The sequence below is a fragment of the Microbacterium sp. genome, from assembly GCF_046295495.1.
Lineage (GTDB): Bacteria > Actinomycetota > Actinomycetes > Actinomycetales > Microbacteriaceae > Microbacterium.
Map to the genome: position 1 here is coordinate 1 of NZ_JBKBNC010000008.1, position 55,678 is coordinate 55,678.

53 protein-coding genes and 2 pseudogenes are annotated in these 55,678 nt (G+C 71.5%); 30 read left to right on the top strand and 25 right to left on the bottom strand.

The features are described from left to right. Positions 1-225: pseudogene (locus ACK4LS_RS04880) on the top strand (hypothetical protein); the annotation flags it as partial. A 48-nt stretch (positions 226-273) separates the two neighbouring features. Here the strand turns inward: ACK4LS_RS04880 and ACK4LS_RS04885 are convergent. Next, on the bottom strand, positions 274-2,466 hold the full coding sequence (locus ACK4LS_RS04885) for a DEAD/DEAH box helicase (RefSeq protein WP_409714005.1): 2,193 nt from the start codon (positions 2,464-2,466) through the stop codon (positions 274-276). A gap of 428 nt (positions 2,467-2,894) precedes the next feature. Here ACK4LS_RS04885 and ACK4LS_RS04890 point away from each other — a divergent pair, with 428 nt between their 5' ends. From ACK4LS_RS04890 to ACK4LS_RS04900, 3 genes and pseudogenes are all read left to right on the top strand, one after another. Further along, complete coding sequence (locus ACK4LS_RS04890; protein ID WP_409714008.1) at positions 2,895-3,530, top strand: antibiotic biosynthesis monooxygenase; 636 nt, start codon at positions 2,895-2,897, stop codon at positions 3,528-3,530. Next, positions 3,520-4,425, top strand: a complete 906-nt coding sequence (locus ACK4LS_RS04895) for an aldose 1-epimerase family protein (RefSeq protein WP_409714011.1) — start codon at positions 3,520-3,522, stop codon at positions 4,423-4,425. The genes ACK4LS_RS04890 and ACK4LS_RS04895 overlap by 11 nt, the downstream gene beginning before the upstream one ends. A 242-nt stretch (positions 4,426-4,667) precedes the next feature. Beyond that, a pseudogene (locus ACK4LS_RS04900) lies at positions 4,668-5,315 on the top strand (DUF998 domain-containing protein); the annotation flags it as partial. A gap of 577 nt (positions 5,316-5,892) precedes the next feature. Here the strand turns inward: ACK4LS_RS04900 and ACK4LS_RS04905 are convergent. The 5 genes from ACK4LS_RS04905 to ACK4LS_RS04925 all read right to left on the bottom strand — a co-directional run bounded on the left by ACK4LS_RS04905 (position 5,893) and on the right by ACK4LS_RS04925 (position 11,131). Beyond that, positions 5,893-9,054, bottom strand: a complete 3,162-nt coding sequence (locus ACK4LS_RS04905) for an efflux RND transporter permease subunit (protein WP_409714013.1) — start codon at positions 9,052-9,054, stop codon at positions 5,893-5,895. A gap of 82 nt (positions 9,055-9,136) precedes the next feature. After that, positions 9,137-9,502, bottom strand: coding sequence for a fluoride efflux transporter CrcB (gene crcB, locus ACK4LS_RS04910; RefSeq protein ID WP_409714016.1), 366 nt, complete (start codon positions 9,500-9,502; stop codon positions 9,137-9,139). Next, complete coding sequence (locus tag ACK4LS_RS04915) at positions 9,499-9,867, bottom strand: fluoride efflux transporter FluC (protein ID WP_409714019.1); 369 nt, start codon at positions 9,865-9,867, stop codon at positions 9,499-9,501. The genes crcB and ACK4LS_RS04915 overlap by 4 nt, the downstream gene beginning before the upstream one ends. Before the next feature lie 25 nt (positions 9,868-9,892). Next, positions 9,893-10,858 carry a DNA topoisomerase IB gene (locus ACK4LS_RS04920; protein ID WP_409714022.1) on the bottom strand — a complete coding sequence of 322 codons (966 nt, stop codon included), beginning with the start codon at positions 10,856-10,858 and terminating at the stop codon, positions 9,893-9,895. Between the two features lie 3 nt (positions 10,859-10,861). After that, a complete protein-coding gene (locus tag ACK4LS_RS04925) occupies positions 10,862-11,131 on the bottom strand; it encodes a Rho termination factor N-terminal domain-containing protein (protein WP_409714025.1) in 270 nt (89 codons plus the stop codon). 238 nt (positions 11,132-11,369) lie between these two features. On the opposite strand from ACK4LS_RS04925, the gene ACK4LS_RS04930 reads away from it, so the two are divergent. The 3 genes from ACK4LS_RS04930 (at position 11,370) to ACK4LS_RS04940 (ending at position 13,236) form a co-directional block, all read left to right on the top strand. Continuing rightward, positions 11,370-11,534, top strand: coding sequence for a hypothetical protein (locus tag ACK4LS_RS04930; protein ID WP_176776556.1), 165 nt, complete (start codon positions 11,370-11,372; stop codon positions 11,532-11,534). A 251-nt stretch (positions 11,535-11,785) separates the two neighbouring features. Next, on the top strand, positions 11,786-12,631 hold the full coding sequence (locus ACK4LS_RS04935; protein ID WP_409714029.1) for a DUF4097 family beta strand repeat-containing protein: 846 nt from the start codon (positions 11,786-11,788) through the stop codon (positions 12,629-12,631). Further along, the gene (locus ACK4LS_RS04940; protein WP_409714032.1) at positions 12,631-13,236 is read left to right on the top strand and encodes a PadR family transcriptional regulator; all 606 of its coding nucleotides are present in this window, start codon (positions 12,631-12,633) and stop codon (positions 13,234-13,236) included. Before ACK4LS_RS04935 ends, ACK4LS_RS04940 begins: the two co-directional genes overlap by 1 nt. A gap of 4 nt (positions 13,237-13,240) precedes the next feature. On the opposite strand, the gene ACK4LS_RS04945 is transcribed toward ACK4LS_RS04940, so the two are convergent. Continuing rightward, complete coding sequence (locus tag ACK4LS_RS04945; protein WP_409714035.1) at positions 13,241-13,756, bottom strand: universal stress protein; 516 nt, start codon at positions 13,754-13,756, stop codon at positions 13,241-13,243. Positions 13,757-13,918: 162 nt separating this feature from the next. On the opposite strand from ACK4LS_RS04945, the gene ACK4LS_RS04950 reads away from it, so the two are divergent. After that, positions 13,919-14,101 carry a DUF3073 domain-containing protein gene (locus tag ACK4LS_RS04950; RefSeq protein ID WP_409714038.1) on the top strand — a complete coding sequence of 61 codons (183 nt, stop codon included), beginning with the start codon at positions 13,919-13,921 and terminating at the stop codon, positions 14,099-14,101. A gap of 165 nt (positions 14,102-14,266) precedes the next feature. Here the strand turns inward: ACK4LS_RS04950 and ACK4LS_RS04955 are convergent, their stop codons facing one another. Genes ACK4LS_RS04955 through purM form a run of 3 tightly spaced genes read right to left on the bottom strand, consistent with a single transcriptional unit; the run spans position 14,267 to position 18,111 of the window. Then, the gene (locus tag ACK4LS_RS04955; RefSeq protein ID WP_409714041.1) at positions 14,267-15,490 is read right to left on the bottom strand and encodes a CynX/NimT family MFS transporter; all 1,224 of its coding nucleotides are present in this window, start codon (positions 15,488-15,490) and stop codon (positions 14,267-14,269) included. Then, on the bottom strand, positions 15,487-16,962 hold the full coding sequence (gene purF / locus ACK4LS_RS04960) for an amidophosphoribosyltransferase (protein WP_409714044.1): 1,476 nt from the start codon (positions 16,960-16,962) through the stop codon (positions 15,487-15,489). The genes ACK4LS_RS04955 and purF overlap by 4 nt, the downstream gene beginning before the upstream one ends. A 6-nt stretch (positions 16,963-16,968) precedes the next feature. Continuing rightward, on the bottom strand, positions 16,969-18,111 hold the full coding sequence (purM, locus tag ACK4LS_RS04965; RefSeq protein WP_409714047.1) for a phosphoribosylformylglycinamidine cyclo-ligase: 1,143 nt from the start codon (positions 18,109-18,111) through the stop codon (positions 16,969-16,971). 206 nt (positions 18,112-18,317) lie between these two features. Between purM and ACK4LS_RS04970 the strand changes: the two genes are divergently transcribed. After that, a complete protein-coding gene (locus ACK4LS_RS04970) occupies positions 18,318-18,929 on the top strand; it encodes a zinc-binding alcohol dehydrogenase (RefSeq protein WP_409714050.1) in 612 nt (203 codons plus the stop codon). Between the two features lie 48 nt (positions 18,930-18,977). Here the strand turns inward: ACK4LS_RS04970 and ACK4LS_RS04975 are convergent, their stop codons facing one another. Continuing rightward, positions 18,978-19,313, bottom strand: a complete 336-nt coding sequence (locus tag ACK4LS_RS04975) for a potassium transporter Trk (protein WP_409714053.1) — start codon at positions 19,311-19,313, stop codon at positions 18,978-18,980. 168 nt (positions 19,314-19,481) lie between these two features. Beyond that, positions 19,482-20,453, bottom strand: a complete 972-nt coding sequence (locus tag ACK4LS_RS04980; RefSeq protein ID WP_409714056.1) for a LacI family DNA-binding transcriptional regulator — start codon at positions 20,451-20,453, stop codon at positions 19,482-19,484. Between the two features lie 148 nt (positions 20,454-20,601). Between ACK4LS_RS04980 and ACK4LS_RS04985 the strand changes: the two genes are divergently transcribed. The 6 genes from ACK4LS_RS04985 (at position 20,602) to ACK4LS_RS05010 (ending at position 27,533) form a co-directional block, all read left to right on the top strand. Further along, the gene (locus tag ACK4LS_RS04985) at positions 20,602-22,098 is read left to right on the top strand and encodes a mannitol dehydrogenase family protein (RefSeq protein ID WP_409714059.1); all 1,497 of its coding nucleotides are present in this window, start codon (positions 20,602-20,604) and stop codon (positions 22,096-22,098) included. 69 nt (positions 22,099-22,167) lie between these two features. Then, the gene (locus ACK4LS_RS04990) at positions 22,168-23,172 is read left to right on the top strand and encodes a zinc-binding dehydrogenase (RefSeq protein ID WP_409714062.1); all 1,005 of its coding nucleotides are present in this window, start codon (positions 22,168-22,170) and stop codon (positions 23,170-23,172) included. A 65-nt stretch (positions 23,173-23,237) separates the two neighbouring features. Then, a complete protein-coding gene (locus ACK4LS_RS04995; protein ID WP_409714065.1) occupies positions 23,238-24,638 on the top strand; it encodes an MFS transporter in 1,401 nt (466 codons plus the stop codon). 99 nt (positions 24,639-24,737) lie between these two features. Next, positions 24,738-25,964, top strand: coding sequence for a D-mannonate dehydratase ManD (gene manD, locus ACK4LS_RS05000; RefSeq protein ID WP_409714068.1), 1,227 nt, complete (start codon positions 24,738-24,740; stop codon positions 25,962-25,964). After that, positions 25,954-26,604 (top strand): bifunctional 4-hydroxy-2-oxoglutarate aldolase/2-dehydro-3-deoxy-phosphogluconate aldolase, encoded by a 651-nt coding sequence (locus tag ACK4LS_RS05005; RefSeq protein WP_409714071.1) that lies wholly within the window; start codon positions 25,954-25,956, stop codon positions 26,602-26,604. The genes manD and ACK4LS_RS05005 overlap by 11 nt, the downstream gene beginning before the upstream one ends. Further along, positions 26,601-27,533 carry a sugar kinase gene (locus tag ACK4LS_RS05010; protein ID WP_409714074.1) on the top strand — a complete coding sequence of 311 codons (933 nt, stop codon included), beginning with the start codon at positions 26,601-26,603 and terminating at the stop codon, positions 27,531-27,533. The genes ACK4LS_RS05005 and ACK4LS_RS05010 overlap by 4 nt, the downstream gene beginning before the upstream one ends. A gap of 152 nt (positions 27,534-27,685) precedes the next feature. On the opposite strand, the gene ACK4LS_RS05015 is transcribed toward ACK4LS_RS05010, so the two are convergent. Beyond that, positions 27,686-28,042 carry a sterol carrier family protein gene (locus ACK4LS_RS05015; protein ID WP_409714077.1) on the bottom strand — a complete coding sequence of 119 codons (357 nt, stop codon included), beginning with the start codon at positions 28,040-28,042 and terminating at the stop codon, positions 27,686-27,688. Between the two features lie 337 nt (positions 28,043-28,379). On the opposite strand from ACK4LS_RS05015, the gene purD reads away from it, so the two are divergent. From purD to ACK4LS_RS05030, 3 genes are all read left to right on the top strand, one after another. Beyond that, on the top strand, positions 28,380-29,651 hold the full coding sequence (purD, locus tag ACK4LS_RS05020) for a phosphoribosylamine--glycine ligase (RefSeq protein WP_409714080.1): 1,272 nt from the start codon (positions 28,380-28,382) through the stop codon (positions 29,649-29,651). Between the two features lie 181 nt (positions 29,652-29,832). Further along, positions 29,833-30,423, top strand: a complete 591-nt coding sequence (locus ACK4LS_RS05025) for a class I SAM-dependent methyltransferase (RefSeq protein ID WP_409714083.1) — start codon at positions 29,833-29,835, stop codon at positions 30,421-30,423. A gap of 259 nt (positions 30,424-30,682) precedes the next feature. Then, positions 30,683-31,828 (top strand): SpoIIE family protein phosphatase, encoded by a 1,146-nt coding sequence (locus ACK4LS_RS05030; protein ID WP_409714086.1) that lies wholly within the window; start codon positions 30,683-30,685, stop codon positions 31,826-31,828. A gap of 60 nt (positions 31,829-31,888) precedes the next feature. Here ACK4LS_RS05030 and ACK4LS_RS05035 read toward each other — a convergent pair whose 3' ends face one another. The 3 genes from ACK4LS_RS05035 to ACK4LS_RS05045 all read right to left on the bottom strand — a co-directional run bounded on the left by ACK4LS_RS05035 (position 31,889) and on the right by ACK4LS_RS05045 (position 36,068). Then, on the bottom strand, positions 31,889-33,436 hold the full coding sequence (locus tag ACK4LS_RS05035) for a DHA2 family efflux MFS transporter permease subunit (protein ID WP_409714089.1): 1,548 nt from the start codon (positions 33,434-33,436) through the stop codon (positions 31,889-31,891). After that, positions 33,433-34,056, bottom strand: a complete 624-nt coding sequence (locus ACK4LS_RS05040) for a PadR family transcriptional regulator (RefSeq protein WP_409714092.1) — start codon at positions 34,054-34,056, stop codon at positions 33,433-33,435. Before ACK4LS_RS05040 ends, ACK4LS_RS05035 begins: the two co-directional genes overlap by 4 nt. 257 nt (positions 34,057-34,313) lie before the next feature. Then, positions 34,314-36,068: a BCCT family transporter gene (locus tag ACK4LS_RS05045; protein ID WP_409714095.1), complete on the bottom strand. Its 1,755-nt coding sequence runs from the start codon at positions 36,066-36,068 to the stop codon at positions 34,314-34,316. 119 nt (positions 36,069-36,187) lie between these two features. Between ACK4LS_RS05045 and ACK4LS_RS05050 the strand changes: the two genes are divergently transcribed. From ACK4LS_RS05050 to nhaA, 3 genes are all read left to right on the top strand, one after another. Next, entirely contained in the window at positions 36,188-37,120 is a 933-nt protein-coding gene (locus ACK4LS_RS05050; RefSeq protein ID WP_409714098.1) for a phosphoribosylaminoimidazolesuccinocarboxamide synthase, read from the top strand. 46 nt (positions 37,121-37,166) lie between these two features. Further along, a complete protein-coding gene (locus ACK4LS_RS05055; RefSeq protein ID WP_409714101.1) occupies positions 37,167-38,504 on the top strand; it encodes a uracil-xanthine permease family protein in 1,338 nt (445 codons plus the stop codon). A gap of 248 nt (positions 38,505-38,752) precedes the next feature. Continuing rightward, positions 38,753-40,096 (top strand): Na+/H+ antiporter NhaA, encoded by a 1,344-nt coding sequence (nhaA, locus tag ACK4LS_RS05060; protein ID WP_409714104.1) that lies wholly within the window; start codon positions 38,753-38,755, stop codon positions 40,094-40,096. A gap of 96 nt (positions 40,097-40,192) precedes the next feature. On the opposite strand, the gene ACK4LS_RS05065 is transcribed toward nhaA, so the two are convergent. Together ACK4LS_RS05065 and ACK4LS_RS05070 are read right to left on the bottom strand one after the other, a co-directional pair. Further along, positions 40,193-40,534 carry a hypothetical protein gene (locus tag ACK4LS_RS05065; protein WP_409714107.1) on the bottom strand — a complete coding sequence of 114 codons (342 nt, stop codon included), beginning with the start codon at positions 40,532-40,534 and terminating at the stop codon, positions 40,193-40,195. A gap of 24 nt (positions 40,535-40,558) precedes the next feature. Next, on the bottom strand, positions 40,559-40,750 hold the full coding sequence (locus ACK4LS_RS05070; RefSeq protein ID WP_409714110.1) for a hypothetical protein: 192 nt from the start codon (positions 40,748-40,750) through the stop codon (positions 40,559-40,561). Between the two features lie 168 nt (positions 40,751-40,918). Here ACK4LS_RS05070 and ACK4LS_RS05075 point away from each other — a divergent pair, with 168 nt between their 5' ends. Continuing rightward, complete coding sequence (locus tag ACK4LS_RS05075) at positions 40,919-41,401, top strand: MarR family winged helix-turn-helix transcriptional regulator (protein WP_409714113.1); 483 nt, start codon at positions 40,919-40,921, stop codon at positions 41,399-41,401. On the opposite strand, the gene ACK4LS_RS05080 is transcribed toward ACK4LS_RS05075, so the two are convergent. After that, positions 41,402-41,758, bottom strand: coding sequence for a hypothetical protein (locus ACK4LS_RS05080; RefSeq protein WP_409714116.1), 357 nt, complete (start codon positions 41,756-41,758; stop codon positions 41,402-41,404). It abuts the gene before it with no gap. Positions 41,759-41,928: 170 nt separating this feature from the next. On the opposite strand from ACK4LS_RS05080, the gene ACK4LS_RS05085 reads away from it, so the two are divergent. Together ACK4LS_RS05085 and ACK4LS_RS05090 are read left to right on the top strand one after the other, a co-directional pair. Then, the gene (locus ACK4LS_RS05085; RefSeq protein WP_409714118.1) at positions 41,929-42,456 is read left to right on the top strand and encodes a VOC family protein; all 528 of its coding nucleotides are present in this window, start codon (positions 41,929-41,931) and stop codon (positions 42,454-42,456) included. Then, positions 42,449-43,246: a MerR family transcriptional regulator gene (locus tag ACK4LS_RS05090; RefSeq protein ID WP_409714121.1), complete on the top strand. Its 798-nt coding sequence runs from the start codon at positions 42,449-42,451 to the stop codon at positions 43,244-43,246. Before ACK4LS_RS05085 ends, ACK4LS_RS05090 begins: the two co-directional genes overlap by 8 nt. Positions 43,247-43,249: 3 nt before the next feature. Here the strand turns inward: ACK4LS_RS05090 and ACK4LS_RS05095 are convergent, their stop codons facing one another. The 5 genes from ACK4LS_RS05095 to ACK4LS_RS05115 are packed head-to-tail and all read right to left on the bottom strand — an operon-like array spanning position 43,250 to position 49,091. Then, positions 43,250-44,263 (bottom strand): LacI family DNA-binding transcriptional regulator, encoded by a 1,014-nt coding sequence (locus ACK4LS_RS05095; RefSeq protein WP_409714124.1) that lies wholly within the window; start codon positions 44,261-44,263, stop codon positions 43,250-43,252. 34 nt (positions 44,264-44,297) lie between these two features. Further along, positions 44,298-45,752 (bottom strand): glycoside hydrolase family 1 protein, encoded by a 1,455-nt coding sequence (locus ACK4LS_RS05100; protein ID WP_409714127.1) that lies wholly within the window; start codon positions 45,750-45,752, stop codon positions 44,298-44,300. Between the two features lie 29 nt (positions 45,753-45,781). Next, positions 45,782-46,681, bottom strand: a complete 900-nt coding sequence (locus tag ACK4LS_RS05105; RefSeq protein WP_409714129.1) for a carbohydrate ABC transporter permease — start codon at positions 46,679-46,681, stop codon at positions 45,782-45,784. Continuing rightward, on the bottom strand, positions 46,678-47,754 hold the full coding sequence (locus tag ACK4LS_RS05110; RefSeq protein WP_409714132.1) for a carbohydrate ABC transporter permease: 1,077 nt from the start codon (positions 47,752-47,754) through the stop codon (positions 46,678-46,680). The genes ACK4LS_RS05105 and ACK4LS_RS05110 overlap by 4 nt, the downstream gene beginning before the upstream one ends. Before the next feature lie 59 nt (positions 47,755-47,813). Continuing rightward, positions 47,814-49,091 (bottom strand): extracellular solute-binding protein, encoded by a 1,278-nt coding sequence (locus ACK4LS_RS05115; protein WP_409714135.1) that lies wholly within the window; start codon positions 49,089-49,091, stop codon positions 47,814-47,816. 313 nt (positions 49,092-49,404) lie between these two features. Between ACK4LS_RS05115 and purS the strand changes: the two genes are divergently transcribed. The 6 genes from purS (at position 49,405) to ACK4LS_RS05145 (ending at position 54,081) form a co-directional block, all read left to right on the top strand. Then, on the top strand, positions 49,405-49,653 hold the full coding sequence (gene purS / locus ACK4LS_RS05120) for a phosphoribosylformylglycinamidine synthase subunit PurS (RefSeq protein WP_409714138.1): 249 nt from the start codon (positions 49,405-49,407) through the stop codon (positions 49,651-49,653). Beyond that, positions 49,650-50,357: a phosphoribosylformylglycinamidine synthase subunit PurQ gene (gene purQ / locus ACK4LS_RS05125; RefSeq protein ID WP_409714140.1), complete on the top strand. Its 708-nt coding sequence runs from the start codon at positions 49,650-49,652 to the stop codon at positions 50,355-50,357. Before purS ends, purQ begins: the two co-directional genes overlap by 4 nt. A 13-nt stretch (positions 50,358-50,370) precedes the next feature. Then, positions 50,371-51,084, top strand: coding sequence for a GntR family transcriptional regulator (locus ACK4LS_RS05130; protein ID WP_409714143.1), 714 nt, complete (start codon positions 50,371-50,373; stop codon positions 51,082-51,084). Positions 51,085-51,185: 101 nt separating this feature from the next. Next, on the top strand, positions 51,186-51,680 hold the full coding sequence (locus ACK4LS_RS05135; protein ID WP_409714146.1) for an ureidoglycolate lyase: 495 nt from the start codon (positions 51,186-51,188) through the stop codon (positions 51,678-51,680). A gap of 2 nt (positions 51,681-51,682) precedes the next feature. Continuing rightward, complete coding sequence (locus tag ACK4LS_RS05140) at positions 51,683-53,155, top strand: FAD-dependent oxidoreductase (RefSeq protein WP_409714149.1); 1,473 nt, start codon at positions 51,683-51,685, stop codon at positions 53,153-53,155. Continuing rightward, positions 53,152-54,081: a 2-hydroxyacid dehydrogenase gene (locus ACK4LS_RS05145; RefSeq protein ID WP_409714152.1), complete on the top strand. Its 930-nt coding sequence runs from the start codon at positions 53,152-53,154 to the stop codon at positions 54,079-54,081. Before ACK4LS_RS05140 ends, ACK4LS_RS05145 begins: the two co-directional genes overlap by 4 nt. On the opposite strand, the gene ACK4LS_RS05150 is transcribed toward ACK4LS_RS05145, so the two are convergent. Continuing rightward, positions 54,068-55,561, bottom strand: coding sequence for an oligosaccharide flippase family protein (locus ACK4LS_RS05150; RefSeq protein WP_409714155.1), 1,494 nt, complete (start codon positions 55,559-55,561; stop codon positions 54,068-54,070). The two genes, ACK4LS_RS05145 and ACK4LS_RS05150, sit on opposite strands and share 14 nt — an antisense overlap. Between the last annotated feature and the right edge of the window lie 117 nt (positions 55,562-55,678).

Genomic DNA, 55,678 nt, shown 5'->3' on the forward strand with positions numbered 1-55,678 from the left:
CCGCCGCCGGGGTGGGACCACCCCCACCCGCCGCGCGGGCCCCCCCCGCGGGGCGGGGCCGCGCGCACCGCGACGACCGGCAGCGTGACGGGCGGCACCGCGGCGGGCGGCACCGCGGCGGGCCGGGCGCCGACGATGAGCGGCCTCGCTCCCGTGCGCGGCACCGGGCGTGCGGCATCCGCCCGGCCCCGCGTCGCCCCCGCGAGCGAGCCGACCCTGTTCTGAACGCACGAGACCCCCGTCGCCGCGGCGCCGGGGGTCTCGTGAGGCGGGTCAGGCGGTGACGTCGGACAGCTGGCGTCCCGACAGCTCCTCGAGCAGATCGTCGCCCAACTGGGTCTCCTCGAACGGCGCCTCGATCTCGGCGCGGTCGAGCAGCTCGGTCATGCGGCGACGACGCTGACGCGTGATGAGCGTCACGACCGTGCCGCTGCGCCCGGCGCGACCCGTGCGGCCCGAGCGATGCAGGTACGTCTTGTACTCGTCGGGGGCGTCGGCCTGGATGACCAGATCGATGTCGTCGACGTGGATGCCGCGGGCGGCGACGTCGGTGGCCACGAGCACGTTGACGCGACCCGAGGTGAGCTTCTCGAGGTTGCGCGTGCGCTTCTGCTGATTGAGATCGCCGTGCAGGGCGACAGCGGCGATGCCCGCGTCGTCGAACTGCTCGGCGAGCATCTCGGCGTACGCGCGGGTGCGGGCGAACACGAGCGTCTTACCCGCGCGGTCGACGAGCGAGTCGAGGATCTGCGCCTTGTCGCGGTGCTCGATCACGAGCACGCGGTGCTCGATGGTGCTCGAGTCCTGGTCCTCGCCGGCGACCTCGTAGACGGCCGGCTCGACGAGGAACTCGTCGACCAGGGCCGCGACCTCGCGGTCGAGCGTCGCCGAGAACAACAGCTTCTGGCTGCCCTTCGCGGTCGCGCGCAGGATGCGCTGCACGGGCTCGAGGAAGCCGAGCTCGCACATGTGGTCGGCCTCGTCGAGGACGGCGATGCTGACCTCGGAGAGGTTCAGCTTGCCCTGGTTGAGCAGGTCCTCCATGCGACCGGGGGTGCCGATGATGATGTCGACGCCCTTCTTGAGCGCGCCCACCTGGCGCGCCTGGGGCACACCGCCGTAGATCTGCGTGGTGAACAGGCCGACGCTGCGCGCGATCGGCTGGATCGTCCGGTCGATCTGCAGGGCGAGCTCGCGCGTGGGGGCGAGGATGAGCGCCTTGGGGGCTCGACCGAATTCACGGCGCTGCCCCGCCTGGGCGCGCAGGACGCTCTCGACGAGGGGCGCGCCGAAGGCGATGGTCTTGCCCGAGCCGGTGCGACCACGGGCGAGGACGTCGCGGCCCTCGAGGATGGGCGCGACCGTGGCGGCCTGGATCGGGAACGGGCTCGCCGCACCGAGGCTCGCGAGGGCGCGGACGATGTTGTCGCCCAGACCCAGCTCGGCGAAGCCGGCGCCGGTCACGGTCGCGGCGTCGACGGCCTCGGCCTGCAGGCGCTCGTGCACGATGTCGACGCGCTGCTCGTGCTCGGCCGAGCGCTTCGGGGTGACGTTCCAGTCGCTGCGGTTCGGGGCGTCGGTGCGGCGGGGACGATCGTCGCGCGCGGGACGCTGATCGCGATCGAACGAACGAGCCGGACGCTCGTTGCGGTCGAACGAACGCGCGGGACGATCCTCGCGCGCCGGACGCTGATCGCGATCGAACGAACGAGCCGGACGCTCGTTGCGGTCGAACGAACGCGCGGGACGATCCTCGCGCGCCGGACGCTGGTCACGGTCGAACGAACGAGCCGGACGATCCGTGCGGTCGAACGAACGCGCGGGACGATCATCGCGCGCGGGACGCTGATCGCGATCGAACGAACGAGCCGGACGCTCGCTGCGGTCGAACGAACGCGCGGGTCGGTCGTCGAACGAGCGACGCGGACGCTCGTCGCGATCGAAGGAGCGGGCGGGGCGCTCCGTGCGGTCGAACGAACGGGCCGGACGATCCTCGCGCGCCGGACGCTGGTCACGGTCGAACGAACGAGCCGGACGATCCGTGCGATCGAACGAACGAGCCGGACGCTCCGTGCGATCGAACGAACGCGCGGGGCGGTCGCTGCGATCGAAGGAGCGGGCGGGGCGCTCGCTGCGGTCGAAGGAGCGGGCCGGACGCTCGTCGCGGCCGCGGGGCGCGGCATCCCGCTCGGGGCGGGCGTAGCGCTCGTCGCCGCGGGCCTGGCTGCGGATGCCGTGGGCCTCGTCGCGGCCGACGCGGTCCTGCGCGCTCCAGCGACGCTTGGCGGGGGCGGCGTCGGCCTCGGGAGCACGGTAGCCGCGGTGGCTGGGGCTCTTGCTGCCGGGCTTGTCCGCGGCGGCGCCCTCGGGGCGACGCTTGCGATCCTGGAAAGAGGTCTTCGCGCCGTAACGGGGCTCGAAGTTCTTGGCGGCGCGACCGCCGGCGGGCTTCTTGTTCTTGGGCATGGAGGACTTCCTGGGTTCTGTTCGCGCGAAACAGCGACACCGCTCGTGGCGGTGCGATACCCGGACTGTCGTCGGCCGGGGGCCATTCACTGATGATGGTCGAGGCCGCGATCGCGTCCTGTCCATCGGCCCCTTGGACTCACAAACCCATCCGCGCATCACACGCGGCGTCCAGAGCCGACCGCACCACGTTACAGCCCGCGCCTGGGAACGGCATCCATGCTCCCGCGCCGCAGCGCCCGGGGGCGCCCCGCTCCCGCGCCCCGCCCGACACCGGGCACCCCGCCACCAGAACAGGAGGTCATCCCAGAACAGGACGACCCCGACCCCGGCATCCTGTTCACACCGAATCCCCTGTTCTCACCGACCCACCCACCGTCCGCCCCCACCCGCACACCTGCCTGCTCGCGGTGCCCGAAGATGGACGCATGGCAGACACCGACGCCCACCCCATCACGGTGGCGATCGAGCGGCGCATCGACCCGACGCGCACCGCCGAAGCGACCTCCTGGATGCAGGCCGGCACCGATCTCGCGACCGCGTTCCCGGGGTTCCTCGGCTCGGGATGGGTGCGCGCGGGGGAGGAGAGCGACCTCTGGTACATGCTCTACCGCTTCCGCGACATCACCACGCTCGAGCAGTGGGAGGCCTCGTCACAACGCCGGTGGTGGCTCGACTCCGGCCGCCCCTTCGCGCGCGAGGAGCGCAGCGAGCGCCGGACGGGCATCGAGGGCTGGTTCGACGCGCCGCACGGCTCCGTCATGGAGGCGGCGACGACGGATGCCGGCACGCAGCCGATCCAGCAGCCCGTGCCCGCTGCTCCCCCGCGCTGGAAGCAGGCGGTGACGATCTGGGTCGGCTTCTTCCCGACCAACCTGCTCGCCTCCTGGCTCCTGGGCTTCGTGCCGGGCTTCGCCGAGATCCCCCTCCCCCTTCGCGTGCTCGCCACCACGCTCCTCCTCACCCCCGTCATGACCTACGCGGTGCTCCCGTGGGTCACCCGACTGCTCCACCCCTGGCTGCAGCGTCCGTCCCGTCCCCGAAAGGCCCGTCATGACCGCTGATCCCACCGGCCGGCGCTTCCGCCTGCGCGGCCCCCGCTCCTCCGCCGAGATCGCCCAGGTGGGTGCGGCACTGCGGGCGCTGACCGTCGACGGCGTCGATCTCGTTCCGGGCTACCCCGACGACCTTCCCACCCCCGCGGCATCCGGCGTGGTTCTCGTGCCGTGGCCCAACCGCATCCGCGACGGGCGCTACACCTTCGACGGCGACGATCTGCAGCTGGCCATCAGCGAGCCGAAGTTCGGCAACGCCAGCCACGGGCTGCTGCGCTTCGGCGCGTACCAGCCGATCGCGCACACCGACGAGCTCCTCGTGCTCGGCGCCGACGTGGTTCCGCAGACGGGCTACCCCTTCCACCTGCGCACGCGCGTGACCTTCGCCCTGCAGGACGACGGTCTGCACGTCACGCACGAGATCGAGAACGTCGGGGCCCGGACCGCCCCGGTGGCGCTGGGCGTGCACCCGTACCTGCAGATCGGCGGGGTGGCCACCGCGGATCTCGTCCTCCACTCGACCGGCACCACGACGCTCGTGCTCGACGAACGGAACATCCCCGTCGATGAGGTGCCGGTGGACGCATCGACCGACCTGCGGGCGGGAACGCGCCTCGGCGACGCCTCGCTCGACAACGGCTACCGCGGGCTGGACCGGGATGCCGACGGCCGAGCCCGACACACCCTCACCGCTCCCGACGGCCGCCGTCTCGAACTCTGGCAGGACGCCGGTTTCCGGTGGGCGCAGGTGTTCACGACCGACCGGTACCCGGGTCAGCCGCTGGCCGTCGCGATCGAGCCGATGACGGCGCCGGCGAATGCGTTCGCGACGGGAATCGACCTCGAACGGCTCGAACCGGGCGCGACCCTGGCCCGGGAATGGGGCGTGCGCTTCTCGGCATGAGCGGGGGCTTGTCCCCCAAATGGGGGACAAGAATTGGTCATATGACCAGGCAAAAGTTCAGACAAGCCCTTACCTCTGAGGGCGGCGCAAACGATACCATTCGGGGTGACGGGAAACCGTCAAGGCCGGGGGTGGCAAAGGGTCAAGGTTCCCTCCGGTTCATACCCGAATGAGCCGACGGGGGCCGAGGGTCCCGCGATGTGGGGGGATCCTCGTTCCGTCACGAGGAAAGATCCCCCATCATGAGCACCGCGCTCCGCTCCGCCGTCCCCGCCTCCCTCTCGACGACGCGTCTCACCGGCATCGCCCGACACCTGGGCACGCACCTGGGCGCCGGAGTGCGCACGGCATCCTCGCTGCACGTCGGGGCCGCCGCCCTCACGACGCTCGTGGGAGGCCTGCTGCTGGCGATCGCGACCACCAGCGACCCGCTGTGGTGGCAGTTGCACTTCAGCCAGCTCGGCACCTTCGGAGACCTGTCGAGCGCGTTCTTCAACACGACGCTGAAGGTCAGCGGGGCGATCGTGGTCTTCTTCGCGTTCTGCGTGCGACGCGACGTGCGCCGCCTCGGCCGCGGTCCGGTGCGCCGCGGTGCCGCGACGGTCGCCTTCGTCTGCCTCAACGTCGTCGGCGTCAACCTCGCCCTCGTCGGGTGCATCCCCCTCAACACCGACAAAGACCTGCACGACCGCGTCGCCGGTTCGATGGTCTTGGGCTTCCTCGCCCTGCTGATCACCGCGCCGATCATGTTCAACCGCCTGGGCAAGCGCATGGCCATCGGCACCGCGATCGCCACCGTGTGGCTGGTCATCTCGATCGCTCTGTTCGTCACGGCCACGATCAACCTCGCCCTCTTCGAGACCATCGCGTGCGCCGCGATGTTCGCGTGGTCGGGCATGTTCACCCAGGTGCTCGCAGGGGGGTCGCGCGCGACCTCGGCCGCTCCGCGCGCCCAGGCACGCCACCTGGCGACGCGTCGCGTGCGCCGACCGCTCGTCGCGGCCCGCCCCGGTAGCGCCCCGTCGCCCACAGGCCTGCGCAGCGCCGGCTCCGCTTCGTCGCCCGCCGGTCGGCGCCGATCCACCGACCGCGCCACGGCCGGGGGACGCACGATCGCGGGACGCATGATCTCCGGCCGCGCGATCGCCGGCCGCGCGATCCCCGGCCGCACGATCGTCGGCCGCACGACGACGCCCTCGACCTCCGCTCCCCGTCCGAACGCTTCGCTCGACACCCGACCCTCGGCGATCGCCGCACCCGCGGCACCCTCCGGCGGCGCATTGCCGCGCCAGTGCGCGGCCCGCCTGACGCCGGGCACGTCGACCACCCGGACCGCGCCGCTCATCCCGCTGGAGGCCGGCCCCGTCGCGCCTCAGACCGTTCACGCCCCCGCCGCACGCGCACGACGTGCCGCCGCGCGCGTGCGAGCGATCCCCGCGCCGCGCACGCGCCCGGCATCCGCGCCCGTCAGTGCTTCTCGCGCAGTGCCCGCCGGCTCAGCGGGCGCTCGTCGTGCTCCTTCGGCTCGGCCGGCTCGCCACTGCGAGCCGCCCGTCGCTCGCGGCGTCGCTCGCTCGCTCCTTCGATGAGGTTGTAGAGCGTCGGCAGCACGAGCAGCGTCAGGAAGGTCGACGACACCAGTCCGCCGATCACCACGACCGCGAGCGGTTGAGAGATGAATCCGCCGTGACCGGTGATGCCCAGCGCCATCGGTACGAGGGCGAAGATCGCGGCGAGTGCGGTCATGAGGATCGGCCGCAGGCGTCGCGCCCCACCGACGATCGTCGCCTCGTACACGCTCAGGCCTCGGGCGCGGTACTGGTTCACGAGGTCGATGAGCACGATCGCGTTCGTCACCACGATGCCCACCAGCATCAGGGCGCCGATCATGCCGGCCACCCCGAGCGGCACGCCGGTGATGAGCAGCAGCAGGATCGCCCCGGTCGCCGCGAACGGCACCGACACCAGGAGCTCGAGCGGCTGTCGCAGCGACTTGAAGGTCGCGACCATCACGACGTAGACGATGAGGATCGCCGCCAGCAGCGCGAGCCCGAGCTGGGTGAAGGCATCCTGCTGGTCGGTGACGACACCGCCGACCTCCGCCGTGGCGCCCTCGGGCAGCTGCACGTCGGCCAGGGCCGCGGTGACGGCCCCCGACGAGCTGCCGAGGTCGTCGGAGGTGGGCGTGACGGTGATGGATGCCGTGCGCAGACCGCGCGCGGTCGTGATCGAAGGGGGCGTCTGGCTCTGCTCGACGGTGGCGATCTCGTCGAGTCGCACGGCACCGCCCGCGCTCGGGATCTCCAGGGCGCGCAGGTCGTCGATCGTCGCGGGCGGGTTGGCGGTGGCGAGATACACGGTGACCCCGCGTCCGTCGATCTCGACCGTGCCGGCCTGGCGCGGTCGCTGCGCGCCCGACACGAGGGCGCCCACGGCGCGCTCGGACAGCCCGCGCTCGGCTGCGGCGTCGCGGTCCACGCGCACCGAGACGAAGGGCAGCGACGCCGACAGGCTGCTGGTCACCTGTCCGACATCCTCGCGGCCCTCGAGACCGGCGACGACGGCGTCGTTCGCCTGCTGCAACGACTGCCCGTCGGGCGCCGTCACGTCGACCGTGATGTCGGTGGAGCCGAAGCCTCCCCCCGAGCCGGCCACCTCGATCTCACCGGCATCCGTGAGCTTCTCCAGCTCGGCGCGCACGCGCTCGCGCAGCTCCACCTGATCGGTACCGGACTCCGAGGTGATCGAGTACGTGATGCCCGACCCCCCGCCCGCGAAGGCGTCGCGCAGGGCCGAACCGCTCGAGCCGATCGAGGTCTGCACGGTCTGCACCCCCGCGGTGTCGAGCAGCACGGCCTCGACTTTCTGCGCCGCTGCGTCCTCGGCATCCACGCTCGGGGCCGAGCCGATCTTCTGCGTGACGGTGAAGGTGTTCTGGCCGGAGTCGCCGAGGAAGTCCGTCTTGAGGAATCCCGCCGAGAAGAACGTGCCGGCCATGATCAGCGCCGCGAGCCCCAGCGTGACCCACGAGTGCTTCATCGTCCAGCTCAGCACGGGCACGTAGGCCTTCTGCAGGCGCGTCGGCGGGGCATCGGCGGCTTCGGGGTCGATCGCGTTGCCAGCGGCATCGCGCACGACCTTGCCGGGCTTGAGGAACCACGACGCCAGGACCGGCACGATCGTGAGCGAGACCAGCAGCGACGCGGCCATCGCGATGGTCACGGTGAGGGAGAACGGGCGGAAGAGCTCTCCCGTGACGTCTCCCACGAAGGCGATGGGGAGGAACACCGCCACCGAGGTGATCGTGGATGCCGTGATGGCGGCCGCGACCTCGCGCACCGCCCGGATGATCGTGGGGATCTTCTCGGCGTCGCCGACGTAGTGACGCTTGATGTTCTCGATCACGACGATGGAGTCGTCGACCACGCGACCGATCGCGATCGTGAGGGCGCCCAGGGTGAGGATGTTCAGCGAGTAGCCGAAGGCCTGGAGCCCCACGAAGGTGATGAGCACGCTCGTCGGGATCGAGATGGCGGTCACCAGCGTCGAACGCACCGACATCAGGAACACCAGGATCACCACGACGGCGAAGACGAGACCGAGCAGGCCCTCCTGCGCGAGCGCCTCGATGGACTGCTGCACGAACGGCGCCTGGTCGAAGACCACGGTGAAGGTGGCACCCTGACCGAGGGAGGCCTCGAGGTCGGGCAGAGCCGCGAGCACCCCGCGCGAGACGTCGACGGTGTTGGCGGCGGGGAGCTTGGTGACCGCGATCGTGAGAGCGGGCTGTCCGTCGACGCGCGAGAGGGTCGTGACGGGGTCGGGCTGCAGCTCGACGGCGGCGACGTCGCCGATGGTCGTGCGACCGGCCGCGAACTGGGCGGCGTCGGAGGGCACGAGCGGAAGCGCGGTGATCTCGTCGACACTGGTGAGCTTGCTGCCCGTCTGCACGGTGAGGGTCTGGTCGGCCTCGGTCAGCGAGCCACCGGGGAACAGGACGCCGTTCGCGTCGAGGGCGTCGGTGATGGCCTGCTGACTGAAGCCGCGCTCGCCGAGGCGCGTGGCGTCGGGGGTGATGGTCACCCGCTGGCCCGTGCCGCCGACGATCTGCGCACCGTTGACGCCGTCGACGTCTTCCAGCGCGGGGACGACGCTCGTCTGCAGCACCGACTGCGTCGCCTCGGCGTCGGTGTAGCCGGTGACGGCGAGCTGGATGACGGGGAAGTCGTCGATGCTCGCCGAGGCGACAGTGGTGTCGGCCGATTCCGGGAGCTGGTCGTCGATCCGCGCGATCGCGGCGAGGATCTTCTGCTGCGCGCCGGCCAGGTCGGTGCCGTACGTGAACGACGCCGACACGATCGAGGAGTTCGTGGTGCTCGTCGCCGTGGTCGACTCCAGCCCCTCGACCCCGCGGATCGCGCTCTCGATGGGGGTGGACACGTCGGCCTCGACCACCTCCGGCGAGGCGCCCGGGTAGGTCGTGATGACCGCGAGCTGGGGGAACTCGATCGAGGGGATGAGCTCCTGCTTGAGGCTGGTCAACGCGAGCCCGCCGAAGATCGCCGCGACGATCGTGACGAGGGCGATGAGGGCGCGGTTCTTCAGGCTCAGAACGGCCAGGTACGACACGAAGGATCCTCCGGGATCGCCATTCGATACAGGGGTGTATCGAATGGCCAGTATCCCATGCGGGCCGCGCGTCCGGAGCGGGTCAGAACAGGGAGCCGACCGAGAGTCCCAGGGCGGCCGCGAGCACCGAGCCCACGAACGACACCACCCCGTACGACACCGACGCGCGAGTGCGACCCTCCTCCGCGAGCAGCGCGGTCGTCACCGCCACGGCACTGAAGGTCGTGTACCCCCCGAGCAGGCCCGTGCCGATGATCCAGCGCCACGCCTCGTCGGCGGGCAGAGGGCTCAGGATGCCGAGCGCCAGCGCTCCGGTGAGGTTGACGACGAGGATGCCCCAGGGGAACCGCTCCCCGGTCCGCCGGCGGACGGCGACGTCGAGGGCGTAGCGCAGTGCCGCGCCGAGGCCGCCCGCGGCGGCGACGGCGACGAACAGCAGCGGGGTCATCGCGTCCTCCCCCCGCGCCCGAGGAGCACTCCGCCCCACGCGGCCGCGGTCCCCGCCAGCACCGTCGCGACGCCCCACCACAGCGAGGCGAGGTCGGCCGACTCGACGGCGAGCGCACTGTAGGTCGTGAAGCCGCCGAGCACCCCGGTGCCCAGGAACAGCTGCACCCGCTGCGCGCGCGAGGATTCCGGCATCCGCGCGCGCCACCCGAACAAGATGCCGATCGCGAAGGCTCCCCCCACGTTGATCAGCGGGACGAGCGCGGGGCCGAGGTCGTGGCCGAACGCGAGGGTGAGGCCCGCACGCGCCGCCGTGCCGATCGCCCCGCCGACGGCCACCGACGTCAGGTCACGCCATATGCTCACCGCGCCACCCTACGCCGCGAGCGCGTCACTCCCCCAGGATCAGGCGCCTGATCGCGGCATCCTTCGACCCGCCCAGGTCCATCGTGCGGCCCTTGCGGTACAGGGCGAACACCCGCGGGTCGATGTAGCTCGACCGCGCCACGGCGGGAGTGTTGCCGAGCGCCTCGGCGGTGCACCGGACGGCGGCGACCTCGGCCTTCTTCCGCTCGTTCTTGCCCCCGACCGTCCCGGCTTTCGCGAGGGATTCAGCGGCGAGGATGGTGCCCCGCAGCGTGCGGAAGTCCTTCGCGCTGAAGGGTCCGCCCGTGAGCGAGCGCACGTAGACGTTGACGTCTCCGGGGGTGAGGGGAACGCGGCGTCGGCCGCGTCGGTAACTCAGCAGGGGCGCGCGCGAGCGACCGAGGGCGAGCTCCTCGACGATGGATGCCAGCTCCGCATCGCGCAGCGACAGTTCGGCGCGCTTGCCGCTCTTGGCGGGGAACGACAGCCGGATCAGATCGCCCTCGACCACGGCATCCCGCCGTTGCAGCGTGGTGAGACCGCGACTGCCGTTCGTGACGAAGTAGCGGGCGTTGCCCACGCGGGGCGCGACGAGGTCGAGGAAGCGGAACGACACCGCGAGCACGCGCTCGCGGTCGGCCTCGGCGCGCCGCAACGACTGGGTCACCCGGGCCCGCGCACGCGGGAGCGCCTCGGCGAGCTGCAGGGCACGGGCGAACTTGCCCTTGTCCTGACGCTTCGACCAGTCGGCGTGATAGGTGTACTGCCGTCGCCCCGCCTCGTCCGTGCCCACCGCCTGGATGTGCGCGTTGGGTTCGGTCGCGATCCACACCTCCCGCCACGCGGGCGGGATCACGAGCCCCCGCGCGCGCTGCGCCTCCCGCTCGGGAACGGCGGCTCCCGTGTGGTCCACGAAACGGAAGCCCGACCCGCTGCGGACCCGGCGGTATCCGGGGTCCTCATAGGGCCGGACGCGGATGAGCCGCGCCATCGATCAGTGGGTGCGGAGCAGCTCGATCAGCTCCGCCTTCTTCTTGCCGGAGTACCCCGTGATGCCGAGTTCCCTCGCGCGCTTCTTCAGCTCGTCGACGGTGCGATCCTCGTAATTATCGGCGTGACCGCCCTTCTCGCCGACAGCCTCGCGCCCCCGCGCGGCCGCCGCGTTGGAGATGCGCGCGGCCTTCTCCTTCGAGTCGCCCTGCGTGCGCAGCTCCTCGTACATCTCGGGATCCTTGAGGCTCTTGGACCCACGTCCCTGGGGCATGATCGGCTCCTTCCGTCGGGGCCTCCGACGCTAGGACCGCTCACCCGCGAGCGTCCGCGGGTTGACAACGGGCGCGGCTACCAGCCCGTTTCCGGCACCGTCAACCCCGCGCGGCGGCCGCGCCCCGGGTGGCACGGTGGATGACGTTCACTCGTCCCCGCCGTCCGTGCGACGAAGGCGGGCGGGTGACATTCTCGCCAGGTCCCGCGTCTGCACGCGGGGAAGTAAGGAGCCCCCCATGAACATCTTCCTGATCATCATCATCATCGCCGCGATCGTCATCGCGATCTTCAGCGGTCTCGGCCAGGCCGCGAACTTCCTGCTGTGGATCGCCATCATCGTCGGCCTCATCGCCCTCATCGTGCTGCTGTTCCGCCTCATCAGCGGACGCAAGCCCGTCTGACCCCCTCGAGGAGCGGCGCGTTTCGGGTGCGCGCCGGCCTCGACCCCCCGGCGGGTCTCCCCGCCCCGGATGCCGCGTCCTCGTCGAGGGCGCGGCATCCGTGTTTCCGCGCCACCCGTCCCTCGACGGGCTCGGAGACTGAGAGCCTCCCGGCCTCCCCCGCCGAGGGGCGAGCCCGATGGGTTGACGAACTCGCGATATATCGCAATACTGCATGCAACGCGATATATCGCGAGTGAGGAGCCCCAGCCATGGAGAAATGGATCGTCCACCCCGGCGAGACGCGTGTCATCGACATCGCCTCGCTGCGCGAACTGAAGATCGGCCTCGTCGGAGGACAGGTCGACGTCATCGCCCACGATGAGCCCGACGCCCGCATCGAGGTGCACGGCGTCACGGTGAAAGACCTCCGGATCGAGATGGTCGACGGCCGCCTCGAGATCGACCACCCGCAGCTGCGGTGGGACAACTTCCTCGAGGTGTTCCGCAACTTCGGCGCCGGCGGCCCCAAAGCGGAGGTGAGCGTCGCGGTGCCGCGCACCGTCGCCCTGACCCTCGGCATCGTGAGCGCGAGCGCGCTCGTGTCGGGGCTGCGCACCGACGCCAAGCTCAACACCGTCTCGGGCGACATCATGGTCGACGGGCTCGTCGGCGACGTGAACCTGAACGCGGTCTCGGGCGACGTGCAGGTACGCGAACTCGAAGGAGCCCTGAGCGCCAACAGCGTCTCGGGCGACGTCGCGGCCACCGGCCGCATCACCAAGGCCTCGATCGACACGGTCTCGGGCGCCATGCTCGTGGACTCCACCGGGCCGACGCAGTCGATCACGCTCAACTCGGTCAGCGGCACGGCCACGATCCGGCTCGACCGGTCCCTGCCCGCCACCTACGTCTCCCGCTCGGTGAGCGGGCGCGTGCAGATCGACGGCCAGGTGCGCTCGGGCTCCGGCCCCACCACCTTCACCGGTTCGACCGGCACCCTCGCGGGATCCTTCGTCGACGTGCGCGCCAACACCGTCTCGGGGGAGATCACCGTGCTGCGTCGTGGCATCTCGGGGCTGCGCCCCGAGGAACTCGCCGGAGAGGAGGAATGGTGATGAGCCCCGTCTTCTCGCACGGCGACCTGCGCCTGTACATCCTGAGCCTCCTCGACGAGGCTCCCCGCCACGGCTACGACCTCATGCAGGCGTTGTCGGAGCGTACCGGGGGCACCTACTCCCCCTCGGCCGGGACGATCTACCCGCGCCTGGCCAAGCTCGAAGAAGAAGGGCTGGTCACCAAGACCGTCGACGGCCGCAAGACCGTCTACGAGATCACGGATGCCGGTCGCGCCGAGGTCGCGGATCGCTCTGGTGACCTCGAAGGCATCCAGGCGGGCCTCGCCGACAGCGTCCGGCTCATCGCCGACGAGGTTCGCGGCAGCGTACGCGATGCGATGCGGAGCCTGCGGGCCGACCTCGCCGCCGCCTCCCGCGGGGAGCGGGAGCAGGCGCAGGCGGCTCCGGTCGACGATCCGCGCTCGCGCAGCCGCGAGCAGCTCTCGCGCGCCGACGCGGCGATCACCGAGTTCCGCGGTCGCGTGAGATCCGAACTGCGCTCGCACGTGGCCCGCGGCGGTGAGCTCGCGGCATCCGGTGTCGACGAGATCGAGCGCGCACTGCGCGAGGCGTCCGACGCCGTCGCCCGGGCCATGCGCGGTTAGGGCGTCACTCCCACGGCAGCTCGTCATCCGCGCCGGCCGGCTCCCCCACGGGGACCACGAGCACCGGTCGGCGCTGGCGGTGGGTGAGGCGGGCGGCGACCGACCCGGTCAGGAACTCGCGCAGCGACTCGCCCAGTCCCCGCTTGCGGGTGCCCACCACGAGCAGCGAGGCGTCGAGCTCGTCGGCGAGGTGGATCATTGCCAGCGCCGGGTCGCCGATCTCCTGGCGCACGGTCCACGAGACGGCGTCGCCGGCGAGCGTCTCCGACGCCATCCGGCGCACCTCGTCGAGGGCGGCTTTCGACGCCGCCCCCGCGACGTCGACGGTCGAGGAGTGCACGTACCCGTCGGGGTCTTCGAACGCCACGAAGCGCGTGGTGTCGACGTGGGCGACCACCAGCGGCGCGTGCGCCAGGGCGGCGTAGCGGGCGGCCTCGCGGATGACGCGCGGGGACTGCCCCGGGACCACGCCCGCGATGACCGCGCCCGCCGTCGCACTCGGGTCGGATCGATCAGTCATGCTGCTCCTCTCGCGGCCGGCGTCGGGCGGCCCTCTGTGGCTCGACGGCTCGGCCCGAATCCACCGTGATATCCTGGCTGCTACTCTTACCGGCTCGGTCCGGAACCGCAATACGCAGGGCCCACAGCGCGGCCCTCGACGTCGATCGTGAGGGGGTCTCGCATGGGGCGTGGCCGTCAGAAGGCGAAGAACACCAAGATCGCCCGTGAGCTGAAGTACGACACCTACTCGGTGAACTACTCGGCTCTCGAGCGCGAACTGGGCGCACCCGAACCGGGTGAAGACGCGTACGTCGACAAGTGGGCCGACCAGTACAGCGACGAGTACGAAGACGAGAAGGCCTGACGCCTTTCGCCTCCCCGCGAGCGTGGGCGCCCCCGGGCCCCGTCGCAGCGGACGCGGTCTTCGTGGACCCGAGACGCCGAACGGCGGTGACCTGAGCGTCACCGCCGTTCGCTCGTGCCGGGGACGTCCGCAGCCGTCGGGGGCCACCGGTCACGGCCCGCCGTGTCAGTCCGCCCACCTGCGACCCGTGCGCCTCTCCCAGGCGTCCTCGATCGTTTCGCGGCGCGCGACGACGATGCCCGCGGGGATCACGGCGGCGACGGCGAGTCCGAGCAGCACGAGCGCCGCCGTCCAGCCGCCCGTGATCTCGTGCGTGACACCGATCGCCAGCGGCATGAGCGCCGCGAGGGCGTACCCGGCGCTCTGAACAAGTCCGCTGAGCGCCACGGCCGTCTCGTGCGTGCGCGTGCGCAGGCCGAACAACACGAGCACCATCGGGAAGAACAGCGGCGGGATGCCGATCAGCACGACCCACAACACGGTCGCCGCCTCCGGGGCGATCAGCAGCCCCGCCGCCCCGGCGAGTCCCGCCACGAGGGCGATCGCGTAGAACGGCGTCGTCCGGCCGAGGCGCTGCACCAGCAGGGGCACGATCAACGACACGGGCAGGCCCATGAAGGAGAAGAGCGCGAGCAGGCCCCCGGCCTCCGCCTCACCGACGCCGGCCACGTCGATCAGCAGCGGCGGCAACCACGCGAACAGGCCGTAGGCGACGGAGGCGTTCACGGCGAACGTCGCCACGAGCGCCCACGCCTGCGGCACGCGCACGACGCGAGCCAGCACCGACGTGCGCGGTTCGTCGACGGCGTCGACCCGCGAGGCACGGGAGCGCAGGCTCATCGCGACCCACGGGACCACCGCGGCGACGGCCACGACCGCCCACGTGGCGAACGACCCGCGCCAGCCGACCGCCTCGGCCAGGGGTACGGCGACCAGCGGCGGCGTGAAGGTCGCCACCGCCATCGTCGTGGAGTACACCGTGGTCATGAGGCCGATGCGGCCGGGGAAGTACTTCTTCACCACGGCCGGGATCAGCACGTTGGCGACGCCGACGGCCGCGAACACCCCCGCGGTCGCCGCCAGCAGCGTCCCGGCGTCGACGGCCGCCGCACGCAGGGCCAGCATGGCGGCCGCGACGACGGCCGCGGCCAGCACCGACCGCTCGAGGCCGAGTCGGCGTTCGATCGCCGGCGCCCCCATCCCCGCCAGCGCGAAGGCGACGGGTGGGGCCATCCCGATCAGGCCGATCACCGCCGCCGGCAGGGGGAAGTCGCGACCGATCACGACGATCAGCGGCGACAGTGACGCCACGGCGATGCGCAGCGTCAACGCCAGCAGGATCACGGCCGTCGCGGCCAGCGCGATCGTCCCCGCCGCGCGGCGGGTCAAGACTCCTGGCTGCCCTCGACCCAGGCGAGGTACTCCTCCGACACCGTCCCCGTGACGTACCGGCCGTCGAAGCAGCTCATGTCGAGGTCGACCAGGTCGGTGCCCTCCATGATCGCCGCTTTCAGGTCGTCGACCTCCTGGTAGACGAGGTAGTCGCACCCCAGCTCTTCGGCGATCTCGGGGATGGTGCGCCCGTGCGCCACCAGCTCGTGACGCGAGGGCATGTTGATGCCGTAGACGTGCGGGTAGCGCACCGGCGGCGCGGCCGAGGCGAACGTCACGCTCTTGGCACCGGCATCCCGGGCCATCTGGATGATCTCGCGGCTCGTGGTGCCGCGGACGATCGAGTCGTCGACGAGCAGCACGTTCTTGCCCTGGAACTCCGTCGACATGGCGTTGAGCTTCTGGCGCACGCTCTTCTTGCGCACGGCCTGTCCGGGCATGATGAAGGTGCGACCCACGTAGCGGTTCTTGTAGAAGCCCTCGCGGTACTCGATGCCGAGCTTGCGAGCCACCTGCATCGCCGCCGGGCGAGCGGAATCGGGGATCGGCATGACCACGTCGATCGCGCCGGCGGGGGTGTACTTCGCCACCGTGTCGGCCAGGCGCTCGCCCATGCGCAGGCGCGTCTCGTACACCGAGACGCCGTTCATGACCGAGTCGGGACGGGCCAGGTAGACGTACTCGAACGAGCACGGGGCCAGCGTGGGGTTCGCGGCGCACTGCTGCGAGTGCAGCGTGCCGTCGAGGGTGACGAACACCGCCTCGCCGGGGAGCACGTCGCGTACGACCTCGAAGCCGCCGTTCTCGAGCACGAGCGACTCGGAGGCGACGATGTACTCGTCGCGCGGCTCGCCACCGGGGACCTGGGCCGCGGAACGCTTGCCCAGGATGAGGGGACGGATGCCGAACGGATCGCGGAACGCCAGCAGACCGTAACCGGCGATCAGGGCGATCGAGGCGTACGAGCCCTCGACGCGCTCGTGCACCCGGCTCACCGCGCGGAACACCTGGGCCGGGTCGAGGTCGGGCCCCGTGATCTCGGACTGCAGCTCCGAGCCCAGGATGTTCACGAGCAGCTCGGTGTCGCTGCTGGTGTTGAGGTGGCGGCGGTCTTTGTGGAACAGCTCGCTGGTCAGCTCGCGCGTGTTGGTGAGGTTGCCGTTGTGCACCAGCACGATGCCGTAGGGCGCGTTGACGTAGAAGGGCTGCGCCTCTTCTTCGCTGGATGCCGTGCCCTTGGTGGCGTAGCGCACGTGCCCGAGGCCGATGTCGCCGAGGAGGGCGCGCATGTCGCGCGTGCGGAAGGCCTCGCGCACCTGACCGCGGGCCTTGTGGATGTGGAACACCCCGCTCGCCTCGGCCGTGGCCATGCCGGTGGAATCCTGTCCCCGGTGCTGGAGGAGCAGGAGCGCGTCGTAGATCTCCTGGTTGACCGAGCCCTGCCCGGCCATGCCGACGATGCCGCACATGGGGTGTTAGATCGCTCCGTCCGCCGGCGCACCGGCATCCGCGTAGGTTCCGACCAGACGCACGGCGCCTCCGTCGACGCCCTTCGCGCCCTGTTCGTACTCGCCCTCGGGGCGGGTGCCGTCGCGGACGACGCCCACCTGCCAGGTGGCGATGCCGTCGGCCTGCAGCGCCGAGGTCGCGGCATCCGCGATCTCGGGGGCGACGACGGCGAGGAAGCCGATGCCGAGGTTCCACGTGCCCTCGGTCGCGGTGAGCTCGAGTCCGCCGATGTCGGCGAGCACGCGGAACACCGGCGAGGGGCTCCACGTGGAGCGGTCGAGATCGACCCAGGCGTCGCGCGGCAGGACGCGCGCGAGGTTCGCCGCGATGCCGCCGCCGGTGACGTGGCTCAGCGAATGGATGCCGGAACCCACCGCCCCGTCGTCGAGGAGGCGCAGCAGCGGCGAGGTGTAGAGGCGGGTCGGCTCGAGAAGGGCCTCGCCCCACGTGCCGCCGAGCTCGGCCGACGCCGCGCCGTAGGCGATGCCCGCACCGGTGATGATGTGGCGCACGAGCGAGTAGCCGTTGGAGTGCAGGCCGCTGGACGCGAGGGCCAGTACCACGTCGCCGGGACGCACGCGGTCGGCGCCCAGCACGCGGTCGGCCTCGACGACACCGGTCGCCGCTCCCGCGACGTCGTAGTCGTCGACGCCCAGGAGCCCGGGGTGCTCGGCGGTCTCGCCCCCGACGAGCGCGGTACCCGTCATGGCGCAGCCGCGCGCGATGCCGGCGACGATGTCGGCGATGCGCTCGGGCACGACCTTGCCGCACGCGATGTAGTCGGTCATGAAGAGCGGGCGCGCGCCGACCACGACGATGTCGTCGACGACCATGCCGACGAGGTCTTCGCCGATCGTGTCGTGCTTGTCGATCGCCTGCGCGATCGCGACCTTGGTACCGACGCCGTCGGTGCTCGTCGCGAGCAGCGGATGGGCGTAGTCACGCAGGGCGGAGGCGTCGAAGAGGCCGGCGAAGCCGCCGACACCACCGAGGACCTCGGGCCCGTGCGTGCGCCGCACGGCCGACTTCATCAGTTCGACGGCGAGATCTCCGGCGGCGGTATCGACGCCGGCAGCGGAATAGGGGTTTTCGTGGGGAGCGGAGGCCACCGCAACAGACTACCCGGGTGGACGCGCGCGAGTGTCGCGGGGCCGAGCGCCGCGACGAGCCGGCGGCGACGAGTAGCGACGGCGAGCGGAGGAGATCCCGCGACGGGCGCACCGGCCGAGGCCACGGCATCCCCCGCTCCCCGAATCTCCTCTCGGCCGACGCAAGGCCCCATCCGCGCCGGCCTCCGTCTCTTTACAATGACGCCATGACGGGCGGTCAGCCGGAGTGGGTGATCCGCGAGGACGCGGCGCAACCGGTGCTCGTCGCGCTCTACCTGCGCCAGGTGATCGGCATCCGGTCGCCGGAGGAGCTGCCGTCGCTGCGCCGCGTCCCGCCCCCGCTCCTCTCCGAACGGGCGGATGCCGCGCACGCGCAGCTCGAGCGCGAGTGGCGCCGGTACTGGGCCATGACCGTGGAGCCGCAGGCCCATCCCTCGCCCGTGCCGCTCGAGCTGGTCGACGGCTTCGACACGCTGGTGGCCCTCCCGGTCGAGGGCGCCGATGCCCTCCGCGAGGCGATCGCCGGTCACGCCGCCGACGCGGTCGACTTCGCCCGCCTCGCGCACGACCGGTACGCGCGGGACTCCGCGGCGCGGCCCGGGGTGGCGTACCGGGCGTACGCGAGCGCGATCGCCGCGCACGAGCGCGCGGTGGGCCGACGCGCCCACTCCTTCGAGCTGAACGTGCAGGTGCTGCCGCTCGCTCAGCGCGGGGTGTGGTGGATCGGATCGCTCACCGTCGCGGTGACCGACGGCCTGCGCGGTGACGTCGCGGCGTTCGACTCCGCCATCCACCCGATCATCGCGGAACTGGCGTGAACGGAGGCCACGCGAGGACGCGGTGAGCGCGACGCGCGGAGGGGGCGGTCAGAGGCCGTGCTGCTCGTGGTCGACGACGACCTGGCGCGTGCGGCCGCCGACCGTGCGTTCGAAGATCAGCGCCACGATCCCGGCGAGCGCGACGCCCGCCACGATGCAGATGAGGGCCGTGAAACCGAAGACCTGCAGGTCGGAGTAGACGACCTGCGTGTACGGGCTGACATCGGTGCCGTCGATCGTGACGGTGAGGATCAGGGCGACGAGGATGCCGACGAACGCCCCCGCGGCCAGGAAGACGCCGTACTTGGGCGCGCGCCGCACGGTGACCGTCTGGATCTCGTCGCGGACGGGGACCTGTCGTCCGGTGTCGGGCTGCTCGTCCATACGCCCATTCTCCCACCGTGGACGCCGTCGCGGGTCGCCTTCCTCGGCGTCGAAACACCGCCCTCGTCGACGGCACGTCCGCCCGCGCGGGGCGCCGGACGCCGGACCCCGACGCCGGTACGCCCTACCCACGGCATCCGCTCGCCGACGGCGGTGTCGACGCCGCGATCAGGGAGCGGCGGGGCGGGGCGGGGCGGTCGAGCTGCGCACGATGAGCTGCGAGGGCAGCACGGTCTCGTCGAGGGGCGCCGCGCCCACCATGGCCTGCAGGAGCAGGTCGACCGCGAGGGCGCCCGAGCGCGCGATCGGCATGCGCACCGTGGTCAGACTCGGCGTGACGGCGCCCGCCAGGTCGATGTCGTCGATGCCGACGATGCTCACGTCCTCGGGACACACCCGCCCGAGCTCGGCCATGCCCGCCTCGAGACCGAGAGCCACGAGGTCGTTGTAGGCGATGACGGCGGTGGCGCCGCTCGCGACGGCGGCCGCAGCACCGGCGCGACCGCCCTGGATGGAGGCGGCGTGGTTGCTCAACCGTGACAGGCGGATTCCGAAGCGCTCGCACGCACGCGCGACCGCGTCGGCGCGCTGCTCGTCGGCCCACGAGCCGTGCGGGCCCGAGGCGTAGGCGATGTGGCCGTGCCCGAGGGCGGAGAGGTGTTCGACCGCCTGCGTCGGACCGCGCTCGGCATCCATCACGATGCACACGGCGCCGCGGAGCAGGCGGTTGATCACGACGTGCGGGGTGTCGCCCACCAGCGCCAGCACCTCCGCCTCCGGCAGACGGGGAGAGCACAGCAGGAGGCCGTCCATCCGACGGCCGAGTTCTATCGACTCGCGCTCGCGACGCAGGTCTTCGTCGGCGTCGAAGAGCACGATGCGGTGGCGCCCGTGCCACGCCTGCCCCTGGATGGCCTTGAGTAGCGTCGCGTACACGGGGTTGGCGGCATCCGGGACCACCACCCCGATCGTGCGGGTGCCGACCGCCGCCTGCGGCGTGGCGTAACCGAGCTCCGCCGCCGCCCGACGCACGCGCTCGAGGGTGGCCGGGGCCAGACGATCGGGCTCGCCGAACGCGCGGGAGGCCGTGGCGATCGACACACCCGCGTGACGCGCCACCTCCGTGAGATTCGCCGCCATCCCCACCCCCTCGCCGCTGTCGTTCCATCATCGTGCATGCCGACCTGAAAACTGTTGACAAGTTTGTACAAGCAATGCACACTGCTTGCATGCCGATCATCGACGATCTCCCCCGGTCGAGCCCCGCCGCGTCGACGGGGGCGCCCGAGTGAGCGCCCGCCTCCGCCGCGGCGCGACGCTGCCCGTGCCCGTGCCCGCCGCACCGTCGGGCGCCGGCATCCTGCACCTGGGTCTCGGCAGCTTCCATCGCGCGCACCAGGCCGTGTACACCGCCGCCGCCCTGCGGGCCGCGGGCGGCGACTGGGGGATCGTGGGCGTCGCCTCCCGCTCGCGTCGCGTCGTCGACGCCCTGCACGCGCAGGATCACCTGTACTCCGTCGCCACCGTCTCCCCCGAGGGGACGACGCTCACCGTCCCGGGCGTGCACACCGACTCCTATGTCGCCGCCGACGACCCCACCCGCGTCGTCTCCGACCTCGCCGACCCGCGCATCCGCATCGCGACGTTGACCGTCACCGAGAACGGCTACAGCTTCTCGCCGTCGACCCAGCGCCTCGACGTGGCCGATCCGCTGGTCGCCGCCGATCTGCGCGGGGGCGACCCGCGCTCGAGCATCGGTCAGCTCGCCCGCGGCCTGCAGCGCCGCGCCGCCGGGGGCGGGGAGCCGATCGCGATCCTCAGCTGCGACAACCTGCTCTCCAACGGCTCGCACACCGAGAGGCTCGTGCGCGCGTTCCTCCACGAACTGCCCGCCGCCGAGGCCGCCGACACCCTGGCCTACCTCGATCGGGCCGTGACGTTCCCCTCGAGCATGGTCGATCGCATCGTCCCCTCCACCACCGCGGAGCTGACGGATCGCGTCGGCGCGCTGCTCGGGGTGCGCGACGAGGTCCCGGTCCCCGCCGAGCCCTTCACGATGTGGGCGGTCGAGGACCGCTTCGCCGGGGGCCGACCCGCGTGGGAAGCCGGGGGCGCGGTGTTCACCGACGAAGTGTCGGCGTACGAACTGCTCAAGGTGCGCCTGCTCAACGGCACGCACTCCCTCATCGCCTACCTCGGCGCACTCCGCGGCGCCCCCACGATCCCGGATGCCATCGGCCTCGCCGAGGTCGAGGCGGCTGCGGCTGCCGTGCTCCGCCACGAGTACGAGCCCTCGGTCGTCGCCCCCGCCGGGGTCGACATCGGGCAGTACGAGCGTGACCTCTTCTCGCGCTGGGGCAACAGCGCGCTCGGGCACCGCACGAGCCAGGTCGGCTCCGACGGCTCGGTCAAGCTCGGTCAGCGCATCCCGGGCCCGGTGGCCGACGCCTTCGACCGGGGCGAGTTCCCCCACCTCATCGCGCTCACCGTCGCCGCCTACCTCGCGTGCATCGCCCCGCCGACCGGATTCGACCCGGGCCCGCACGCCGCCGCCATGACCGACCCGGCGCGCGAGCGCCTGACCGCCGTCGCCGTGCGCGGCGGCCGCGATCTCGCCGCCCGCGCGATCGTGGACCTGCACCTGTTCGGCGAAGACCTCGCTCACCGCACCGCCTTCGTGGACAGAGTCGGCGACCTGCTCGACACGATCGTGCAGCGCGGGGTCGACAGCGCGATCGCCGACAGCCTGTCGGCATCCACGGTCCTGGCCCCCACCCTCCCCTGAGCACCCGCGCCCTGCGGGGCGCATGACGACACCGCGCCCCGGAGGGCGCACGAAGAAGAAGGAGACGCGATGAAGCTTCTCGCGATACACGGCGCGGAAGACGTGCGCTGGGAAGACCGCCCCGCTCCCGAGCCCCGCACCGGCGAGGTGCGCCTGCGGGTGCGCTACGTCGGCATCTGCGGGTCGGACCTGCACTACTACTTCCACGGCAAGAACGGCGAGTACGCCGTGCGCGAGCCGCTGACGCCCGGGCACGAGCTGTCGGCCGAGGTCGACCTCGACCCGTCGGGACGCCTCGCGCCGGGCACCCCCGTGACCGTGCACCCGGCGCGCTTCGGCCCCGCGGTCGCGGGCCTCGAGGACCGCCCGCACCTGCGCGCCGGGGGCGACTACCTCGGCAGCGCGGCGGGCTTCCCGCACCGCCAGGGAGCGGCCGCCGAGCTGCTCGTCGTCGAGGACCACATGATCCGCGTGCTCCCCGAGGGGCTGCCGCTCGAGCGCGCCGCGCTGGCCGAGCCGCTCGCGGTCGCGCTGCACGCCGTGTCGCTGGCCGGCGACCTCACCGGCCGCCGGCCGCTCGTGATCGGCGCGGGACCCATCGGCCTGCTCGTCGCGGCGGCCGCCGTGCACGCGGGAGCCGCCGTGGTCGGCGCGAGCGACGTGCGGCCCGAGCCCCTCGAGCGCGCCCGCGCGCTGGGGGCGGGCGAGACCTTCCTCGTGGGCACCGACGCCATCGACCCCGAGTCGTTCGACGTCGTCTTCGAGTGCTCCGGGGTGGGCGTCGCGCTCACGCAGGCCGTGCGGGCGGCGCGGCGCGCCGGCACCGTCGTGCAGGTGGGGATGCTCCCCGACGCCGATCTCGGCGTCAACCTCGCGCCGCTGCTGGCCAAGGAGCTGACGCTGCGCGGGGCGTTCCGCTTCTCGACCGAGATCGACGATGCCATCGCCCTGCTCGCCTCCACCGACGCCTTCGACGCCGTCGTCTCGCACGTCATCCCCGCCTCCGATGCGGTCGCCGCCTTCGCGACGGCCCGGGACTCCTCGGCGTCCGCCAAGGTGCTCCTCGCTCTCTGAGCGCCCCGAACATCCCCGACACCACCCAGCGATTCCGCTACGCATCCCTACGAAGGAGTAATCCGATGAGCAGCACCCCCGCCACCGGCGTCGATTCGTCGACGCCCCCACCCGTCGCCAAGAGGTCGATGGGCGACCTCGTCCGCGCCGCCGTCTCGGGCTGGCTCGGCACGGCGCTGGAGTTCATGGACTTCCAGCTGTACTCGCTGGCCGCGGCCCTGGTGTTCAGCCAGGTGTTCTTCGCCGGCGGCGACGCGGCCATGGCCGTCGTGCTCGCCATGGCCACCTACGGCGTCGGCTACGTGGCCCGTCCCGTCGGCGCGTTCTTCTTCGCCCGCATCGGCGACAAGGTCGGCCGCAAGCAGGTGCTCTTCTACACGATCCTGCTCATGGGCGCCGCGACCACCCTCATCGGGTTCCTGCCCACGTACGACCAGGTCGGCATCCTGGCCCCGATCCTCCTCGTCGTGCTGCGCCTGGCGCAGGGCTTCGGCGCCGGTGCCGAGATCTCGGGCGCGGGCGTCATGCTCGCCGAGTACGCCCCCGACAACCGCCGCGGCGTCGTCGCCTCGCTCGTCGCCCTCGGCACGAACTGCGGGACGCTGTTCGCCTCGGGCATCTGGGCGATCCTGCTCGCCGTGATGATGGAGAGCGACGTCATCGCCTGGGGCTGGCGCATCCCCTTCATCGGCAGCGCCGTCATCATGCTCTTCGCCCTGTGGGTGCGCTTCAACCTCAAGGAGAGCCCCGTCTTCGAGGAGCGCACCGACGTCGTCGACGGCAAGGCCCTCTCCCGCGCCGAACTGCACAAGGTCGCCACCGAGACCAACGACATCCGCACGCTGGAGTCGCTGCAGAAGAAGCCGCTCAAGGCCGTGCTCGTGTCGTTCTTCCTGCGCTTCGGCCAGGCCGGCAACTCGGGCATCGTGCAGACGTACCTCATCTCGTTCATCACGATCACGCTCGCGATCTCGAAGGAGGTCGGCCCCGAGGTGGTCATCGTCTCCTCGCTCCTCGGCTTCATCACCATCCCGGTCGTGGGCTGGCTCGGCGACCGGTTCGGCCGTCGCCGCATGTACATCGTGATGTCGGCACTGTCGCTGCTGCTCATCGTGCCCACCCTGCTGCTGATCAACTCGCGCGAGGTCGGCTGGATCTTCGTGGGCTACGCGCTGATCCACAACATCGCGGTGCTGGGCCTGGCATCCATGGAGAACATCTCGATCCCGGAGATCTTCGGCGCCCGCAACCGCTACACCCTCACCGCGATGGTGCGCGAGATCGCGGCCATCATCGCCACCGGCGTCGGCCCCGTCGTCGCCGCCGCGTGGGTGGCCGCGGCCACCGGCAGCATCGTTCCGATCATGGTGCTGATGGGCGTGTTCACGGCCTCGGCGCTGGTCGCGGCGATCATCGCCCCCGAGTGGACCGGCCGCGATCTGACGGATCCGCGCTCCGCGATGTGATCCGCGGGGGCCGGTGTCCCGGCTCCCGCACCCGGGGGGGTTGGTGAGGGCGAACCCGCCCGGCTTCCCTCCCCCGCCCTCGATCCGGAAGATCCCCGCATGAGCATCGCCTCCGTCGACGTCATCGTCACGAGCCCCGGCCGCAATTTCGTCACCCTCAAGATCGTCACCGGAGACGGCGTCGTCGGATGGGGGGACGCCACCCTCAACGGTCGCGAGCTGTCCGTCGCGTCGTACCTCTCCGACCACCTCGCCTCGATGCTCATCGGGCGCGACGAGGACCGCATCGAAGACACCTGGCAGTACCTCTACCGCGGCGCCTACTGGCGACGCGGGCCCGTCACCATGGCCGCGATCGCCGCCGTCGACATGGCGCTGTGGGACATCAAGGCCAAGAAGGCCGGGATGCCGCTCTACCAGCTGCTGGGAGGTGCGAGCCGCGACGGTGTGCGCGTCTACGCCCACGCCTCGGGCACCGATTCCGCCGCCCTCTCCAACGCCATCACCGGCTACCGCGAGCTCGGCTTCACCGCCGTGCGCGTGCAGACGGGCGTCCCCGGCCTCGGGCAGATCTACGGCGTCTCGGCCGCGGGCCCCGGCGTCCGGTACGACTACGAACCGGCGAAGCGATCGGGCGACCGCCCCGCCGAGGAGACCTGGGACACCCGCCAGTACCGCAACCACATGCCCGGGGTGTTCGCGAGGATCCGCGAGGAATTCGGCACCGACCTGCGCATCCTGCACGACGGCCACCACCGCATGACGCCGATCGAGGCCGCGCGGTTCGCGAAGGACGTCGAACCCTACGATCTCTTCTGGCTCGAGGACGCCACGCCCGGCGAGGACCAGACCGCGCTGCGCCTCATCCGCCAGCACTCCACGACGCCGCTCGCGATCGGCGAGGTGTTCAACACCGTGTACGACTACCAGACGCTCATCACCGAGCGGCTGATCGACTACGTGCGCTCGGCCGTCACCCACACCGGCGGCATCACCGCGATGAAGAAGCTGCTCGACTTCGCCGCGATCTACGGCATCCGCTCCGGCATCCACGGGCCCACCGACATCTCGCCCGTCGGAATGGCCGCCGCCCTGCACCTGGATCTGGCGATCCACAACTTCGGCATCCAGGAGTACATGCCGCACAACGAGCAGACGCTCGAGGTGTTCCGCACGTCGTTCACCTTCGACAAGGGCTTCCTTCACCCGGGCGATCAGCCCGGTCTGGGCGTCGAACTCGACGAAGAGGCCGCCGGTGCGTTCGAGTACACGAAGGCCTACCTGCCGGTGAACCGCCTGCTCGATGGGACCGTCCATGACTGGTGAACTTCCGTCCCGCACCGTTTCGTCGAGGCTCGTCGTCGTCGCCCGGGCTTCCGCCGCGTCGGACTACGCGCCCGTCCTGGCCGCCCTGGCCGACGCGGGCGTGCAGAGCGTCGAACTCACGCTCACCACCCCGGGCACCTTCGACGTCTTCGCACAGCTGCGTGCGTCGTTCGACGGCGACCTGGGCATCGGCACGGTCACGACCCTCGACCAGCTCGAGCGGGCCATCGCCGTCGGCGCCGACTACGTCGTCACCCCCATCACCTCGACCGCCCTGGTCGAGCGCGCGGTCGCCGCGGGCATGCCGATCGTCCCCGGGGGCCTGACCCCCACCGAGCTCTTCGCCTCGTGGTCGGCGGGCGCCTCGGCGGTCAAAGTGTTCCCCGCCGGTCAGGTGGGTCCCGGCTATCTGAAGGACCTCCGCGGCCCGTTCCCCGACATCGCCGTGGTCCCGTCGGGAGGGGTGGATGCCGACAGCGCGGCCGCGTGGCTCGCCGCGGGCGCCGTGGCGGTCAGCGTCGGCGGCCCCCTGCTCGGCGATGCGTTCCACGGAGGCGACCTCGGCGCGCTCCGCGAGCGAGCCGCACGGTTCGTCGCCGTGTGCGCGGGAGCGAGCACCCTCGCGGGGCGGCATCCGTGAGCCGCGTCGTCACCCTCGGCGAGACGATGGCACTCGCCCGAACGACCGAGATCGGGTCGCTCCGCCATGCCGCGGGGCTCGCCCTCGGCATCGGCGGGGCCGAGAGCAACGTGGCCGTGGGCCTGGGCCGTCTGGGTGTCGACGCGGCCTGGCTCGGCCGCGTCGGCGACGATCCCCTCGGCGAGCGCATCGGGCGCGAGCTCCGCGGCGAGGGCCTCGAGGTGCGCGCGATCGTCGACCCCGAGGCGCCGACGGGCCTCATGCTCAAAGAGCGCCCGTCCGCGGCATCCACCGCCGTGCACTACTACCGCCGCGGTTCGGCCGGCTCGCGCCTGGCACCCCCCGACGTCCCACCGGGATGGATCGAAGACGCCGATCTGCTGCACGTCACGGGCATCACCCCCCTGCTGTCCGACACCGCTCGCGCCGCCGTGCTCTCCGCGGTCGAGCGCGCCCGCGCCGCCGGCGTTCCGGTCTCCTTCGACGTCAACTACCGCTCGGCCCTCGCCTCGCCCGACGTCGCCGGTCCGGTCCTGCGCGAGATCGCCGAACGGTCCACCCTCGTGTTCGGCGGCGTCGAGGAGTTCGCCCTGATGTCGACGGACGCCGCGGAATCGCTCCTCGACGACGGCGTCCAGCAGGTCGTCGTCAAACGAGGGCCCGACGGCGCGGCGGTCTTCACCGCCGACGGCGTCACCGAGGCTCTCGGCTTCGCCATCGACCCGGTGGACACCGTCGGCGCGGGCGACGCCTTCGTCGCGGGATACCTCAGCGCCCACCTCGAGGGCCTCGACGTCCCGGACGCGTTGATCCGTGCCAATGCCTGCGGCGCGATGGCCTGCCTCGTTCCGGGCGACTGGGAGGCCGCTCCCACGCGCCGCGACCTCGAGCGCTTCCTCAGCGGTGGTGGAGACCCGGTCCGGCGCTGACGCGCGCGGGCTCACCCCTGCCTGCCCGGCCGCCGACGACCGCTCGAGATCACACGTTCCGCGCGAGATGACCCGACGTTGCCCGGCTCCACCGTGTCATCTCGCGCGGATCGTGCGATGTCGGCGGAGAGCTGCGGATACCGCGACCCGGGCTACGGCCGCAGCGGGAGCAGTGCGCTGAGGTCGGCGCGCACGCCGGAGGCCACGATGCGGCCGGCGGTCACGGCATCCGCCCAGTGCTCACGGCCCGTCGCAACGGCGATCCAGGTGGCCGCGTCGGTCTCGACGACGTTGGGCGGGGTGCCGCGCGTGTGCCGCGGACCCTCGATGACCTGCACGGCCCCGAACGGGGGCACCCGCATCTCCACGGAATTGCCCGGCGCCTTCTCGACCATCAGCTGAAGCAGGTAGCGCACGGCGGTGGCCGTCGCCGCGCGCGGGGCGTCTCCGGCGGCGACCGCGGCGAGCGCCGCGCGTCCGTCTCCGGTCTCGATGCGGCGGGGAGGCATGGCATCCACGCTACTCGCCGCCCCCGTCGGTCGGCCGGCGGGACGCAACGCAGGACTTCCGCGGTTCCGGGAGCGCCGGAGGCCTTCGGCTGGCCGGCGCCCGTCCGGAGTTCCTGCGTCGTGTCAAACGCGTGGTGGTCGCCGTCGCCGCGGTCGACCATCAGGGGCGGCCCGAAGCGGACCGCCCCGGGGCCGGGAACCGGCGCGCCGCGCGACAGAACGCAGGAGATGCAGCGGTCGGAGAGCCCCGGGATCAGAGACGACGGGGATGCGACCACGGAACTCCTGCGTGGTGTCCGCGCCGAGGCCCCGACCGCGCGGTCGATAGGCTGGCCGCGTGAGAATCCTGGTCCTCGGTTCGGGCGCGCGCGAGCACGCCATCATCCTCGCCCTGCGCTCCGAAGAGGAGTCGCACGCGATCTTCGCCGCCCCCGGCAACGCCGGCATCGCTCGCGAGGCGCACCTGGTCGACCTCGATCCGCTCGACTCCACGGCCGTGCTCACCTTCGCCAAGGCCGAGGCGATCGACCTCGTCGTGGTCGGTCCCGAGGCGCCGCTGGTCGCGGGCGTCGCCGATCCGCTGCGCGCGCACGGCATCCCGGTGTTCGGCCCCGGCAAGGCCGCGGCCCAGCTCGAGGGCTCCAAGACCTACGCCAAGCGCATCATGGATGCCGCGGGCGTGCCCACCGGTCGTTCGGTGCGCGCGCACGATGCCGCCGCCGTCGAGGCGGCCCTCGACGAGTTCGGCGCGCCCTACGTGGTCAAGGCCGACGGCCTGGCCGCGGGCAAGGGCGTGATCGTCACGTCCGACCGCGATGCCGCGATCGCCCACGCCGGGGACTACCTCCCCACCGGGGCCGTGCTGATCGAGGAGTTCCTCTCGGGCCCCGAGGTGTCGCTGTTCTTCCTCAGCGACGGCGACCACGTGGCCCCGCTCAGCCCCGCGCAGGACTTCAAGCGTCTGCGCGACGGCGACGAGGGCCCGAACACCGGCGGCATGGGCGCGTACTCGCCCCTGCCGTGGCTGAGCGAGCGCTTCGGCGGCGAAGACGAGTTCGTCGCCCAGGTCACGCGCGAGATCGCCGAGCCCGTCATCCGGCAGATGGATGCCGAGGGCACCCCGTTCATCGGACTGCTCTACGCCGGACTCATCCTCACCGAGCAGGGCGTGAAGGTCATCGAGTTCAACGCCCGCTTCGGCGACCCCGAGACGCAGGTCGTGCTGCCGCGCCTGGTCGATCCCCTGTCGCGCCTGCTGCTGGCCGCCGCCTCGGGCACGCTCGAGGATCAGCCGCGCCCCGCCTTCGCCGACGCCACGGCCGTCACGGTCGTGCTGGCCAGCGAGGGCTATCCCGAGGCGCCGCTCACGGATCGCGTGCTCACCGGTCTCGACGAGGCCGAGGAGGTCGACGGCGTGCACGTCGCCCACGCCGCCACCGCCGACCGCGACGGCGAGCTCGTCGCGACGGGCGGGCGCGTGCTCAGCGTCGTGGCGACCGGCACCACGTTCGCCGAGGCGCGCGCGGCCGCGTACGCCGGGCTGGAGCGCATCGGGCTCGAGGGCGGGCAGTACCGCAGCGACATCGCCGCGCGGGTCGCCCGGTCCTGAGCCCCTGCCGGCCCCGTGCCCGGCAGCGGAGGGCGATCCACGGCGGAGGACCGACGACGCGGGACCCATCCTCCCCTCCCCCCGTCTCCTCCCGTCACCTGCGCCCTCGCCCCGGGGACACGGGCCGCGGCCCCGCGTGGCCGGGCGGATCGGCGACGACCTCGCGCCGTAGTCTCGACCGATGACTGCGACCCCCTACGACGCCCGGGCCGACGAGTACATCGCGGCATTCGGGTCGATGGATGCCGCGCACCCGGTCGACCGGAGCATCATCGACGCCTGGGCGACCTCGGTCACGGGCCCGGTGCTCGACGCGGGGTGCGGCCCCGGTCACTGGACGGGACATCTGGCCCGGCGCGGCCTCGACGTGCGCGGCATCGATCTCTCCCCGCGGTTCGTCGACCACGCGCGGTCGGTGCGACCCGGCATCCGCTTCGACGTCGGCACCATCGACGACCTCGAGGCCGGTGACGAGGAGTTCGGCGGCATCCTGTCGTGGTTCTCGACGATCCACCACGACCCCGACGTCGTCGAGGTGCCGCTGCGGGAGTTCGCGCGGACGCTTCGGCCGGGAGGGCGACTGCTGCTCGGCTTCTTCGTCGGCGCCGAGGTCGAGGCGTTCGACCACGCCGTGGTCCGGGCGCATCGGTGGCCGGCGGCGGAGCTGGGGCGGAGAGCGGATGCCGCGGGCCTGGACGTGATCGAGACCCACACGCGCGCGACGCGCGGCCAGCGGCCGGTCGGGGCGCTGGTGTGCGAGCGGCGAGCCTGACGGGCACCCGGCTCGTGCGGACGGGCGTCGGGGGGCCGGCGTTCCGGACTCGGGCCCGGCAGCGGGCGGACCGCGGGGCGGCACGGCCCGCGAGGCGCCGTCGCAGATCGCGTCGCGGCGGGCGACGAGCACGTCCGCTCCGGCCCTCGGGCGCCGGGACTCCCCCGTATCCGATCCGAACCCTGCGCGTTCCGGCCTGTACCGACGCGCGCTGCCCGTTTACGGTGGTCCGACGGGCGGGTGCGGGGAAAGGGTGAACGTGACCGAGAAGACGATCGACGAAGCGGTGCAGCGACTCGGGTTGATGGACAGCCCGCCCGAGGAGCGCTTCGACCGCATCACGCGTCTCGCGAAAGACGTCTTCGACGTCGACTACGCGGTGCTGAACATTGTCGACTCCGAGACCGTGTACACGAAGTCGCAGGTGGAGTCGGGATTCGTCCACACCCCCATCGAGGAGTCGTTCTGCGGCGAGGCGGTGAAGCAGCCCGCTGTGCTCGAGGTCTTCGACGGTCGCGCCGACCCGCGTTTCGCCGACCGCGCGATCGTGGCGACGCACGGCATCCGGTACTACGCCGGGTATCCCCTGCGCACGTACGACGGCGAGACCGTCGCCACGCTCTGCCTCCTCGATCACGAACCCTCCGCGCTCGACGACGAGCAGCGCGACGCGTTCGAGCGCTTCGGCGCGTGGGCCGAGGCCGAGCTGCGCGAGAGCGAACACCCCGAGACGCCGACGAGCCCGGCCGCGCCCGAGGTGGTCGCCGAGCGGACGGGAGCCGACGAGGTGCGCCTGGCGTCGTTCGCCCTCCCCCACGGCGTCGTCAGCGGCGACCGCGGCGGCTGGCAGCACGTGAGCGGGCGCGTGGTGCTGACCCTGGCCGACGTCATGGGCAAGGGCGAGATCGCCGGCCGGCTCGCGGAAGAGCTGCTCGACGCCCTTCAGGAGCGCCGGGATGCCGCGCCGATCGAGGCCCTGATCGAGGTCGAGCGCGAAGCCCACCGTCGCGGTCATCGCGACACGTTCGCCACCGTCTTCCACGCCGTCATCGACACGCGCGCGGGCACCATGGAGTTCGTCGACGCCGGGCACGGGTTGACCCTCGTGCTGCGCACCGACGGCACGAGCGAGCGGCTCAGCTCGCGGAACCTTCCGCTGGGGCTTCGACCGGCTCGGCTCCCCTGGGAGGCGGGGGCCGTCCCCGTCGGTCGGGGCGACCTCATCGTCAGCGTCTCGGACGGCGCGCTCGACGCCTACGACTCGACCCTCGACAGCCTGCGCCAGCTCGGCGAAGACCTGCGGCGGGCCGCCGAACCGGAGGGCTTCTTCGACCAGCTGGCCGTTCGGGTGTCGACGCAGCGGGTGGATGACGACGTCACCGCGATCGTCGCATCCGTTCACTGACGGCCCGCGCGGAAACGACGAACGCCGCCGCCCCCGAGGGGACGACGGCGTTCGTGGGGCTCACTCGCCCGCGGCGGCGGGGGCGGCCTGGGCCGCCTGCTGCGCGGGGGCCGCATCGCGCGGCGCGCCATGCGGGCGGATCACCGACGGGCGCCGCATGAACAGCACGGCGATCAGGCCCACGCCGATCACGACGATCGGCAGCACGAGCGACTGGCCCATGGCAGCCGAGAACCCCTCGACCACCTGCGGCGGCAGGGTCCCGCCGCCGAAGCTCGCATCGGCGTCCGCGGCACCCGGGAGGTTGGCCTCGAGGCGCGCCTGCATGAACGCGGCGATGGATGCCGAGCCGATCACCGAGCCGACCGTGCGGGTCGTGTTGTAGATGCCCGCGCCGGCGCCGGCCTGACGCGGCGGCAGGTTGCGCGTCGCCGTCGTGGCGAGCGGACCCCACATGCCGGCGTTGCCGACACCCATGAGCGCCGACGGGATGAGGAAGGCCCAGATGGGCGCGTCGTTCAGGATCAGCGCCACGTAGATCCCGAGTGATCCGCCGACCAGCAGCAGCCCGGGCACGAGCAGGAAGCGCGGATCGGTGCGGTCGAGCAGCTTGCCCGCGAAGGGAGCGAGCACGCCCGACAGCACGGCCAGCGGGATGAGCAGCAGGGCCGACTCGGTGGGCGTGAGACCGCGCGCCAGCTGCAGGTAGAACATCTGCGGCAGGGCCATGCTCGTCACGGTGAAGCCGACCGTGGCGATCGCGAGGTTCGCGATCGAGAAGTTGCGCTCGCGGAAGAGGTCGAGGGGCACCAGGGGCTCGCCCTTGCTGCGCGCCTGCGTCCAGATGAACACGCCCATGACCGCGACGCCCGCGGCCACCATCACCCAGATCCAGGCCGCCCACGAGTAGTGCTCGCCCTCCTGCAGACCGAACACGATGAGGAAGAGGCCGATCGCGCTCAGCACGACGCCGACGATGTCGAACTTGTGCGCGGTCTTGGGCAGCTGCGGCACGAGGATGACCGCGGCGATGAAGCCGATCACGCCGACGGGGATGTTGATGAAGAAGATCCACTCCCAGCCGAGCCCGTCGACGAGCAGGCCGCCCGCGAGCGGGCCGACGAGGGTCGCGACCCCGGCGGTGGCGCCCCACAGGCCCATCGCGGCGCCGCGGTTCTGCGGCGGGAAGGTGCGGGTGATGACCGCCATCGTCTGCGGGGTCATGAGCGCGGCGCCCAGGCCCTGCACGGCGCGGGCGACGATCAGCATCTCGAGGCTGGGGGCGAGCCCGCACGCGAGCGAGGCGATCGTGAAGACCGCCAGGCCCGTCAGGTAGACGTTCTTCGGGCCGAAGCGGTCGCCGAGGCGACCGGTGATCAACAGCGGCACGGCGTAGGTGAGCAGGTAGGCGCTCGTGACCCACACGACGTTGTCGAGGTTGTTGGTGTCCGGGTCGAGGGCGGCCTTGATGGCGGGGTTGGCGACCGAGACGATCGTGGTGTCGACCAGGATCATGAAGAACCCGATGACGAGCGCCCAGAGGGCGGGCCAGGGGCTTCTTTCGGTGGTGCGGGTGGATGCCGCGGAGGCGGCGCGGGAGTCTGTCATGGGGTGGTCTCCTTTGAGACGCGGTGCTTCTTCTTGATGTGTTCGGGGATCTCGGCGATGCCCCAGGGGAGGGAACGATCGGCGAGGCGCGCGCGCAGGGAGTCCTGCCACGCGAGTTCGGCGTCGAGCAGAGCGGACTGCCGCTGCAGCTCGACGAGGAATTGTTCGGGTGTCTCGCGAGCGGCCGACGCGGCGAGCCCCGTGCGGTGCTCGTCGACCGAGGCCAGCAGCAGCGCGCGGCGCCGATCGAGCAGGGCGATGACCTCATCGCGTTCGAGGTTGTGGGCTTCCGAGAGGGCGACGCGGAAGTCGCTCGGCCGCTCGATCTGGGGCAGCTCGGCGCGCACCCATTCCTCGACGGCGTGGCGACCGGCCTCCCGGAGCGTATACGTCGTGCGTTCGGGGCGGTTGCCGTCGCGGTCGACGCCGATCTCGGCGAGGAGGCCGTCGCGCTCGAGGCGCGCGACCGTGTGGTAGATCGTGCCCTTCTGCAGGGGGACGAGACGGTCGTCGCGCCTCTCCTTGAGCAGGCGCACCATCTCGTACGGGTGCATGTCGCCCTCGCGCAGCGTCGCGAGGATCATGACGCCCACGGGGGTGAGGCGGCTCGTCTCCGGCATCCGTCCCCCTCATGGTCCGTGTCGACTAGTCCACGTGGACTATACGCCTGTTCCGCAGCAGGCGCGAACGCCCGGAGATGAACGTCGGGTGTCCGGAACGCGCGGGCGGACGACGCGCGACGGGGCGTGTCGAGGAAGGTCCGCGCCCGGCGCTCGTCCCGCCCGACGGGCGCGTGCATCTCGTCGAGCGCTCACGACGAAGACGCCGTGCCGGCGGAGCGGACACGGCGTCTTCGAGGAGATGCAGCTGCGGAGGATCAGTCCGACGAGGAGGTGCCCGAGACCGCTCCGGAGGAACCCTCGGTCTCGATGGGCGCGTCGGCCGGCACGGCGACCGCCCGACGATGACGCCAGCGCGCGGGCAGACCGAAGATGCCGCGTTGATTGGGCTCCTCGACCTCGAGACCGTAGTGCTGGCCGATCGCGTCGCGCAACGCCGCCCGCTCGGCGCGGTCGTACGCCCGCATCTCGCGACGGAACGCGGTCACGGTCGCCCAGCAGATCGCCAGCAGCACGAGGCTGAACGGCAGGGCGATGCTGATGGCCGCGGTCTGCAGGGCCGTCAACCCGCCGGCGATCAGGAGCGCGAAGGCGATGACGGCCGTGGCCAGGGCGAAGAAGATGCGCACCCACTTCTTCGGCTCCTCCTCGCCGCCGGTGGCGATCATGCTCATCACGAGAGCCCCGGAATCGGCGGAGGTGACGAAGAACACCCCGATCAAGATGAGGAATCCGACGATCAGCACGACCGATCCCGGAACGCCCTCCAGCATCTGGAACAGCGCGGTGGAGACGTCGACCGACCCGTCCGGTCCGGCGAGCGAGGCCGTGCCCGTCAGCTCCCCGTAGATCGCCGTGCCGCCGAGCACCGTGAACCAGAGGATGCCGACGAGGGTGGGCACGAGGATGACGCCGGTGACGAACTCGCGCACCGTCCGCCCGCGCGAGATCCGCGCGATGAAGATGCCGACGAAGGGCGCCCACGAGATCCACCAGCCCCAGTAGAACGCCGTCCACGCCCCCTGCCACGCCACGCCGTCGTCACCCGCGTAGGCGCTGACGGTGAAGGACAGGCCGACGAAGTCCGAGATGTAGTTGCCCATCGACTGCACCACGTCGCGCAGGAGGAACTCGGTGGGGCCGGCGAACAGCAGGTACAGCATCAACACGCCCGCGAGCACGAGGTTGATGTTCGACAGCCACTTCATGCCCTTGCCGACGCCCGACAGCAGCGAGAAGAGCACGAACCCGGTGATGATGCCGATGATGACGGCCTGGCTGATCACGGTGGGCGGAACGAGACCCAGGAAGTCGAGACCGGCGCTGATCTGGATGACGCCGAGGCCCAGGGAGGTCGCGACGCCGAAGAGCGTGCCGACGAGCGCGGCGACGTCCACGGCGTTACCCCACGCGCCCTGCACGAGGCGCGCACCGAGGATCGGCTCGAGCGCCCATCGGATCGTGCGCGGCCGCTTCCGGCGGTGGAAGGCGTAGGCGAGCGCGAGGCCGATCACGACGTAGATCGACCACGCGTGAACGCCCCAGTGCAGGAAGGTCTGCGACATCGCCTGCTGCGCGAGTTCGGCGGGCGTCCCGGTGACGCCCGGGCGCGGCTCGATGAAGTGACTGAGCGGCTCGCTCACGCCGTAGAACACCAGACCGATGCCCATTCCGGCGGCGAACAGCAGGGAGAACCACGACAGCGTCGAGAACTCCGGCTCGTCGTCGTCCTGTCCGAGCTTGATGCTGCCGAACCGACTGAACCCCATCGCGAGCGCGAACACCACGAAGAACGCCGCGATGAGCACGTAGTACCAGTTGAAGGTCGACACGATCGCGGTCTGCACCGCGTCGAAGGTGCCCTCGGCCGCGGCCGGGAAGAACAGCGCGAAAGCGATGAACGCCAAAGCGATGGCGGCGGCGGGCCAGAAGACCCAGCCGCGGATGGTCTTGTGGCGGCTCCCCGCATGGGGATCGATGGACGCCGCGGTGTCGGGGGCTGCCTCGGTCATGCCTCCAGGCTAGCCAGGGGCCGTCCGCGCACCGGAGGGCAGGCGTCGACGCGGCCGTTGTGACACAATCCGCCTCTCCCCGGCCCGGGAAGCCGGCACCGACCCGCCATAATGAGCGGGTGACCCCCGCTCCCCCGTTCGAGCTCCCCGGCTGGCGCCACGTCTACTCCGGCAAGGTGCGCGACCTCTTCGTCCCCGCCGACACCGCCGACGGCGCGAAGCCGGCCCACCTCCTCGTCGTCGCCAGCGACCGCGTGAGCGCCTTCGACCACGTGCTCTCCCCCGGCATCCCCGACAAGGGCGTCCTCCTGACCACGCTCAGCCTGTGGTGGTTCGACCGGCTCGCCGGCGCCGAGGGCGGCCGCGCGGTCCCCAACCACCTCGCCGCCGACCACGCCCTCGACGGCGACGACGCCGTCGCCCTCATCCCGGATGCCGTGCAGGGGCGCGCGATGCTCGTGCGCGCCCTCGACATGCAGCCGATCGAGTGCGTCGTGCGCGGCTACCTCACCGGCTCCGGCTGGGCCGAGTACCGGTCGGCGGGCACGGTCTGCGGCATCCCGCTCCCCGAGGGTCTGAACGACGGCGACCGCCTCCCGGAGCCGCTGTACACCCCCGCGTTCAAGGCGCCGATGGGCGAGCACGACGAGAACATCACGTTCGAACGCTCCGTCGAGATCGTCGGTGCCGAGACAGCCGAGGCGCTGCGCGATCTGTCGCTCGAGATCTACCGTCGCGCGGCGGCCACCGCCGAGGCGCACGGCCTGATCCTCGCCGACACGAAGTTCGAGTTCGGCTACGACGGCGACGGCGTGCTCACCCTCGCCGACGAGGTGCTCACCTCCGACTCTTCTCGCTACTGGGATGCCGAAGCCTGGCGCACCGGCTCCACCCCCGCCGAGCGCATGGCGAGCTTCGACAAGCAGATCGTGCGCGACTGGCTCGCCGCGAACTGGGACAAGCAGGGCGAGCCCCCCGCCCTCCCCGCCGAGATCGTCACCCGCACCCGCGACCGCTACGCGACCCTGTTGCACCTGCTGACGGCGTCCTGAGCTCGTCCGCACGAGGTTCCCCCGCCCCCATCCCCCGAGGAGACCCATGTTCCGCTGGAAGCTGCACGGCAACGGCCGCACCGTCGCCCCCGGAGCCGTCGTCGCCCCGGGCGAGCGCCTGAACTGGGGCGCCACGGCCGCCATCGGCCTGCAGCACGTCATCGCGATGTTCGGCGCCACCTTCCTGGTGCCCGTGCTCACCGGGTTCCCGGTCTCGACGACGCTGCTGTTCTCGGGAGTGGGCACGCTCCTCTTCCTGCTCGTCACGCGCAACCGCCTCCCCAGCTACCTGGGGTCGTCGTTCGCGTTCATCGCGCCCATCACCGCCGCCACCACCACCGCCGGCACGGGATCCGCCCTCGCGGGCATCGTGGCCGTCGGCATCCTGCTCACCGCGATCGGATTCGTGGTGCAGTTCGCGGGTCTGGGGTGGGTCGACAAGGTGATGCCGCCGGTGGTGGCCGGCGCGATCGTGGCGCTGATCGGCTTCAACCTCGCTCCCGTCGCCTGGCAGAACTTCCAGCTCCAGCCGCTGCCCGGCACGATCACCCTCATCGCGGTGATCCTGTTCAGCGTGCTGTTCCGCGGGTTCGTCGGACGCATCTCGATCTTCCTCGGGGTCATCGTGGGCTACCTCGCCACGGTGCTGATCCAGCTGACGACCGGGGAGGTCCTCATCGACTTCTCCGTGGTCGACGCCGCCCCCTGGGTCGGTCTGCCCACGTTCCAGATCGCCGACTTCGCCTCCGCCCAGACGTGGTCGGTCATCGCGATGTTCCTGCCCGTCGTGCTCGTGCTCGTGGCCGAGAACGTCGGTCACGTGCGCGGGGTCGCCGCGATGACGGATGCCACGGCCAACCGCTCGACCGGTCGTGCCCTCATCGCCGACGGCGTCGCCACGACGCTCGCCGGCACCTTCGGCGGCTCGGGCACCACCACGTACGGCGAGAACATCGGCGTGATGGCCGCGACGCGCGTCTACTCCACCGCGGTCTACTGGGTCGCCGGTCTCACAGCGATCGTGCTGAGCCTCTCGCCGAAGGTCGGCGCGGTGTTCAACACCATCCCGCCGGGCGTGCTGGGCGGGGTGACCACCGCGCTCTACGGCCTGATCGGCATCATCGGCATCAAGATCTGGGTCGACAACCGAGTCGACTTCTCGCGCCCGGTCAACCAGTACACCGGTGCCGTGGCGCTGGTGCTGGCGATCGCCGGCTTCACGATGCAGTGGGGCGACTTCCAGCTCGGCGCCATCGTCCTCGGCTCCGTCGCCGCCCTGGTGATCTACCACCTGGGCAACGCCATCGCGCGCGCCCGCAAGACCGGCGCCGATGACGGCGGCCCCATCCCCGCCGTGGGTCCGCTGGGCGGCGATCCGGCCTGAGACGCCGGCTCGCCGGCATCCGGTGGTCTCGTGCGGAACCTCCCCCGCCCGGGTCCGGCACGGCTCGGGACGGTGTCCGCACCCCTCGGGTGATGCCGGACGCCCGCCCCACGCCCGCCTCGGCGCGGGCGGCGGTTTCGCGCGCGCCCCTCGCCCGGCCCGGCCTGCCGGGCGGCTCCCGTAAACTGGGCGAGGCGTGTCGGGAAGTCTGGTCGACGATTCGTCGATCGACCCCTCAGGAGCTCCCCATGAACCACGACATCGCACGCGCCCCACGGTGGCCCGGATACGCCGAAGTCCACCGCGTCACGACCCTTCTGCGCCGCGAATCCATCGGGGGGATGCTGCTGGTCGTCGCCGCCATCGCGGCGATCGCCTGGGCCAACTCCCCCGCGTCCGACGCCTACTTCGCGCTGCGTGACTTCCGTTTCGGCTTCGCGCCCTGGCACCTGGAGCTCAGCGTCGGCGCCTGGGCGGCCGACGGGCTCCTCGCCGTCTTCTTCTTCATGGTGGGCCTCGAGCTCAAGCGCGAGATCGTCGTCGGGAGTCTCCGCCGCTTCGGTACCGCCATCGTCCCGGTGACCGCCGCCGTCGCGGGTGTCGCCGTGCCCGCGCTCATCTACGTCGCGATCGTGCACACCCAGCCGAGCCTCCTCGCCGGATGGGCGATCCCCACGGCGACCGACATCGCCTTCGCGGTGGCCGTCCTCGCCCTCGTCGGCTCCCACCTCCCGGGCCCGCTGCGCATCTTCCTGCTGACCCTCGCCGTGGTCGACGACCTCATCGCGATCGCGATCATCGCGGTCTTCTACACCAGCGACATCTCCCTGCTGCCCCTCGCGGTGTTCGCGGTGCTCGTGGTGGTCTACGGCGTGATCGCCCACCGCGGGCGGGCGTGGTTCGCGCGCCACGGGTGGGCCGCGTGGGTCGTGCTCCTGCCCATCGGCTTCGCCGCCTGGGCGTTCCTGCACGCCTCGGGCGTGCACGCCACGATCGCCGGCGTGGCCCTCGCCTTCACGATTCCCGTCGCCGCGTCGCGGCGTCAGCCGCAGCTGCGCGGGATGGACCTCGCGGAGCAGTTCGAGCACCGCTTCCGCCCGCTGTCGGCGGGGATCGCCGTGCCCATCTTCGCCTTCTTCGCCGCGGGCGTCTCGGTGGGCGGCGCCGACGGGCTCCTGCGGGCCGTGATGGATCCCGTGACGATCGGCGTCGTCGCCGGACTCGTGCTCGGCAAGCCCATCGGCATCCTTCTGGGCGTGCGCCTGCTCACCCTCGTCACGCGCGTGCGGCTCGACCCGGCCCTGAAGTGGATCGACCTCGCGGGGGTCGGCCTCCTCGCGGGGATCGGCTTCACCGTGTCGCTGCTGATCGCCGAGCTGAGCTTCCCCGAGGGCTCACCCCACACCGACGACGCCAAGATCGCCATCATGGTGGCCTCGCTGCTGGCATCCGTGCTGGCCGCGGCCGTGCTGCTCGTGCGCAACCGGCGCTACAAGCAGCTCGCGCTGGCCGAAGAAGTGGATGCCGACGGCGACGACGTCCCCGACGTGTACCAGCAGCCGCAGCGACGCTCTCCCCGCGACGAGTCCTGACCCGCACGACGGGGACGCGGTCGGCGGGGGACACGGCCGGATCGGAACACGCGAACGCCCCGCACCTGTCGAGGTGCGGGGCGCGGTGGTCGAGGGTCAGGCGGCGGCGGCGAGCTGAACGCGGTGGGCGTCCTCGTGCTGCTGCCAGGTGGCGGCGTCGACCATGAGACCGGCGGAGGTCGCGGCCTGATCGGCGAGCTGGCGGAGATAACCGCCGGACAGCCGCTGCGACTCCGACGAGGCGTACTGGAAGCGCATCGAGATCGCGGGCTGCACCCACAGGGTGGTGCGGGCGTGGTGGGCCGCGATGTCGGTCCACGTGATGGTGAAGGACTCGCCTCGACGCAGCTTGGTCGCGAGCACGACCTGCAGGTACTGCAGCAGACGGTCGTCGATCTCGATCGACTGAGGGTCGGAACCGTAGAAGAGCTTTCCCATGAGGACTCCTGATCGTTCGGGTGCTTACAAGACGAGGGGGGCGAGGACGCCGAGGCCGGCCACCGAGACGACCATGGCCGAAGCGGTCACGGCGACGAACCGCCGACGGGCGGCGACGCCCAGGGCGGAAGGCACGAACGTGGAGCGGCGCAGACCAGAGGTCTGGGCCCAGGGAAGAGCGGCGAGAGTCATCGTGAGCGTCCTTTCGTTCGGCATCCGAGATCGTTCGCCTCGGTTGATGATCAACGTAACATGTAATTAACCGGCTTAGGTAACTTCGTTGAGTGTCACGGGGATTGACAATCACTGAACGTAAAGGTCAGTCTGGGTACCTAAGACGGTTAGGTATAGTCGTGAGTGGCAGGTGACACGGGGAGAGTTCCGATGAATGCAGACACGGGTGAGACGTCGCCCCTCATGGCGGCTCTGGTGCTGTTCTGCGCGGAGCGCGACAGCGCGGCCGCCCGGGCCCGGAAGCAGCTCGGGGTCAACGAGCTCGACGCCAAAGCACTCGCCTACGTCGGCACGAACCCCGGGGTGCGCCCCTCCGAACTCGCCGGTCACCTCGGCGTCACCTCTGCGGGCGTCACCACCATGGTCGAGCGACTCGTGCGACGCGGCATCCTGCGTCGCGAGGCCGATGAGACCGACCGCCGCGTCAACCACATCCACCTCGATGTCGATCTGGAGAAAGAGCCCTGGTCGCAGCTCGCGCACTTCCAGGACACGTTCCGGCGGATCGTGCAGCAGCTCGACCCCGGTACAGAGGCCGACTTCGCCGCCTTCCTCCGGCACGCCGCACTCGCCGCGAGCGAACAGGCATCCCGGGTCGACCGCGCCGCGGTGACGGGCGCGTCGGCGGCCTGATTACGCCTGCGTCTCCGCGGCGAGGCGCTCCATGTGCTCGACCGACTTGCGCTGCAGGAACGCGCAGAGATCCGCCGCCCAGGCGATCTCGCGACAGAGGTCGTAGACCGCCTCCGGCGACAGTTCGGTCACCTCGGGCTGCGCCTCGAAGGTGACCCGCCAGTCGGGGACGCCGACGGCGATGGGCGCCAGGTACACCGAGGTCGTCGCGTTGCCGAGCGGGAAGATCACCAGACCACTGTCGACACCGTCGACGGGCTCCTGATCGGCCACGTAGGCGATGCCACCGCCCCCCACGCCACTGGCGGCGTATTCGTCGAGCCAGGCCTGCAATGTGTCTTTACTGCGGAACGGCACCTCGCGGCCCCTTCTGATCGACCCGGCGGATGGACTCCCGCCAGAGGAATCGTACGTCATCCTGGACGCAGGCCATCAACGCCGGGCCCGCTCCGCCGCCGCCCGCGCGACCCGAGCCCTCTCGCGGCCGAGCTTGACCCTCACGCCACGTGAGGGCCGAGCCTGGGGTCATGGAAGACACCTTCGACGCCTTCGACGTCAGCCCCGTCCCCCCGCCCGGCCCCGACGCCGTCGCCCCGCCGCCGTTCCGCGGCATCTACGGGATGCCGATGTTCGTCAGCCTCCCGACGGCCGACCTCGCCGCGTCCGTCGACTTCTGGACCGAGGGACTCGGTTTCTTCGAGCTGTTCGCCTTCCCGGGGCGCATGGTGCACCTGCGGAGGTGGGCCTTCCAAGACGTGCTGCTCGTGGCGGGCGAGACCCCGGCGAGCGCCCCGACGGGGAGCGTGAGCTTCGCGTGCGTCCTCGATCAGATCGAGCCGCTGGTCGAGGCCCTTCGCCTCGTGGGCGCCGAGGTGCACCCGCACGACACCCCCTGGAACACCCGCGACCTCGAGGTGGTCACGCCCGAGAACGCCCGGGTCGTGTTCACGGCCGCCAAGGTGTTCGATCCGTCCACGGCGGAAGGCCGCAGCCTGCAGGCCGTCGGCATCGGTCGCGACGACGAGGGACGGCACGACAATGGACGACATGACTGACAAGGGGCAGGGGATGCCGGTGGGCGAGACCGCCGCGCGGCTCGGGCTCACCGTGCGCACCCTGCACCACTGGGACGAGATCGGGCTCGCCCGCCCCGCCGCGCGCTCGGGTGCGGGATACCGGCTCTACACCGACGCCGATCTCGAGCGCCTGCGCCGCATCACGGTCTACCGCGAGCTGGGCCTCGATCTCGACGCCATCCGCTCGATCATCGACGAACCGGGCGATGACGTCGTCGAGAGCCTGCGGGTGCAGCGCGCGCAGCTCTCGCAGCGCATCGCACGGTTGCGCGAGGTCGACGACGATCTCGCGCGCATGATCGAGGCGCAGGAGCGCGGCGTCCTGCTCTCCGACGACGAGCAGCGCGCGGCATTCGGACCCGGGTGGGACCCGCGGTGGCCCGCCGAAGCGCGCGCGCACTACGGCGCGTCATCGTCCTGGCAGGAGTACGCCGAACGCTCCGCCGGCCGGTCCGCCGATGACTGGGCGGCCGTGATGCAGACCGTCTCGGCCGTCGACGCGGAGTTGGGCGCGGCACTCGAGGCCGGCATCCGACCCGGCGACGACGCGGCGAACGACCTCGTCGAGCGCCATCGCGCGGTCTACTCGGCGTTCTTCCCCCTGACGCGGGGGATGCAGGTGCACCTGGGGCGGATGTACGCGGACGACCCGCGCTTCGCGGCGCACTACGACGGGGTGCGCCCCGGCCTGGCTGTCTGGCTGCGCGACGCGATCGAGGCCGGCGCCCGCGCGCACGGCATCGACCCCGACACCGTCGAGTGGGGGTGAGCGTCAGGCCGAGGCGCGCTCGATGACCTCGGTCGGCAGGATGGTGGCGTGCGGAGCCGGCCGACCCGCCAGGATGTCGAGCAGCACGGAGGCCATGTGCCGCCCCTGCGTGAGGGAGGGCTGGCGCACGGTGGTCAGCGCCGGGCTGAGCGAGGTCGACACGGCGGAGTCGTCGAAGCCCATCACGGCGACGTCGCGGCCCGGCTCCAGGCCCCGCTCGCGCAGCACGCCGTACGCCCCGCGCGCCATCAGGTCGCTCGCGACGAACAGGGCGTCGAGGTCCTCCCCGGCCGAGAGGATGCGGTCCATCGCCAGCGCGCCGCCCATCTCGGTGAAGTCGCCGTTCTCGACGGCCACGGGCTCCAGCCCCGCCTCGGCCATCGCGTCGCGGAAGCCCTGCAGGCGGTCGATGCCGGCGGGCATGTCGGGCGGGCCCGAGATCGTCGCGACGCGGCGATGGCCCCGCGCGAGCAGGTAGGCGGTGGCGGCCCGCCCGCCCTCGACGTTGTCGACGTCGACGTAGTAGTCGTCGGCGCGCACACGCGCGGGGCGTCCGCCGTAGACGACCGGGACGACGTCGGCGACGCGGTCGAGGAAGGTGTCACTGGTGTGGTGCGAGGCGACGATGGCCCCGTCGACGCTGCCGCCGCGCAGGTATCCGAGCGCCTTCGCGCTGGCGTCGTCGCTGGCGATCAGCATGTTCATGATGTAGTCGGACTCCCCGATCACCTCTCCGATGCCGGCGACGATCGAGGCGAAGAACGGGTCGCCGAAGAAGCGGTCGGTCTGCTCCGGGATGACCAGGGCGATCGCCCGGGTCTGGCGGCTCGCGAGGGAGCGCGCCGCGCGATTGGGAACGTATTGCAGTTCGTCGATCGCGCGGCGCACGGCCTCGAGAGCGGAGGGGGAGACGGCGGTCGACCCGTTGACCACGCGCGACACCGTCGAGCGCGACACACCTGCCCGCGCCGCGACCTCTTCGATCGTGGCGGTGCCGCGTGCGGGTGCGATCTCCATCACTGTGCCTCCTGGCGAACCCGGCGGGCGGGCTCTAGACCGCGGGTGCGGCGGCCAGAGCACGCTCGGCGATGATGCGAGCGTACTGCCGGCCGGAGTCCTTCAGGGTGCGTTCCTGCGTCTGGTAATCGACGTACACGATGCCGAACCGCTTGGCGTAGCCCCAGGCCCATTCGAAGTTGTCCATGAGCGACCAGTAGAAGTACCCGCGCACGTCCACGCCCTTCTCGACGGCGTCCAGCACCGCGCTCAGGTGCGCCTCGACGAACTCCACGCGGTCGACGTCGTGCACACGGCTCTCGCCGGCCTCCTCGACCAGCTCGTCGTCGTACGACGCGCCGTTCTCGGTCACGTACAGCGCCACCCCGGGTGCCGCGGCGTACTCCTCGCTCACGCGCTCGAGCAGGCGGGTGAGGCCCTCGGGCTGCACCTCCCAGCCCATGTTCGTGCGGGAAAGGCCGCGGTCGTGCCAGTACAGGTTCTCGTGCGCGGGGAACGGCTTGCCGATCGGACGCGTCGTAGGGGCGTCTCCCGCGGGCGGGTCGACCTCGGGCGGCGTTCCGCCGACGAGCTCGCCGTGGTAGTAGTTCACGCCGAGCGAGTCGATCGGGGTCGAGATGATCTCGAGGTCTCCCGGACGCACCGCCGCCTGCCACCGCGATACCGCCTCGGCATCCGTGTCGCGGAAGTCCCGGATGATGTCGGCGGGGTACTCCCCGCGGAAGATCGGGTCGAGGAACCAGCGGTTGAACTGCCCGTCGATGCGGCGCGCGGCGTCGAGGTCGGCGGGGTTCGCCGGGTCGACGGCATCCGCCACGGTCAGGTTGAGCGTGAGTCCGAGGTTCAGCGCGGCGTCCCGGGCCCGCAGCTCCCGCACGGCCTGACCGTGGCCGAGGAGCAGGTGGTGGGCGGCGAGCATGCCCTCGGCCTGCGAGTAATGCCCCGGAGCGTGAGCTCCGGCGGTGTAGCTGAGGAACGAGGAGCACCACGGTTCGTTGAGGGTGGTCCACACATCGACCCGGTCGCCGAGGGCGTCGTGCATGTCGAGGGCGTACTCGGTGAAGAGGTCGCTCGTCTCCCGCACGGTCCAGCCGCCACGGTCCTGCAGCGCCTGCGGGAGGTCCCAGTGATACAGCGTCAGCCAGGGCAGGATGCCGGCATCCAGCAGCTCGTCGACCAGGCGCTTGTAGAAGTCGACGCCCTTCGGGTTGAGCGCGCCGCCATCGGGGCGCACGCGCGACCACGACGTCGAGAAACGGTAGGTCTGGAGGCCGAGCTGCTTCATGAGCTGCACGTCGCCGGCGTAGCGGTGGTAGTGGTCGCACGCCACGTCGCCGTTGTCGGCGTTGATCACGGCGTCGGGGACGCGGCTGAACGCGTCCCAGATGGAGGCGGTGCGGCCGTCCTCGAAGGCGGCGCCCTCGATCTGGTAGGCGGCTGTCGCGGCGCCGAAGAGGAAGCCTTCGGGGAACGTTCGGGTGTGGGACATGGATCGGGTTCCTTCCGTGGGCGCGAGGGTCATCCCTTGACCGCCCCTTGCATGATGCCACTGACCAGCTGCTTGCCCGCGAAGACGAACAGCAGCAGCAGCGGGATCGTCGACAGCAGCACGCCCGCGAGCACGATGGAGTAGTCGACGAAGTAGTTGGACTGCAGCAGCGAGAGGGCCACCGGCAGCGTCGGGTTCTGACGGTCGAGCACGATGAACGGCCAGAAGAAGTTGTTCCAGGCCGTCACGAACGTGAACAGTCCGAGCATGGCCGCCGCCGGACGCGCGGCCGGGACGCCCACGGTGAGGAAGGTGCGGAACGAGCTCGCCCCGTCGACGCGCGCGGCCTCGATCAGCTCGTCGGGCACCGCCTGGCGCAGGTACTGCGTCATCCAGAACACCCCGAAGGCGCTCGTGAGCGCGGGCACGATGATCGCCCCGATCTGCCCCGTCCAGCCCAGCTCGCTGAAGAGGATGTACAGCGGCACGACGCCCAGCTGCGTGGGCACGGCCATCGTCGCCACCACGAAGAGCAGCAACCACGGTCCGCCGCGGAAGCGCAGCTTCGCGAAGGCCCACCCCGCGAGGGTGGAGAAGAACACCACGGATGCCGCGATCAGCGCCGAGCTGATGATGGAGTTCCACAGCCCCGCCCAGAAGTTGACGGCCGGGTTGCCCAGGACGGCGGCGGCGTTGGCGAAGAAGTTGCCACCGGGGATCCACGACATCTCCGGGTCGCGGATGGTCGCGGAGTCGCCCGAGCCGATGAGCAGCGCCCAGTAGTACGGCACGAGGGCGGCGAGCAGCACGACGCCGAGGCTGGCGTAGACGAACCAGCCGGGGCGGGAGCCGCGCACGGGGCGAGGACGCCGACGTGCGGGCTTCGGGTCGGCGGCCCCGGTGACGGGGCTGGTGTCGATGATGCTCATGAGCGTGCACCCTTTCCGGTCGAGGCGGCCAGACGGTCGCGGGCCGCGCGCGCCGCGGCGCGGCGCTGGGCGCGGGTGAGCCCGTCGCGGGACCCCTCGTCGCGCACGAGCGAGCGGCTGATGAGGAGGTTCACCGCACCGATGACGAGGATGAGCAGGAACAGGATCCAGGCCAGAGCAGCCGCGCGTCCGAAGTTCCACTCGCCCCAGCCGAGGTTGTAGAGGTACAGCGAGATCGTCAGCCACTGGTTGTCGGCGCCGCCGGTGCCCGACTGGTCGAACATGCGCGGCTCGTCGAAGATCTGCAGGCCGCCGATGGTCGAGGTGATGATGACGAAGATCAGCGTGGGCTTCAGGCTGGGCAGCGTGATCGAGAAGAACTGGCGTACCTTGCCCGCGCCGTCGACGGTGGCCGCCTCGTAGTACTCCCGCGGCACGGCCTGCATCGCCGCGAGGAGGATCAGGGTGTTGTATCCGGTCCAGCGGAAGTTGACCATCGTGGCGATGGCGATGTGGCTGGCGAACGCGTCGGAGTGCCAGCCGACGCCGGGGAGGCCGATGCGACCGAGCAGCGTGTTGATGATGCCGTACTGGTCGCCGAACATGTTGCTGAAGATGAGCGCCACCGCGACGGGGGCCATCACGTAGGGCACGAGCACGCCCATGCGCCACAGCGTCTTGGCGCGGATGTTCTGATCGAGCATGGCGGCGATGAACACCGCCAGCAGCAGCTGCGGCACCGTCGACAGCACGAAGATGCTGAAGGTGTTGCGCAGCGCGTCCCAGAACGCCGGCTGCGACAGGACGTAGGCGTACTGGTCGAAGCCGACGAAGGTGCCCGAGCCGCGGATCTGGTCCCAGTCCATGAACGAGATCACGCCCGTGTAGAGGATGGGGAACAGGCCGGTGACGAGGAAGAGGACGAAGAACGGGGAGATGTAGAGGTACGGCGACAGCTTCAGGTCCCACGCGCTGAGTCGGGACCCGAAGCCGAGGCGTCGGGGCGTGCGCGCGGGGGGACCATCGGGAGCGGATGCCGCGGAGGTCGCGGGGGGAGTGAGTGTCGTGGTCACGGGGTTCCTTCCGGGAGCGCGGGCCGGACGCCGGAGCGTCCGACCCGCGGCGACCGAGATCAGCCGATGGCGTCCACCTGCGAGACCCACTGGTCCCACGAGGCCTGGGCGTCCTGCGCGTTGCTCTCGACGCGGGTGAGCGCCTTCTGCATCGCGTCGTTGACCTGGAAGTAGTACTCGCCCTTGAACGGGGTGACGCTGACGGCCTCGGCGCGCTTGGTGAAGATCTCGCCGATGGGGGCGTCACCGAAGTACGCGTTCGTGCTCGAGAGCAGGTCGGGCGCCTTGAGGGCGTCGACCTGGCTGGGGAACGTCCCGGCCTGCTGGAAGAACTTCACCTGCTGCTCGGGCGAGCTCAGCCAGTCCGCGAGCGCCTGCGCCTCGGCCACGTGGGGGCCGTTCGCGGGGACGGTCAGGTACGACCCGCCCCAGTTGCCGCCGCCGTTGGGGAAGGCGTCCGCGATCTTCCAGCCCGACACCTCGGGGGCGTTGCCCTCGATCTGCGTGAGCATCCAGCCCGGGCACATCAGCGTCGCGAACGCGCCGTTCGCCATTCCGGCGTACCAGTCGGTCGACCACTGCTCGAAGTGCGCCGACTGCGTCTTGCTGGCGTCGAGGGTCTGCGTGTAGACCTTCTTGACGTCGGGGTTGGTCGTCGCCGTGATCTCGCCCGAGTCGGGGTCTTCGTAGGCGGCCTCGACCTGGTTGATCATGCCCTGGTAGATGCTGCCCGCCGAGTCGAAGAACGGCTTGCCCGTGGCGGCCACGTAGGTGTCGCCCATCGCGAAGAAGTCCGACCAGTCGCCGTCGAGGGCGGCGCCCACCTCGGCCGGGTCGGAGGGCAGGCCCGCCGCCTCGAAGAGGTCGGCGCGGTAGCAGACGGCCTCGGGGCCGATGTCGGTGCCGTAGCCGATGAGGTTGCCGGCGCCGTCGGTCGCCGCCTTCTCCTTCCAGTCCAACCAGCGGCCCTTCAGGTCGTCGGGAACCGGCGCCAGGAGGTCGGAGTACTTCATGACCTCGGGGAGCCAGTCGACCTCGATGGCCTCGATGTCGGCGAGGCCGGACTTGCCGAGCTTCTGGAAGTAGTTGGCACGGGCGTCGTTGGACTTCGCCGCACGGTTGTGCACGATCTTCACGTTCGGGTGCTCGTCCGTGTAGGCCTGGAGCAGTTCGTCGGTGTAGCCGAAGTCGTTGAACGTGGCGACGGTCAGGGTGACCTCGCCGTCGGATCCGCCCGAGGCGGAGCCCCCGCCGCCGGTGCAACCGGCGAGCACGAGGGCGGAGGTGGAGGCGACGGCGGCAACGAGCGCAGTCCGGCGCAGGGCACGAGAATTCACAGATCACTCCTTTGTGGTGGGTGCTGACCGGCGCTGCGTAGCCTCCCCGCCGCGGTGCGTGGGAGCGCTCTCAACCGATCGAGGTCGACAGTATGGGATCGCTCCCAAAGCGTCAAGAGAGCGCTCCCATTTCGTTACGCGCCCGACACCCGACCCCTCCCCCTCCATAAACGCTCGCTGCGCCGATAAACGCTCTGCGAGCGCGTTTTTGCGCGCAGGAAGCGTTTATGGGCGGGGCCGGGCTCTGGACCGCGGCGAATCGGGCGCTCCCGTAGAATGGCTCGCACAACGCCACCCGACTTCTGGAGCTGAAGTGCCCACCATCGTCGTCGACGTCATGCCCAAGGCCGAGCTTCTCGACCCGCAGGGGAAGGCCGTCGCCGGCGCCCTGTCGCGGCTCGGCGAGCACCGCTTCTCCGATGTGCGCATCGGCAAGCGCTTCGAGCTCACCGTCGATGGCGAGGTCGACGAGGCCACCCTCGCCCGGGCGCGCGAGCTCGCCGACGACATGCTCTCCAACGCGGTCATCGAAGACGTCGTGAACATCGAGGTCGTGGAGTGACCGCTCGCGTCGGGGTCATCACCTTCCCCGGGTCGCTCGACGACCGCGACGCCCAGCGCGCCATCCGCCTCGCCGGCGGCGAGCCCGTCGCCCTGTGGCACGGCGACCACGACCTCCAGGGCGTCGACGCCCTCGTGCTGCCGGGCGGCTTCAGTTACGGCGACTACCTGCGCGCCGGGGCCATCGCGGCCTTCGCGCCCATCATGTCCGAGGTCAAAGACGCCGCAGCCAAGGGCATGCCCGTGCTCGGCATCTGCAACGGGTTCCAGATGCTCGTCGAGGCGCACCTGCTGCCGGGCGGCCTCATCCGAAACGCCCACCAGCAGTTCATCCGCCGAGACCAGCGGCTTCGCGTCGAGAACGCCTCCACCGCGTGGACCAGCGACTTCGCCGAGGGCGACGAGATCGTCATCCCCCTCAAGAACGCCGACGGCGGCTACATCGCCGACGCCGAGACCCTGGCCCGCGTCAACGGCGAAGGCCTGGTGGCCTTCCGCTACCTCGGCGTGAACCCGAACGGCTCGCTCGACGACATTGCGGGCCTCACCAACGAGCGCGGCAACGTGGTGGGCCTCATGCCGCACCCCGAGCACGCCGTGGAGCCCGGCTTCGGCCCCGGCACCCCCGCCGCCATGCGCTCGGGCGTCGACGGACTGGGGTTCTTCACCTCGGCGATCGCCGCCGTGGTGGGCGCCGCCGCCTGACGCCGCACCGTTCATGCCCGGTGACCGCGCGCCCGATCCGGATGCCCTGATCGAACGCATCCTGCACCTCTGGAGCGCGGATGCCGAGACCCTCCCCTCCGAGCCGCGACTGGCCGAACTCACGGGCGCCAGTCGCAACTCGGTGCGCGAGGCGCTGATCCGCCTCGAGGAGCGCGGCTACGTGCACCGCACGCAGGGCGCGCGCACCTCTCCGAACCGCCGCCTGCCGGGCGTGGGCCGCCGCATCGACCAGCAGTTCGACCACTCTCTCTCGATCCGGTCGGCGGGGTACGAGCCGAGCCTCGAGCTGGTGTCGTCCGAGCGCATCCGATTGGTCCCCGGCATCCACCGCTACGACGACCTGCCCGACGACACGAGCGTGCTGCGCACGGTGAAGGTGTGGCGCGTCGACGGAGCGCCCTACGCCCTGGCCGAAGACCTCGTGCCGGTCACGCGCGAGGCCGACCTCGACCCCCACCGGCCGGTGTTCGCCCTCGCCGAGGCCGCCAACGGCGTGCGCGTGGCCTGGGAGACGATGTGGATCGAGGCGGTGGGCCTGGATGCCGAGCGCGCGGCCGCGCTGTCCACATCTCCCGCGACGCCGGTCATCGAGATGACCTACTGCGGCTACGGGGCCGACGACGCGATCGGGTACTGGTCGCGCGAGGTGCAACTGCCGGCTCCGGAGGGGCTGCGCAACGCGCTCATCCGGCGGGTGCGGGCGTGAGCGTTTCGGCGGTGTAACCACGCGGTGAACGTGTCGAACACGACCGGTCCCAGCTTGTTGGACAAGCCTATGATCGGGTCACCCGACGAAAGCGAGCCGCCATGTCCGACACCCTCACCGTCCACCGTCTCTCCTCCACGACGGTCTCCCCCGCCGCGTTCGACCCCTACGGCGTCGTACTCACCCCGATGGAGGACGGCACGCCCTTCACCGCCGAGGAGGCCGTCCTCGACGTCTCCAACGGCATCCCCCGCTTCTACCTGATGCACCTCGACGACAAGGCCCCGGAGTTCGTGCGGGTCACCCGTCACCTCGAGACCACCCAGACCCTCATGGCCGTGGGCGATGTCGAGTGGACCATCGCGGTCGCGGCCCCCGGTATCGACGAGCCGACGCCCGACGATCTGCGGGCCTTCCGCATCCCTCCGCGCACCGCGATCACGATGCGCAAGGGGACGTGGCACGCCGGGCCGTTCTTCGCCGAGCCGAGCATGGACTTCGTCAACCTCGAGCTCGACGACACCAACGTCACCGACCACCACAACCACCGCCTCGACGACGCCCACGGCGTGCGCGTCGTGATCGACGGGGAGTGAGCGTGCCCACCCCTCTCCCCGACGCCGCGGCGCGTCTGGCCGCCCTCGAACGCGAAGCCGCCCACCAGAGTGCGCTCAGCGCCGGCGACGGCCGCTCCTGGGTGCGCTCGCGCGACGGGGTGCGACCGATCGTCATCGTGGGCGCGGGGCAGGCCGGCCTCGTGCTCGCACGCGGGCTGCGTCGCCGCGGGATCGACGACGTGGTGGTCGTCGACGCCGCGCCCGCCGACGCCGCCGGTCCGTGGACCACCTACGCGCGCATGCACACGCTGCGCACGCCCAAAGACATCGCATGGCCCACGTGGGGCACTCCGGCGGTGAGCCCTCGCGCGTGGTTCGAGGCCGTCTTCGGCGGCGAAGCCTGGGACGCGATCGAGTACTTCCCCACCACCGCGTGGCAGGGCTTCCTGCAGTGGTACCGCGACGTGTCGGCCGTCACGGCGGTGCCCTCCACGCGCGTGCGCTCCCTCACCACCGGCGGGGCCGACGACCCGCTCTCCCTGCACCTCGAGGGTCCCGACGGCGCGTGGACCCTTCCCGCTCGACACGTCGTCCTGGCCACCGGCATCGAGGGCGCGGGCGGTGCCCACGTGCCGGCGTCGCTGCGGGCGCTCCCCGCGGGGCGCGTGCTCCACACGCACGACGACATCGACTTCGACGCTCTCGCGGGGCTGCGCATCGGCATCCTGGGCGCGGGGACGGGCGCCTTCGACAACGCCGCCACGGCTCTGGAGCACGGCGCCGCGAGCGTCGACGTGCACATGCGACGGGCGGCGATGCCGCAGGTCAGCCCCTACCGCTGGATGGAGTTCGCGGGGCTCATCGAGAACTACGGCTCGTTCACCGACGCCCAGAAGTGGGCGTTCAACGTGCACCTCTCGGCCGTCGACCAACCGGCGACGCAGAACGCGCTGTGGCGTGCGCACGCGTTCGACGCGTTCCGCTTCCTCACCTCGTCGCCGTGGGAGCGCGTGGAGAGCGAGGGCGACGAGATCGTCGTGACGACCCCGCACGGCGTGCACCGCTACGACGTCGTCCTGGCGGCGACCGGGATCGCGGCCGACCTCGCGCGGCGACCGGAACTCGCCGGGGTGGCCGCGGATGCCACGCTGTGGAGCGACCGGCTCCCGCCCGAGGCCGCCGCGCAGAACCCGGGCCTGGCCGCCTTCCCGTACCTCGACGACGACTTCGGCCTGGTCAGCCGCACCGCGCCCGAGGCGTCGGCACTGTCGCGGATCCACATGTTCAACCACGGCGCGCGCATCAGTCAGGGCATGCTGAGCCATCAGATCCCCGGGCTCGTGGGCGGGGCGACCAAGCTCGCCGCCGCGCTGTCGCGCCGCCTGTTCCTGCGCGACGCCGACGCGCTGCTCGCCGAGTACCTGGCCTACGACGTGCCGGTCGGTGTGCACATCGGCCGTCGCCCGCAACGCCCCGTGCCGACGCCGCAGCCGGAGGTAGCGTCGGTCGGATGACGACCTCGACCCCCCTCCTCGTGTCCGTTCCCTCCGCGCAACTCCGAGACGACCTCGGTGAGCTTCCCGACGACGTGGAGGTGGTCGTGTGGGACATGACGGATGCCGCGCCCCGCGAGCGTTTCGACATGGTGGTGCCTCCCTACATGTCGATGGACGGCGTGATCGAGCGACTGTCCGAGATCGAGGTCGGCCTCGTTCAGGGCCAGTCGATCGGCTACGACAACGTGCAGGGGCGTCTGCCCGAGGGGATCCGCTTCGCGAACGCGTCGAGCGTGCACGAGACGGCGACCTCCGAGCTGGCCGTCGCCCTCACGCTGGCCGCACAGCGCCGCCTTCCCGACTTCGTGCGCGCGCAGGACCGCGGCGAGTGGACCGGCGGCGGCGCCCCCGGGCTCGCCGACGCCCGCGTGACGCTGCTCGGCTTCGGCGGGGTGGGACGGGCGATCGCGGCACGGATGCAGCCCTTCGAGGTGTCGCTGCGGGCCGTCGCCTCCCACGGGCGCCTGCAGGACGGCGTCGAGGTGTTCCCGCTCGGCAAGCTCGACGAGGTGCTCGCCGACACCGACGTGCTCATCGCCTCCCTCCCCGGCGGCGACGCGACGCGACACGTCATCGGCGACGCCGCGCTGTCGGCTCTGCCCGACGGCGCCCTCGTGGTGAACGTGGGCCGCGGTCCCCTCATCGACACCGAGGCCCTCGTGGATCACGTGCGCCGCGGTCGCATCCGCGCCGCGCTCGACGTCACCGACCCCGAGCCCCTGCCCGCGGACCACCCGCTGTGGAGCCTCGACGGCGTGCTCATCGCCCCGCACGTCGGAGGGGCGACGGATGCCATGCGCCCGCGGATCGCCCGCCTGGTGCGCCGCCAGATCGACCTCCTCCGGGCGGGCGAGGAGCCGGTCAACGTCGTCATCGGCGGCTGAGCCCACCCTCCGCCGGATCCGGGTCTCGACGGGACGGCAGGAGCATCCGGCCCGTCTCCGTGAGGAGGCGCGCATCGCGCCGCCCCAGCGTCGCCATCGCGACCGCCCACACCCCGAGCCACACGGCGGTGACCGCGGCGAGTCGGCCCGGCGGGGGCAGCACCTGGAGGACGGCGAGGTCGAGTCCCCACGTCGAGAGCGTCGCCAGCGTGCTGACGCCGACCGGCACGATCGCACCCGCGAGAAGCGCGCGCACGTCGAGCCCCGCCCGCGGGGCGAAGAAGAAGGTGCCCGAGGCCCAGATGAGCACCTGGCCGACCGCGACCCCGACCGCCACACCCGCGGGCGCGAGCGGGGCGAGCGCCACGATGAGAAGGATCATCGGCACGCGCCCCACCGCCTCCGAGACGAAGAGCGTTCCGGAGTGCCCGAGGGCGGCGAAGCCCCAGTAGTAGGCGTAGGCGATCGTCTGGAACACCGCGCCCGCGGCCAGGATCGGCAGGAACTGCATGGCCGGAAGCCACGCCGCACCGAGCACCACCTCGATGAGGGCCGGGCCGCCCACGACCAGCAGCCCGGTGACCGCGAGCAGGGCGTGGCTGACCAGCCGCTGCGCGCGCAGCAGGGCCGCGTTCAGGGCGAGCGGATCCCCCGCGACCGTGGCGAGCCGCGGGAGGACGATGCGCGTGAGCGGGGCGGCGATCTGCTGCAGCGGAAGCATCACGAGTTGGAAGGCGCGACTGTAGTAGCCCACCACGGTCGCGGAGTACCACGCCCCCATCGCGACGGTGTCGACGTTGCCGGCGGCGTACGACGCGGCGTACGTCGCGAACGTCGACGCGCCGAAGGTGAGGAGTCGGCGCATCGGCGCCCGACGCGGCCGGCCGGGTCGCCAGCCCGACGCGACCGCGACCCAGACGAGCGTCACCATCGCGGCCACACTCCCCTGCACGGCCAGGGCGAGGTATCCGCTTCCGGCGAGCGCGAGCAGCACCGCAACGGCCACCCCGGTCCCGTCGCCCGCGAGCTCGGACGCGGCGAGGCGGTGGAACCGCTCCCGCCGATTGATCTCCACCTGGAACTGCGCCGCCGTCGCGCGGAAGAGGGAGGCCGGGGCGGCGAGCAGCGCGACCCACACGAGTCGGTCGTCGCCGAACGCCCTCGCGAGCGGCACCGCGCTCGCGGCGACGACGACGGCCAGCACCGTTCCGAGGGAGACGTTGATCCAGAACAGGTTGCTCTTCTGCGCCTCGCTGAGCGACTCCTCCCGGAGCGCCGCCAGGCTGAGCCCGAAGTCGCCGATGACGGAGGCGATGCCGACGATCGCCAGGCCCAGGCTCACGACGCCGAAGTCGCCCGGGCCGATGAGACGCGCGAGGATCACGATGTTCGCGATCTGGAGCGCATAGCGCAGCCACTGCGTCGAGAGCAGGACCCCCGCCCCTCGCGCACGGGCCCCCACCGAACCTGCGGACTTCACGTCGGCGCCCTCCCTCGTCGCACACGCGGTCGCCGCACGTGCGTCGAGAAGGATAGTTTTCGCGGCGGCGCGTTCAGCCCCGGGCGCCCGCTCCCTGCCCGCGCGGGGGACGCGAAT

Bases quoted from the DNA above. Each gene is read 5' to 3' on its own strand.
- ACK4LS_RS04940 (WP_409714032.1), top strand. From the start codon at position 12,631: ATGAGCCCCGTCTTCTCGCACGGCGACCTGCGCCTGTACATCCTGAGC.
- ACK4LS_RS04890 (WP_409714008.1), top strand. From the start codon at position 2,895: ATGGCAGACACCGACGCCCACCCCATCACGGTGGCGATCGAGCGGCGC.
- ACK4LS_RS04995 (WP_409714065.1), top strand. From the start codon at position 23,238: ATGAGCAGCACCCCCGCCACCGGCGTCGATTCGTCGACGCCCCCACCC.
- ACK4LS_RS05005 (WP_409714071.1), top strand. From the start codon at position 25,954: ATGACTGGTGAACTTCCGTCCCGCACCGTTTCGTCGAGGCTCGTCGTC.
- ACK4LS_RS05025 (WP_409714083.1), top strand. From the start codon at position 29,833: ATGACTGCGACCCCCTACGACGCCCGGGCCGACGAGTACATCGCGGCA.
- ACK4LS_RS05085 (WP_409714118.1), top strand. From the start codon at position 41,929: ATGGAAGACACCTTCGACGCCTTCGACGTCAGCCCCGTCCCCCCGCCC.
- ACK4LS_RS04935 (WP_409714029.1), top strand. From the start codon at position 11,786: ATGGAGAAATGGATCGTCCACCCCGGCGAGACGCGTGTCATCGACATC.
- ACK4LS_RS05055 (WP_409714101.1), top strand. From the start codon at position 37,167: ATGTTCCGCTGGAAGCTGCACGGCAACGGCCGCACCGTCGCCCCCGGA.
- purF (WP_409714044.1), bottom strand. From the start codon at position 16,962: ATGTGCGGCATCGTCGGCATGGCCGGGCAGGGCTCGGTCAACCAGGAG.
- ACK4LS_RS05070 (WP_409714110.1), bottom strand. From the start codon at position 40,750: ATGCCGAACGAAAGGACGCTCACGATGACTCTCGCCGCTCTTCCCTGG.
- ACK4LS_RS05045 (WP_409714095.1), bottom strand. From the start codon at position 36,068: ATGACCGAGGCAGCCCCCGACACCGCGGCGTCCATCGATCCCCATGCG.
- crcB (WP_409714016.1), bottom strand. From the start codon at position 9,502: ATGACCCCGCTGCTGTTCGTCGCCGTCGCCGCCGCGGGCGGCCTCGGC.
- ACK4LS_RS04950 (WP_409714038.1), top strand. From the start codon at position 13,919: ATGGGGCGTGGCCGTCAGAAGGCGAAGAACACCAAGATCGCCCGTGAG.
- ACK4LS_RS04945 (WP_409714035.1), bottom strand. From the start codon at position 13,756: ATGACTGATCGATCCGACCCGAGTGCGACGGCGGGCGCGGTCATCGCG.
- ACK4LS_RS05015 (WP_409714077.1), bottom strand. From the start codon at position 28,042: ATGCCTCCCCGCCGCATCGAGACCGGAGACGGACGCGCGGCGCTCGCC.
- ACK4LS_RS05105 (WP_409714129.1), bottom strand. From the start codon at position 46,681: ATGAGCATCATCGACACCAGCCCCGTCACCGGGGCCGCCGACCCGAAG.
- ACK4LS_RS04970 (WP_409714050.1), top strand. From the start codon at position 18,318: ATGACGGGCGGTCAGCCGGAGTGGGTGATCCGCGAGGACGCGGCGCAA.
- ACK4LS_RS05065 (WP_409714107.1), bottom strand. From the start codon at position 40,534: ATGGGAAAGCTCTTCTACGGTTCCGACCCTCAGTCGATCGAGATCGAC.
- ACK4LS_RS04920 (WP_409714022.1), bottom strand. From the start codon at position 10,858: ATGGCGCGGCTCATCCGCGTCCGGCCCTATGAGGACCCCGGATACCGC.
- ACK4LS_RS05090 (WP_409714121.1), top strand. From the start codon at position 42,449: ATGACTGACAAGGGGCAGGGGATGCCGGTGGGCGAGACCGCCGCGCGG.
- ACK4LS_RS04885 (WP_409714005.1), bottom strand. From the start codon at position 2,466: ATGCCCAAGAACAAGAAGCCCGCCGGCGGTCGCGCCGCCAAGAACTTC.
- ACK4LS_RS05035 (WP_409714089.1), bottom strand. From the start codon at position 33,436: ATGACAGACTCCCGCGCCGCCTCCGCGGCATCCACCCGCACCACCGAA.
- nhaA (WP_409714104.1), top strand. From the start codon at position 38,753: ATGAACCACGACATCGCACGCGCCCCACGGTGGCCCGGATACGCCGAA.
- ACK4LS_RS04930 (WP_176776556.1), top strand. From the start codon at position 11,370: ATGAACATCTTCCTGATCATCATCATCATCGCCGCGATCGTCATCGCG.
- ACK4LS_RS05040 (WP_409714092.1), bottom strand. From the start codon at position 34,056: ATGCCGGAGACGAGCCGCCTCACCCCCGTGGGCGTCATGATCCTCGCG.
- ACK4LS_RS04925 (WP_409714025.1), bottom strand. From the start codon at position 11,131: ATGCCCCAGGGACGTGGGTCCAAGAGCCTCAAGGATCCCGAGATGTAC.
- ACK4LS_RS05100 (WP_409714127.1), bottom strand. From the start codon at position 45,752: ATGTCCCACACCCGAACGTTCCCCGAAGGCTTCCTCTTCGGCGCCGCG.
- manD (WP_409714068.1), top strand. From the start codon at position 24,738: ATGAGCATCGCCTCCGTCGACGTCATCGTCACGAGCCCCGGCCGCAAT.
- ACK4LS_RS04975 (WP_409714053.1), bottom strand. From the start codon at position 19,313: ATGGACGAGCAGCCCGACACCGGACGACAGGTCCCCGTCCGCGACGAG.
- ACK4LS_RS05095 (WP_409714124.1), bottom strand. From the start codon at position 44,263: ATGGAGATCGCACCCGCACGCGGCACCGCCACGATCGAAGAGGTCGCG.
- ACK4LS_RS04990 (WP_409714062.1), top strand. From the start codon at position 22,168: ATGAAGCTTCTCGCGATACACGGCGCGGAAGACGTGCGCTGGGAAGAC.
- ACK4LS_RS05135 (WP_409714146.1), top strand. From the start codon at position 51,186: ATGTCCGACACCCTCACCGTCCACCGTCTCTCCTCCACGACGGTCTCC.
- ACK4LS_RS04895 (WP_409714011.1), top strand. From the start codon at position 3,520: ATGACCGCTGATCCCACCGGCCGGCGCTTCCGCCTGCGCGGCCCCCGC.
- ACK4LS_RS05075 (WP_409714113.1), top strand. From the start codon at position 40,919: ATGAATGCAGACACGGGTGAGACGTCGCCCCTCATGGCGGCTCTGGTG.
- ACK4LS_RS04980 (WP_409714056.1), bottom strand. From the start codon at position 20,453: ATGGCGGCGAATCTCACGGAGGTGGCGCGTCACGCGGGTGTGTCGATC.
- ACK4LS_RS05145 (WP_409714152.1), top strand. From the start codon at position 53,152: ATGACGACCTCGACCCCCCTCCTCGTGTCCGTTCCCTCCGCGCAACTC.
- ACK4LS_RS05130 (WP_409714143.1), top strand. From the start codon at position 50,371: ATGCCCGGTGACCGCGCGCCCGATCCGGATGCCCTGATCGAACGCATC.